Origin of the sequence: Collinsella sp. AF08-23 (assembly GCF_003479805.1) — a bacterium.
In the GTDB taxonomy this organism is placed as follows: Bacteria; Actinomycetota; Coriobacteriia; order Coriobacteriales; family Coriobacteriaceae; genus Collinsella.
In genome coordinates this window covers 9,442-67,112 of sequence record NZ_QUHV01000004.1, presented here as the reverse complement: position 1 = coordinate 67,112, position 57,671 = coordinate 9,442, and the positions used below count along the sequence as shown (strand labels likewise).

Sequence of the window (57,671 nt, the reverse complement as noted above, 5' to 3'; positions counted from 1 at the left end):
GAGAACCCTTCGACAAGCCGCTCCGCCGTGAGCGGGGCCGCATCCGGCCGAAGGCCCAACGCGAACGCGAGCCTCCCCAGCAGCTCATCCGACGTGGCGAAGCGCGCGCGGAGCTCCCCCATGTCGAGGTCGCGATCGCGTTTGGAAAGGCGTCTGCCATCGGGGGCGACCAAAAGCGGCACGTGCGCATACTCGGGATGCGCATACCCCAGGAGATCCTGCAGGTACATTTGGCGGGCGGTCGATCCCAGCAGATCGCAACCGCGAACGACCTCGGTGACACCCATCTCGGCGTCGTCCACGACGACGGCCAGCTGATAGGCGAAGACCCCGTCGCTGCGGCGCACGAGGAAATCCCCGCACTCCCGGGAAAGGTCCTCGATGCGCTCGCCGTACGTCCGGTCGACGAACCTCACGACGCGCGAGCTCATGGCGGTCCGGCCCCCAAAGCCCATGCCGGGATCGCCCGGGTCGTCGACCGCGGGCACCCGCAGGCGCACCGCGGGAGGCCGGAGGGCGGAACGCTCGGCGACCTGCGCGCTCGTCAAATCTCGACACGTGCCCGCGTACACAGGCGTGCCGTCGCTGGCATGGGGCGCACTTGCGGCATGAAGCTCGGCGCGCGTGCAAAAACAGGGGTACAGAAGGCCCAGCGCGTCCAACTTGGCCAACGCGGCACCATACAGGTCCAGGCGCTCGGTCTGGTAATAGGGTCCCTCGTCCCAATCGAGGCCCAGCCAACGCAGGTCATCCATGAGCAGCTCGGTCCACGGGCCGCTGCGGGCGCGGTCGTCGAGATCCTCGATGCGAAGGACAATCCTGCCGCCTTGGCTGCGGACCGACAGCCACGCCAAAAGCGAGGCGGCGACGTTTCCCAGATGCATGCGCCCCGTGGGTGAGGGCGCAAAACGACCCACAACCGGAAGCACCCCGCACTCCGGCACCCCACGCTCCGCACTTTCGACGCGGGCCCCATGCAATGCGCCGTCCATCGCGGCTACGCCCACGGATCGCGCTCGAAGAGGGGCTCGGGGTCGGGACGGCGGTCGGAATACGGGTCATACCCGTCGTCATCCTCGTTCTCCGCGCGGATGCACGGGTCCTCATACGCAGGCGCGCGCCGGTCCTCAACTGTCCTCTGCGTTTCGCACATGAGCCCTCCCTCTACATTGAAGACAAAAGGCATGGTAACGCATCCCACCAACTTCATTGAAGCGCACGTCTGGCAAGCTCGAAGCAGCCAAAGATACCCTGATTGCCAAGAAGCGAATTATTTACTATGTATGTTTCAGGATTGCATGTTTCCGGCGTTTTGAAATACCCATTTAAAAGCTCTTTAAATGCTCTTCTGGCATAGGAAACTACAGGGGTATTGTCTGCAACGCCACCACCAATGATTATTTTCTGCGGAGCGTAACACAGCGCAAATGTAACGAGCGCCTGTCCAAGATAACCAGCTAGGAGTTTTATCGCGTCGTCATCACCGGCAATATCTGAAGCGCTCATACCTTTCCAGCGCTTTGCAATTGCCGGGCCGGCAATTAAACCCTCAAGACAATTTGTATGGAAGGGGCAGGCGGATTCATTAACGGGCATTGGATCCAAAGGATCTCGAGCCAAAACGACGTGCCCCGCCTCTGGGTGCAGGATTCCATGGAGGAGCTGGCCCTGGACCATAACTCCAGCGCCAACTCCTGTCCCTATTGTCAAATAAACCACATTTTTCAAGCCTCGAGCGCAGCCATATACGACCTCTCCAAGACATGCGGCGTTGACATCAGTGTCATATCCCATTGGCACATCCAATTTAGCCTTCAACGATCCCAGCAGGTCAAAATGTGACCATGCGCGTTTAGGCGTTTCCAAGATACTGCCATAATTCGGCGAAGACGGGTCGACCGCGGTGGGTCCAAATGCGCCAATTCCAAGCGCATCTATGTTCCATTTTGAAAACCATTCCGCACAGGCATCCACCGTGTCATCTGGATTGCCCGTGTCAATTCGACAACTACCGGCTATCGTGCCATCTGCATACCCAACCGCGCACACCATCTTTGTGCCGCCCGCCTCGAGTGCGCCAAATAACCCCGAATCGTTCATGTCTCACCTTTCGGCTTAGCCAATTAAAACTGCTGTACAGATGCAAAATCTGTTATCTCAAAATCGTTCTTCCGCAGCCATTCCCTGAATTGGCCATCACATGCAAGCGCGACGTCAAAACACCGCGGAAGCGTAACTGAAGAAGTCTCCAGCAGCGGCATATCAACATAGCCTGGATGCAAGATATATAATGATGTGCCGCCGGCAGTAACCTTAGACAGCTGCTCCTCGACGGCACGACGCTGCTTCTCCAGCGTCTCTTCGTGGCAGATTGGCAATATCGTCACACTTGCATTGCCAACCATGCATAAACCTGACAAGCCCGTGCATGTAGGAATGCCTCGACGAGAGCCCACCTCCTCAACAGCTTCAACAAAACATGGAGCAAATACGGCATGGAAATCCAAGTAAGCCGGAAGCCGATTCGTCATCGCATAAAAGCGCTCAATTTGGGCATCTATCTCGTTAATAAGCTCTTCAAAAGCAATGTCCTTCCCCTGGTTTTCTCGGTAGAAGGAGCTTGACTTAAATAAGCCATTTCCATCCACAAGCGACGCGACTTCGTGGGGAGGCAAAACAGGTGCGCCTGCGCTCATGACCGCATGCATCCCCAGCACAGCCTCGGCATCTACCAACAAATCGATACCGTGTTGAGCGGCATCCATGTTTGCCATGACACCAACGCAGCTTACAACTCCTTCGCGCACGGCCTTTGCAATCCCGCAGTTGACACCCTCGCTATAACCCAAATCATCTGCGCGAAAGATGACATTTTTCATGTTAGACAGGACCTTTCTTATCACTATGCCTTATCGAATCGATATGTCACGTTGCCCTCTAAACCGTCGGCGCAAACGGGATGACCATCGCGGTAAACTGTTTTAACTGCCTGGTAGATTGGCAAATTGCGTGACCGCGGGAGAATCGCCCCCAATGAGGCATCCAAGAGAACGCGATCGTCTTCGCCATTCAGGATACGCCGGCACACCTCGATGACGTTTGGAAGCAATGCCGGAGACGATTCGAACGTTCCATGGTTGCGCAAAACGCGAGTGAAACGAGGGCCTTCCTGCTCGAGGTGGCACAACGCCCTATAGTACACATCGACTGGCATTGAACAGTCCTCGAGCAAGATCGTTCCTGGGCCGCAAGCATCACCTAAAAGCATCGTTTCATCGGCATCTATGTAGGCAACCATCATGCCCATCGTATGTCCGGGCACCGATAGGACGCGAACCGCAACGCCGCCCAAGTCGAATATGTCGCCATCGCGCAGGGGCGAAAACCGCTCCAGCGGCAATGGGTCAACCAGCTCGAAGGAAGCGCCTTCGCCCAATATCGCGCGTACAAATTGCTTACGGTAGGCATTGTCGGAATGGTCAAGGTACACCGGGACATCGCTCATATTGATAAACGCTTCGCCAAATTCTCCGGCACCAAACGCATGGTCAACATGCCCGTGAGTAACAAGAACCGTTACCGGCAAATCTGTCAATGACTCAACTTCGTTCCTTAGGCCGACGCACCCGCATCCCGTATCTAAAAGCACGCATCGTTCGCCCCCCGTTACAAGGTATACGGCAACTTTACACGGATCGACAATACGTACTATGTGGTCACTTATGCGTTCATGCGTGAATCGCGCCATGACTACCTACCTCAAGTTTCCAGCAATCTCTATTTTTGGGCCATCTTCGGACCGAAAACCATCGTAAGCACGAAGGTGACAGCAAAGGCGATCAAACCCGATATCACCGCGTTCACGAGATTCACGGTACCGCCACCCGCATATTCAAGCACGCATGTGACGTTGGAAACAAGGGGAGCAAATATCGCGACGTTCATGATGCCAGCGTACACGCCGCCCGCAAATGCACCCGCCATCTGAAACCCCAACATCTTGGGGTTGGGGAGCAGGATACCAAAAATGGTGGGCTCGCCGATGCCAACGAGCGTTTGCGTGGTGAAGCAGCTCAGACCAAGCTCGCGATCATTCGTGTCCTTAGCCTTAAGCATATAGCCCAATCCAGCAGCAATGCAGGAGAACGTCATGGCGACGCCGCCGGCAAAAATCACGCCTTCACTCCCCTGCTCCGCGAGAGTCGCAAAACCGCTCAGAATAATGGGCGTGTGCATTCCCGTGGCAATCAGCGGGGTGAACATAGCGCTGATGAGGCCAATTCCAACCGGGCCGAAGACCTGCTTAAATCCAAGCAGGAAGTTCTCCAAAACGACACCGAGCACACTCCCAAGAGGACCAAACGCGCACAGCGCGATGGGAGCCATGATAAGAATGGTGAACAGGGGAACCACAAGGAGGTTGGCCATATCGGGGACGACCTTTGTGAGGAATTTCTCGACCTTGGACTCCGCCCAAGCAATCATGACCATAGGGAACACGCTGTTGGCGTAACTAACCATAATTGCGGGGATGCCATAAACGGTAAACTGAGCGCCTTCCGCCGCAAGTCCCGCGATGGTCGGATGCATCATGATCGCAGCAATCGTGATTGTAAGCACAGGATTGCCGCCAAACTTTTGAGCGCCCGTATAGGCGACGATCATGGGCAGGAAGTAGAAGGCGGCGTCGCCCAAAACCGTGAAGAGCGTCAGCAGGTCGCTGCCCTCGGACATCAGACCCATGCCCGCCGGGCCAAACAGCGATACAACTAGCTTCAGAAGACCGGCTGCGACAATTGCCGGAAGCATGGGTACAAGAGTCCCCGACAGGCCATCGAGAATCTCAGAGCCAAGGCGCCTAAGGCTAACTGGCTTCTTTTCGCCATCCAAATTCTCATCGATGGCAGCCTGTTGCTGGAAACCGCCCTGTGCGCACACCTCCTCATATACCTTTGCGACCGTGGCGCCGATGATGACTTGATACTGCTCACCAGAGAACTGCTCACCCAGCACCCCTGGAACGTCCTTGACGGCTTCTCGATCAACCTGCTCTTTATCGCGCACGTTGAACCGAAGGCGCGTCACGCAGTGGGTCGCGTGCGTCACGTTTCCCGCACCGCCAATGGCCGCCAGCACCCCTTTTGCTGTCTCTGCATAATCCGCCATGTTTCAACCTTTCTCTCGACGAGCCTTCCTTGCTCGTGTTGACACCTTGTTATTTTTTGCTGGGCATGTCCTTTTGCAGCCACGCCTCAACCATGGGGACCCACATCGCAGCGCAAGCATCCACGTCTTTCGCACTGCCGGCAGACGCTTCGTCGCATAACGCCATTCCGTGTTGTCCCGACTCGAATATGTGCAGTTCGCACGAAACGCCCGCATCAATAAGCCCCGAGGCGAATTCCGCAGTTTCTGCCGCGCTGACGATCTGGTCTTCGCCTGTCTGCCATACGAACATCCGCGGCATATCGGGGCGGATGTGTTTACGCAAATCGATGGCATCAAGCTGCCCTGAGCTTGGCGCGTCGGTACCGAACAGCGCTCGCGCGATATGCGGACGCTGCCAATCAAAAGAAGCGGGCACCTTTGATGCATCACGGGTGAGCAGCTCTTGGGCGCCGATCATCGGGTACCCCATGATTACTCCCCGGGGCTTCACGTCTTCAGGAGATGCGTCGGGAATTCTCGCAAGAAGATCCTCGTCTGCCCAATGCTCTGCCAAGCTGCCAGCAAGATGGGCTCCGGCTGAAAACCCAATAACGTATATACGGCTTGCATCAATTGCGAATCGCTCTGCGTTATCCCGCGCCCAAGCAACCGCCCGCATAAGCTCAACGAGCGGGCCGGGATACGCGCTTTCGGGATTAGTCTCAATCGGCGCTTCTGATGACTGTGGGCGCGTCATAAAATACTTCGAATACCGCAGCACAATTGCATGGTAACCAAGGCCTAAAAAGCGCATGGCAATTGGCTCTTGCTCTTTGATCGCATGGATCAAATATCCACCGCCTGGGCAAATTACCATGAGCGGGCGCTTTTTGACCTGCTGGTATGAGATCTCAGGATCGAGAAGATACGCGGCAAAAGATGCATCTCGGCTTCCCTCAAGATGTACTTCCTCGATTCTCATTACCCCTCCCTATGAATGGTTGCGTATAAATCCTGCGATACGAGCCCATGCATCCTGAGCGTCCTCAGGCCGATATTCGCTTAGATCTTTATGTGTGAAACCGTGCATGCATTCCTCAAATACTTTGAGGTCAATCTCAACCCCCGCTTTGCCAAGCTTCTCTGCAAACAAGACCGTGTCCGGGCACAAGCTGTCATAAGACGCAGCGTTAATGAGCGTTGGAGGGAACACCGATGCCCTAGCATTGAGCGGCGAGGCGAGGGGCATTCCCATCTGGCTTTCGTTTTCAAATGCCCAAGCGGCATACTGTCTCATGCGGGAAATGGGAATTGCCTTTGACGGATCGGGGGCGGAGAGCCCCTGTAAGTCCCATAAAACAACGGGATAGTTCAGATATTGACCAGCAATGACCACGTTCCCGTCCTCGTACGCCAATTGGCTTATTCCAGCAGCAACATTTGCGCCCGCAGAACTTCCTCCCACCATAATGGGCAACCCCGCCATATCGGATGTTTCGATATGCTCGATGACTCCGCGCACCGCCTTGTACGCCATTCGGTGCCCGATTGGGTGTCGGTACTCAGGCGCCAAAGGATAATCAACATTCACCACAATTGCGCCAGCCGCCTTGGCAAGATCCCTGCAGTAGGGCGCATCCAGCTCCCAATAGCCCAAAACCATGCCGCCACCGTGAAAGTTAAATACGACAGCGCAAGGACTCGTTTCCGCTGGGCGATACAAATAGCAATCCACATATCCAATCGGCGTTTTTACCGATATCTTCTCTGAATCATCGGACGCACGGATTTCCTTGCAGTATTGCGCGTAACAAATCTCCTTCTGACAACGGTACTCGTATACATCTTCATCGCGGACTTCGGGAAACATGCTCATGAGCTCATCCTCACTCTTCCGTCTCATATTTCCAACAGGCAATTCGGCTCCCGGGCGATAGCACATCAATTCCGTACTCCTTGGGGTAATACCTCGTAGATAGGCATGTATCCCCCTGATCAACGAAGACTTCGATGCTTGAGGCATCGCCGATAATACGAAGGGATGATCCTGCATTAACCAGCGCTTTTCGCACCGTTCTGCCGCAACCTATTGAGTCCCGTTCCGTTTTTTCGAATTGGACCGTCAGCTCATGATCACTGAGCGAAACTACGAGCTGATTGGAAATGACCACGCGGGCGCCTTTAGTTCCTATGCCATCGATTTCCAAGTCAAAGCACTCGGTTTCATCAAGCCCAAGGTGTCCTTCGGCTTCGATGCAAGGGTTGTTTCGCAAGCTGAAGAGCTCCCTGACGGGAGGGGTTCTTACCTTTCCGTCAGGTCCAAGTTCCACTTCGCGCGGTATCGTTAAACAATGCTGCCAACCTCGCGTAACCGTTGGCTCATTATCAAATGTGCACTCATCAACCGCTCCCATCCACGCCATCATGATCACTCGGCCATCATCGGCAACAAAACTCTGAGGTGCATAAAAATCGAAGCCATAGTCCCAGGGCGTGAAATCGCCTTCCACCTCACTGGAGTCGTTCCACGGCCATGTCGTCAAATGGAAGTAACCAGACTGATGTGAATTGGCAGCTCGGTCCATCTGCTCGGCAAGCCCCTGAACAGAGGCGGAGAGGATGTGCTTGGGTGCGCTTGAGAAGTCATTTGCTTTTACAAAAAGGTAGTCAGGGCACTCCCACATATAGCCTTTTGAGTCGACTTGTCTTAGGGCTTGCAAGAACTGCCACTCAAATCCATCTGGTGAGGAAAACAGTAAAGCTTCGCCCTTGTCCTCAAGCGTTCTGGCCCCTTGCAACATGAAATACGGACCCAAGCCCAAACGAACCGAGGCTTCGAGCTCTTCGCCTTTTGCTCGCCACACCTTGGGGTCGCGAACATGCTGCGTCAAGTTGCTCGGATAGTCTGCCTGTGTCATAAGCAATTGCTTGGCACCAAAAGCGAAACCATCTTCGCTCCGCGTCAAAATCGTATTGGCTTCACGCCCGCTGGTGATGTAATCGCATTGCGCGTTGGCGCTCTTTACATTGCCAGTGTAATACAGGCTCATGTGCCCATCTTCAACTAATGCCGAGCCAGAGTAAGCCCCATCCCGATCATATGAGCAATCCGGTTCAAGCGCTGGATCCTCATATGTCCAGTGAATCAGGTCTTTGGACGTGGCATGTCCCCAACATTTCAAACCGCCGCGGGCATCAAACGGGGAAGCTTGAAAATAAGCATGGAAAGTCCCCTTGAGCTCGCAAAGCCCATTGGGGTCATTGAGCCAACCCACGAGAGGAGCCACGTGGATATGCTGACGAAAGCGTCCGTCATCTTGCCGCATCTGGCGGTCAACCTCTTTGCGATAACGCTTTATGAATTCACGGGACGGCATCTCATCCTCCTTGACTTGCTAATTAGACTGTAATCGATTTCACTTTTATTCGTACATCTCCCTGCTGCCTTTCCGTAAACGGTTATATTTTATCTGTAAACGGTTTCATACTCAGCAGCTAAACGCTTCTCTTCACCTGAATGAGCGCGTAGGCATGCACACTTCAAAGCCAAGCTGCATCTGAACAGGAACCTGGCTCTTGCCCTCAATTGCCTCCAGAAGGATTTCAGCGCCCTTGAGTCCGCTGGTCAAGTAAGCAAAATGAACTGTCGGAATTCCTCCCGTAATCGCCGAAATGACGCGGTTATCGCCGAATCCGCTTACAACCGGCGATGAGAATTGCAGTGTGCCCGCACGCTGCGCTTGCTGAACCGCGCCCATTACACCCGCCGCAATCGAATCGGTTGCGCAGGCGATCAGGTCAAGCCCTTTGCCGCTGTTAATTAAAGACAATGCATGAGATCGCCCGGAGTCGGACGTGAAATCGCCGTGGACAACATCACGCTCGTCCACTCTACATCCGCCCATCCGCAGGCCCGCGAGCATACCGTCTTCTCGAGCCGCGCCCGCTGCGACATCATCACGCGTCACGCCGATATAGGCTGCACGCGCACCGCTTGGCAAAGAGCGGGCAATGGAGGCCCCCAGCTCTTTTGCCGCTCCATAGTCATCGTGAAAAACAGAGCTAACTTCTTCAACACGTTGACCAATAACAACAATGGGGACATGGGAGCGATTAAAGAAAGACCTATGCTGCTTGGATATAACGGTACCCGCGAGTATTATCCCATCTACAGGATATGCATCGAACAGATCGAGGTATTCGATTTCCTTCTTTGGGTCGTTCCCGGTATCCGCCAGAAGCATCTGGTATCCGCGGGAAGATAGGACTTGACCAATTCCAGCGGTAATGCGAGCAATAGATTCTGAGCTAATTTTTGGAACGACGACACCTACAAGCCGTGCCCGCTTCGTGCGAAGTGCGCGAGCTTGCGACGAAGGAACGTAGCCCGTCTCTTTGATGACGCGACGGATGCGCTCACGCTTTTCATCGCTAATATATCCCCCATTAAGATATCGAGAAACCGCCGCGCTTGATACCCCGGCCATTTCCGCAATTTCTTTAATCGTCAAGTCGTCTCTCCAACGCGTTTTCCAGGGTAGAACGAACTGCCTATTAAGTTTAAGCCATATCTAGGGCTTAACATGCAAAACAACCTGCAATCCCCTTCGAACTCATTTCAATAAAGCTGTCTAGCCAAAACTCAAAAAGGAGGGCCGGAACACATGAGTTCCGGCCCATCCCACTCTTAGACAACTGCCAGCGCCGCCCTAATTACGCGACGACGAACGAACCGTCCCCGTCAACGTCGATCTTCACCTCGCCGCCCTCGCGCACGCGCCCGTCGATGATGGCGCGGGCGATGGCGTCGACCACCTCGCGCTGGATGAGGCGCTTGAGCGGGCGGGCGCCGTAGACGGGATCCAGGCCGCCCTCTGCGAGCGCCTGCTTGGCCTCAGGCGAGATTACGAGCGTCATGCGCTCCTTCGCGAGGCGGGCGCGCACGTCGGCGAGCTGTATGTCGACGATCTTCTCGATCTGGGCCATGCCGAGCGGGTGGAACACCACGATGTCGTCGATGCGGTTCAGGAACTCGGGCCTGAACGTGTGGCTCATGGCCTCATCCACCTGGCGACGCATCTCAGCGTCGTCATGACCCGCGTTCTCGGCGATCGCACTCGAGCCGACGTTGCTCGTCATGATGATGATTGTGTTCTTGAAGCTCACCTGACGGCCCTGGCCGTCCGTGAGGCGACCGTCGTCGAGTACCTGGAGCAGCACGTTGAACACATCCGGGTGCGCCTTCTCCATCTCGTCGAGCAGGATGACGGAATACGGGCGGCGGCGCACGGCCTCGGTAAGTTGACCGCCCTCGTCATACCCCACGTATCCGGGAGGGGCACCGATGAGGCGCTGGACGCTGAACTTCTCCATGTACTCGGACATGTCGATGCGCACGAGCGCTCGCTCGTCGTCGAACAGGCACTCGGCGAGCGCCTTGGCGAGCTCGGTCTTGCCCACGCCGGTGGGTCCGAGGAAGAAGAAGCTGCCGATGGGGCGGTCTGGATCGGAGAGCCCGGCGCGACTGCGGCGCACGGCGGCGGCGACGGCGCGCACGGCCTCATCCTGACCGATGACGCGCTCGTGCAGTTGCTCCTCGAGGCCCTGCAGCTTCTCGAGCTCGCCCTGCATCATCTTCGCCACGGGCACACCGGTCCACGAGCTCACAACCTCGGCGATTTCGTCGGACGTGACCTCCTCCTTGAGGGCGCTCTCGTCCTCTTTTTGCGCGGCGAGCTGCTCTTCGCCTTCGCGAACCTGAGCCTCCAAGCCCGGGATCACGCTGAAGCGCAGCTCAGACGCGCGAGCGAGGTCGCCGTCGCGCGTGGCGCGCGCCTCCTCGCCGCGAGCCTCATCGAGCTTGGCTTTCAGCTCCTGGACGCGGTCGATGGCGTTCTTCTGGTTGAGCCAGCCGGCCTTAGCCACATTGAGGCGCTCCTGCGTCTCGGCGATGTCCTGGCGCAGCGCTTCCAGGCGCTCGGCGGAGGCGGCGTCCGTCTCCTTCATGAGGGCCTGCTCCTCGATCTGCATCTGCGTGAGCTGGCGCGTGATGGCGTCGATCTCAACCGGCATGGAATCGAGCTCCATGCGCAGACGACTCGCCGCCTCGTCGACCAGGTCGATGGCCTTGTCGGGCAGAAAGCGGTCGGCGATGTAGCGGCTCGAAAGGTCTGCCGCCGCCACGAGGGCGCCGTCGGTGATGCGCACGCCGTGGAAGATCTCGTACTTCTCTTTGAGGCCACGCAGGATGGAGATGGTGTCCTCCACGCTCGGCTCACCCACGAACACCTGCTGGAAACGGCGGGCGAGCGCGGCGTCCTTCTCGATGTACTTACGATACTCGTCGAGCGTAGTTGCGCCGATGGCGTGCAGGTCGCCGCGGGCGAGCGCCGGCTTCAAGATGTTGCCCGCGTCCATCGAGCCTTCCGTAGCACCCGCGCCCACGATGGTGTGGAGCTCGTCGATGAACAGAATGACGCGACCCTCGGCCTTCTCGACCTCCTTGAGCACCGCCTTCAAGCGGTCCTCGAACTCGCCACGGTACTTGGCACCCGCAACGAGCGCACTCATGTCAAGCTCGATGAGGTCGCGGTCGCGCAGGGTCGAGGGCACGTCGCCCGCGACGATGCGCTGGGCGATGCCCTCGACGATGGCGGTCTTGCCCACGCCGGGCTCGCCGATGAGCACGGGGTTGTTCTTGGTACGGCGGGAAAGGACCTGAATGGTGCGGCGGATCTCCTCAGTGCGGCCGATGACCGGGTCGAGCTTGCCCGCGCGGGCGAGGTCACAGATGTTGCGACCATACTGCTCGAGGGCCTCGAACTCGGTCTTCGAGTCCGCCGAAGTCACGCGGTCGTCGCCGCGGAGCTCCGTATAGACCTCCTCGATGCGCTCGCGGGTCACGCCGGCGGCGGCCAAGATCCGGCCCGCCTCACCCTTGTCCTCCGCCAGTGCCATGAGCAGGTGCTCGGTCACCACGAAGTTGTCGTCCATCTTGGAGGCCTTTTTCTCAGCGCGCTCAAGCACGCGGGTGAGATCGCTACCGAGCTGCTGCTGAGCGCCTTCGACCTTGGGGGCGCGGTCGATAGCCTGCTGAGTTGCGCTTGCGAGCTGCTTTGGATCGGCGCCGATGCGCTCGATGATGACGGATATGTTTCGCTCTCCGCTGGTGAGCAACGCGGCGAGCAGGTGGATGGGCTCCACCGATGCTGCCTGCGCGTCGGACGCGATGCCGATGGCGTTTTGCAGCGCCTCGCGCGAGGTCATGGCAAGCTTGTCGATTCTCATGGAATCACCTCTCTCGATGTGTAAAAAGGGGACAGTCCCCTTTTTACACATCTGCATTGGCCGCCCTACGGGGCGGCGCGTTGTTCTATCGAGGTGTATTGTTGCCGATGGAGCCTCGTTCTATACACAAATCTAAGTCTCCATATATAAGATTTTCTAAGTTAGGTATCACGAAATGGATATTGCGCAGTTCGCCGACCACATGGACGCGCTGGCAAGGGCGGTTTACCGCCAAGACCCAACCGACTTGCTTGAAGTGTGGCTTCAAATTCTTTTAGTTTCTTTTAGCAAGTTTTAGCTTACATGACCGAAGGACGTCCCGCGTTCAATGGGGTCACTCCGCCAGGCGCCCCATAATGTAGTCGTAGTTCTCGCGGCGATGCGGCAGCGTGCAGGCGCTGCAATCCTTGACGCGCTCACCGTTTGCCCCATCGATGTAGGCGAAATTCCCGCCGCAGGCATCGCCTAGCCGGTACAGCGGACAAAAACAGAACAGGCAGTTGAGGTCCGCCGCCGACATGTCGTGACAGGGATAGAACTCGCAGGTGGAGTGGTTGAAGAACTTGTACGACTCCGTGCTGGGCATGCAGAGCCCCTCCTAACGGGCGGCCTCCCGCGCCAACCTACAAATCACCGCCGCCGAGAAGGCCGCGCAGGACCTTCTCGGGATCCGCGGACCCGTCGCGCGGGGCGAGCGCAGTGATGCGCTTCTGCATCTTGAGCTCGTGCAGCTCGTCCTCGAGCTGGCGCACGCGCGCACGGAGCTGTTCCGCCTCGCGCTCGCGCTCCTGGGCGCGCTCCTTCATGTCAAGGATGCGCACCACGCCAGCGAGGTTGATGCCCTCGTCCGTGAGCTGGTTGATGAGCTCGAGGCGTTCGATGTCGGCTTGTGAATACAGACGTGTGTTACCACCCGAGCGCTTGGGGTTCACCAAGCCCTTGGACTCGTACACGCGCAGCGTCTGGGGGTGCATGCCCGTGAGCTCCGCGGCCACGGAAATCATATACAGCGGTTTGTTGCGGCTCTCCTCGGACATGCTTCCCCCATCAAATCGATCTTTCGAGTCCTATTGTACGCGGCGCGCGGCGGGACTCAGCTGCCCGGCGCACGCAGATGTGCAAAGACGCACCCGCCACCACATTACACGTTAGAGTTTGGTGCGATAGTCGCGCTCATCGGAATCGCGTAGCTTTTCCAAAGCGGTGCGCTCTTTGTCGGTCAAGCTCGTCGGGATCTGCACGGTCACGTTCGCCAACAGGGCGCCCATGTGACCACGGCGTTTGGCGTCGGGCATGCCCATCTCCTTAAAACGGAAGCTCTTGCCCGTTTGCGTGCCCGCGGGCACCTTGAGGCGCAGTTTCTTACCCTCGGGCGTGGGGATGTCAACCGAGCAGCCGAGCGCGGCCTCGTACATCGAGATGGGCACCTCGACCGATACATCGGCGGTCTTGCCGCGGCGCTTGAAAACCGGATGCTCGGCAACATGGAATTCAATGAGCATGTTGCCGCGCGGGCCGCCGTTCACGCCGTACTCGCCATGGTTCTTGTAGCGGACCTTCATGCCGTCATAGCAGCCAGCGGGAATCGTCACCTCGATGGTGTCGCTCTCGCCCGTCGACGGAATACGGTGCGTCACGCTCCTGCGGGCGCCGTGCAGCGCCTCGTCGAAAGTCACATCGATAACGGCCTTGAGGTCGCTACCCTTGCGCGCCCGGCGCGCGCCCCCACCGAACATGTCGCCAAAGTCGAACCCGGTGGGGTCGGAGCCGTACGCGCCACTCACCCCTTCGCCTCGGAACATGCTGCCAAAGATGTCCGCCATCGAGGGACCGCCCGCTCCGCCCGAATATGCGTAGCCGCCCTGCCCGGGAATGCCGCCGAACTGCAGCATCATGTCGTACTCTTTGCGCTTCTCGGGGTTCGAGAGCGTCTCGTACGCCTCGGAGATCTCCTTGAACTTGGCCTCATCGCCGCCACGATCGGGATGGTACTTCTGCGCGAGCTTGCGAAAAGCCGACTTGATGTCCTTATCGGAGGCGTTCTTCGATACGCCAAGGACATCGTAAAAACTCTTAGATGAAGGCATGTGAACCCTCCTTTCTTAAAAAGGGCCCCGGGCTATCGTCCCAGGGCCCCGCCTGATCAATCGAAAACGTGCGCCGCGTGGACCCGTACTGAGGGCCCATCGAACACGCGCAGGTCGAAACGCTACTTACTCGGCCGATTCCTCGGCCTGGCCTTCCGCAGCGTCGGCCTCGGGCGCCGGCGCGGGGCGCTTGTCGCCGCCGTAGGTCACGGTGACCATAGCGGGACGCAGCACTTTGCCGCCCATCCGATAGCCCTTCTGATACACGTCGTTCACGGTCTCATCGTACTGAGACGCGTCCTCAACGCGACCGACTGCCTGGTGGATATTGCAGTCGAAGGCCTCGCCCTTGGGATCGATGGGCTCAACGCCCTCGCGGTCGAACACGCCGAGCAGCTTGGCGCGCACGGCATCGACGCCGTCGACGAACTGCTTGAAGTCCTCGGCCATCTCCTGGCTACGCGCGTGATCGAGCGCACGCTCCATATCATCAACGACCGGAAGCAGGGCCTCGACCAGCTTCTCGGTTGCACGGGCGCGCTCGTCCAAGCGCTCCTGCGCGGTGCGACGACGGTAGTTCTCCCAATCGGCCTGCAGGCGCGCGTGACGGCTCACGGCGTCGGCGGCCTTGGCCTCGGCTGCCGTCTTGGAATCCTCGGCAGCGGCAAGCTGCTCGCGGAGCTCGGCAAGCTCTGCCTCGACCTTCTCGTACTTGAGCTTGAAGTCGTTGTCAGCAGCCTCCTCGCCAGCGCGAATAGCGGCTTCGACCATCTCTTCCTCGGTCATCTCAGCAGGTTCCTCGGCCATATCGGCCTCCTCCTTCTCAACAACCAGTTCGGCGGGCTCAGGTGCCTGATCGGACGCCTCCACGGCATCCTTCACGGGTATCTTCACGTCCGTCTCCTTACAGCCTAGGCGGCCGACTCGCCAGCTGGCAGGCCGGCCGCCCCTTTCATCCATGTTTACCGCGGGTTTTGGACTCGCGGGCGGGGAACCTACTCCTCGTCGTCAACGACCTCGTAGTCGGCATCGACCACGTCGTCGGAAGCGGCGGCGCCGTCAGCACCCGTGCCGGCGGCCTGGGCATCGGCGTACACCATCTGAGCGAGCTCGTAGGCGACGGACTGCAGAGCCTCGCCGGACGCCTTGATAGCCTCGATGTCGGAGCCCTCAAGCGCCTTCTTGGCGTCCGCGATGGCGGACTCTGCCTTGGACTTCAGGTCGCCGGAGACCTTGTCGCCGAGCTCGGCGAGGGTCTGCTCGGTGGAGTAGCACAGGGAGTCGGTCTGGTTGCGGGCCTCGACCTCCTCCTTCTGCTTCTTGTCCTCCTCGGCGTGGGACTCGGCGTCCTTCACCATGCGATCGACTTCCTCATCGGAAAGCGCGGTGGAGCCGGAGATCGTGATGGACTGCTCCTTGCCGGTGCCCTTGTCCTTGGCGGAGACCTTCACGATGCCGTTGGCGTCGATGTCGAAGGTGACCTCGATCTGCGGGACGCCGCGACGGGCGGCCGGGATGCCGGAGAGCTGGAACTTGCCGAGGGACTTGTTGTCGCGGGCAAGCTCGCGCTCGCCCTGGAGCACGTTGATCTCGACGGAGGTCTGGTTGTCGGCAGCCGTGGAGTAGATCTCGGTCTTGGAGGTCGGGATCGTGGTGTTGCGGTCGATCATCTTGGTCATGATGCCGCCCATGGTCTCGACACCGAGGGACAGCGGGGTCACGTCGAGCAGCAGGATGCCCTCAACGTCACCGGTGAGCACGCCGCCCTGGACCGCCGCGCCGTTGGCGACGACCTCGTCCGGGTTCACGGACATGTTCGGCTGCTTGCCGGTCATGTTCTTGACGAGCTCCTGCACGGCGGGCATACGGGTGGAGCCGCCGACGAGGATGACCTCGTCAACCTCGGAAAGGGAGACGCCCGCGTCGTTCAGTGCCTTGGTGACCGGAGCCTTGCAGCGCTCGAGCAGGTCACGGGTGATCTTCTCGAACTCCGCGCGGGTGAGGGTGTAGTTGAGGTGCAGCGGGCCGGACTGGTTCATGGTGATGAAGGGCAGGTTGATGACGGCCTGCTGAGCAGCGGAGAGCTCCTTCTTGGCGTTCTCGGCGGCCTCCTTCAGGCGCTGCAATGCCATGGGATCCTTGCGCAGGTCGACGCCGTTCTCGGACTGGAACTTGTCGGCCATCCAGTCGATGACGCGCTGATCCCAGTCGTCGCCGCCCAGGTGGTTGTCGCCGTTGGTGGCGAGGACCTCGAACACGCCGTCGGCAAGATCGAGCAGGGAGACGTCGAAGGTGCCGCCACCGAGGTCGAAGACGAGGACCTTCTGCTCCTTGTCCTGCTTGTCCAAACCATAGGCGAGCGCGGAGGCCGTGGGCTCGTTGACGATGCGCTTGACGTCGAGGCCGGCGATGCGGCCGGCGTCCTTGGTGGCCTGACGCTGGGCGTCGTTGAAGTACGCGGGGACGGTGATGACGGCCTCGGTGATGGGCTCGCCAAGGTACTTCTCGGCGTCGGCCTTCATCTTGGAGAGGGTCATGGCCGAGATCTGCTCGGGGGTGTACTCCTCACCGTCGATCATGACGACGCAGCGGCCGTTGCTGCCTTCCTTGACCTCGTAAGGCACGGTCTTGAGCTCGTCCTGGACCTCGGAGAACTTGCGGCCCATGAAGCGCTTGATGGAGAAGACGGTGTTCTTGGGGTTGGTGACGGCCTGGTTCTTAGCAGCCTTGCCCACGATGCGGTCGCCCTCGGCGCGGAAACCGACGACGGACGGGGTGGTACGGTCGCCCTCGGCGTTCACGATCGTGGTGGGCGTGCCGCCCTCGAGAACGGCCATCGCGGAGTTGGTGGTGCCCAGGTCGATACCGAGAATCTTGCTCATAGTTACTTCCCTTCCTTGGGTTGCGTGGCGCGCGTTCGCGGATGCTCACGGCGCTTCTGCGTTTTGCTCATGGCATAGTGTATCCCCTTATGCGGCGACTTATACAAAATCTAAGTCAATTCATATAAGATTTCTTATTTTCTTAAACTTAAGTCTTCTCTGCAGCCTGCTAACAGATGTTTTAGCGGGCCCCATAGGCTCAATGCCCCACCCACGGCACACCCGCCGCACCCCACTACGCACCCGAGGTGGTCCCAGTGTTCGCTTGGCGCGCGCCCACACGCCCGCGGCACGCTCACACATGCTCCACACACCCAATGCAAGCTCCGGATGGTTTCCACACGCCCAAACCGCATGCAAATACGCAAATGTTGCCTCTTTTTCGTCAAACCCAAGTAGACGCCCGAAACGCACGCCTGCAACCTGCGCTTTTAGTCTGGATGAGACCTTCTGTACTCGACAGTCCTCAATAAAGCTCAACATTTGCATATTTGCACCCCCTTCTCCCGATAAATGAGATGTGCGGACGATTCGCCCTGTACAGTCCCAGCGATCGGCTGCAGACGGAGCTCGAAACGCACGGTTTGGGGACGTGCAGTGACGGATGGACTTGCGTGAGAGACCAAAATGGAAGTCCAACAAGCCTTTGGACCCGACCGCCCCTCATTACGACGAGCGACCTTGAACAGTTCGCCGCGGGCCTTCGAGGCATCAGAGGGTCAAAGATGTTTGAACAGGCCGTTAACTGCGTGAGCGGCGTCACTGCCTCGCCTCTAGAAGCTCAGCTGTCGATGTTGCTATGGATGAGCTGCGACCTCGGTGGATGGGGTTATCGAAACTTCGAAAACAACTACCGCATTGTCTTGTCGAACAATGCAAAGACTCTCATCGATACTGACCATGCCGAAGTTGACATGCGCGTGCTTTCACCCGACGGGACTAAAGAATGGATGGTCGAGTGCCAAGGCAAGGTCATCCACGATCGAGTTGGCGCAGGGACCAGAGACTCGCTGCGCGCCACCGCCCTCCAAACGATGGGGCACAGCGTAACTATGGTCACCAGCGACCAACTTTCCGACTCTGACAAGTTCAACGCGCTTCTAGACTTGCTCTCTGCGCAGCTAAATATACACTGGCCCGAAAAGACCTCTAAGCAGGTTTTTGCAGAAGACAAACTGCGCTCTGAAATCTTTGACGACTGGATCAAGCTGGCAGATGAACCTTCTGCTACCGAACGGGCGCGGCGATACGCCGAAAACAAGGCAAGGCGCGCGCCGGGCCACTTTCTAAAGCGCAAAAAATGCCCCAACGGCATGGGAAAGAGAGGCAAATACACAAATGTTGAACGAAAACCATCTGGACATAGCAGAGAGAACTGAGACCAAGCGTTCTACCTGCAGTTTTTTCAACGGGATTTCTTTGTCTACTCCAAGGTCTTTCATTTTGGCCAACATTTGTGTATTTACAGGACGAGCGGATAACCCTGCTGCCGATTTGTAGAGACCGGCTCCATTCGCGTTGTTGGTCAACTTTGGCTTACTCGGCGAACGGTCGATATTGTCCGGTCCCAAGGCTTGCATTGAAGGAGCCGCGTGGTATCTTTCTTTTGAGAAAGACCCGTTGCCTCTTCGCCTGTGGCACCGGGCGCAACAGAGGAGGTTTATCATGGCTCATCCGATTATTGATGCTGACGAGTGCATCGCCTGCGGCGTCTGCGTTGACGCTTGCCCTGCCGGCGTTCTCGAGCTGAACGACGTCGCCACCGTCGCCGACGAGGATTCCTGCGTCGCCTGCGGTGCCTGCCAGGACGCCTGCCCCGCCGGTGCCATCACCGAGATCGCCGAGGACTAGTACAAGTCCGGCATCATTGCCTCGTAAGACCAAGGCCCGGCCCCGCAAGGGGTCGGGCCTTGGTCTTAACCGACCATCTCACAGCTCAGAAGCGAAACCGATCGCAACCGAACCCTTCCCTCGCACCTACGGCGCACTACACGGAACGGACCCTTTCCAGAAGCTTTCTGCGCTGAGCCGCCACATCGGTGCTCATTATGCCGATGGAAGCCAGGACCAAACAGACGCCGATCAGCTTTCCCATGCCAAACGGCTCTCTGAATATGGCAACGCCGAGTATCACGGCCGTCACCGTTTCGAACGTGGCGATCACGGGGACCTTGGATGCCTCAAGCCCCTTTGAGAGCCCAGTCATATAGAAAAAGTACGCGAGGACCGTTGGGAACAAGCCGAAAGCGGCTGCGACCCAGTAGAACCCGGATGGCATGCCCCCAGCTATCTTCGCAAACGGGTTCGCGAAGGCGGACAAAAGGGCGCCACCGGCCACAAAGCCATAAAATACGACAGTGAGCGGCCGGGCGTAACGTGTTGCCGCCTTGCTGAACATTGTGAGCAGGCATCCCATCAAGCCAGAGCAAACGCCCATTCCAACTCCAATTGGGGATATCGACTCGATCTCGAGCGCGCCGCCCGTGACGGCAAGTGTGCAACCCGCGACGTTGAAAACAAGTGAGACGATTTTTTGATTGGTTATCCCCTCGCCGTATAGTATGCGACCGAGCACGATGCCGAACATAGGAGACGTGCACATGAGCACCGAAGAGGTTGACATGCCAATATGCTCTATAGATATATAGTAGGTCGCACTGGACAGGGCGAGGCCAAAAACACCAACAAGCGCGCTCCAAAACAGCCCTTGAGGTGAGATTCGGAAAAGCCGAAGGAACCCCCGTCTTCCCGCCCTCTCGGAATCCCTGATTGCCCCCATCGCCAAGAGAATCGGGACGAGAAATATGCTGGCGACGAACATCCTGAGTGCCGCAACCTCCATCGCAGTCAGGCCCATTTGACCCAGAGTGCGCGAAAAGACGCCTACGCCACCCCACAGCAAAGCGCCAAGCAGGACAAGACAATATCCAAAACGAACTTGCATCCACAACCCCCATGGTTCGCATACAGAGATTTCGCCATATAAAAGCTCCGTCCTCGACGCACGCATCGAGGACGGAGCACATGCCCCGATCTTCAGCCAGCGAAGTGCAGGCAGAGCTCTCTCAAGCGGACCGCCCTCAACAAACTCAAACGGTCACGCCACGGGAGCGGGCCGCCCGATCAACCAGCCAAACGGGAACCCAAGCGAACTGTTCCTCAGGTAAGTTACTTCTCAAACTTGGCTATGATCACCCGCGTCGCGATGAAAGACACCGTGATGCTCACCGCGGCGACCACGCAGGCAAGGAAGAAATTATCCATACCGCCGTCCGGGGCGATGAAGATCAACGCCGAGAGCAGACCGGGGCAGGCGCCGGCAACGTACTCAACGAGCCCGAAAATGCCGGCGATGAGACCACCAGACAGGGCGCCGATAGCAGTGCCAAGAAGCAGACGGGGACGCTCGATGAGAGCGCCGTAGAAACCCGGCTCGGTAACGCCGCACAGCGCGGTGATGCCAAAGGTGGTCACCATGCCCTTACGAGCAGAATCTCCCTTGATGGTGCTCGCAAGCGCCAGGCAGGTAGCTCCGATGCACAGGTTCGAAATGAAACCGAAGATAATAGGCGCGTATCCAAGCTGGGCAAGGCTATTCACTTCGATTGCGATAAAGGCCTTATCGAGACCAAGCATGACGAGGTACGGGTTGATCGCGGCAAATATCGGAGTGGCGATCACCGCGACATGCCCCATAAGCCACGTAACGGCATCGCTCAGCGCGTAACCCATCATGGAACCGACAGGACCGAGAACCAGAAGCGTCACGGGGACAACGATGAACATGGTGAGCAACGGCTTGACGAACAGCTTCACAACATCGGGGATGACCTTCTGCAGCAAGCGGTCAACCGCGAGCATGAACACGACGCCGAGCACGATGGGCACGACAGTTCCACCGTAGCCGATCGCCGGAATAGGCATCCCGAGAAAATCGAGGCCCTCAACGCCGCTGATCGACGGGCTCACCATGATCGCGCCGAGAAGCGCGCCCATGATCGGCTGCATCTTGAGAATGGCGGCAAGCTGATAGCCAATCCAGACGGGTAGGAACGTGAAGGCCGCGTCGAAGATCGCCAGCAGCACCTGCGCCGTGCCGCTATCGGTGCTAAACCCGCAGTAATTGACCAGAAGGTTCTTAATGGCAAGGATCAGACCGCCGACGATAAGCGCCGGGACGACGGGCATGAAGATCTGGGCGGTGATGTTGCCGAATTTCTCGACAATGCCGACCGCGCCGTTGCTCTTCACCGAGGCGGCCATGTCGGCGATCGTGCCCTCATCGTCTGCGACGACACCTGCACCGAAATCGATGCCCGCGACCTCGAGGAAATCGTTGTATGCCTCGGTCACGTTCGGACCGATGATGACCTGCAGCTGGCCGCCGCTCACCACGGCTCCGAGCGCATATTCCGCCTTCTTGACCGCATCGAGGTCGATTGCGTCGAGCTTCTTTACATCAATCCTCAAGCGGGTCGCGCAATGCGTGACGGACGAGATGTTCTCCACACCGCCAATCGCGGCAAGAATAGAGTGCGGCATCTTCTCGTATTTCATTTCACGCCTCCTATTCGCTTTGATTTAGATAGCCGTTGATCAGATCGCGATACCAATACCAGCTCTTTTTGGGAACACGCTTCAGATCATTGTCGAAATCGACTCGAACCAATCCGTAGCGCTTCTGGTAACCGTTGATCCAGCTGTACAGATCCATCGTTGACCATACGTAATACCCGTGGACGTTTGCACCCTCCGCGCGAGCGCGCATCATGTGCTCGATAAACTGATCCAGTACCTCGATGCGCTCGTCGTCGTGAACCATGCCCTCGGCGTCGGGATCCTCGTAGGCACCGTGGCCGTTTTCCGTGATGAACATCAGCGGGTTGCCGTAGCGCTCCGCGATGTCCATGATCGTGCTGTACATGACACGCGGAAGAATCTCGCGTCCCCACTTGTTGCGGGGAACATTCGGATCGCACGTGGTCTGATACAGCGGTGCGATCACCTTCCCCTCGAGCTTCTTGCTCGCTCCGCCCTTGTTGTTGGCGGAAACCCGGGTCGCTCCGCCACGCCAGTCCGTTGCGTACTCGCGGCAATAGACGTTCAAGCCGATGTAGTCGCCAACGCCTTGGGCAAAGATCTCCTCGTCGCCCGGCACGCGATACAGCAAGACGTCGAGCTTTTGGAGCATCTCGTCCATTTCCTCGGGAAGCCTGCCCTGCAAACATGGAGCGAGAATCATGCGATTCGCCATGAAGTCGGCACCGCAGAACACCTCCTCGGGATGCTCCGCAGCCGGATCGACCTCGACCACACCGCCGTCGTGCACGACGCCGATGATGCCGTCGCCGCCCATCTCCCGATATGCGCGTACGGCCATGGAGCTGGCAAGCATCAGGTGGTACTGATACTGCATAAAGGACTGCATGTCGAGGGATCTGTTGGGCGGGTAGTTGCCCAGCATATTCGCGCAGTAGCTATAGAAATGGGGCTCATTGATGGTTGCCCACACCTTCACGCGGTCGCCAAAGCGCTCAAAGCAGATCTTGGCGTAGTCGCAAAACCACTTGGCGACATCCGCATTGAGCCAGCCGCCCTTGCAGGCCAGGGCATAGGGAAGGTCGTAATGGAACAAGGTGACATTCGGAACAACCCCGTGCTCGACGCAACAATCGATCACGCGATTGTAGAAGGCGACGCCATCCTCGTTGACCTCACCGACCCCATCGGGCAAAATGCGGCTCCACGCGATAGAGAATCGATAAGTGTTCTGGCCGCCCTCTGCCAACAGCCGAATATCCTCCTCGTAACGATGATAGAAATCGCACGAGACGTCGCCGTCGACGTTATTGATGTTCTTGGCGCTCGTGTGGTTGAAATAATCCCACTCGCCAAGCCCCTTGCCATCCTCGTCCCAAGCACCTTCGCACTGATATGCCGCCGTGGCAGAACCCCACAAGAAGTCCGGTAACTGCAGATTCGCGTGTCCCTGAACATCCATGCGACCATCCTCCCCTCCTTTTACGCAGGTGGTTTTCCCGCTCTTTTTCGAACATGGCGCCATCTGATTTGAAGTATAGAAAAGGAATTTGCCTGCTATGATTCATAAAATGAACCACTGTTTGGAGACCGTTCGCGAGGGGTCATCTTGAGCAATCACGGCTTTGGCCTGCTAAACATCATCAGTTCAATAATCAACGAGGAGCGCGACGGCAACGATGTCGCCATTGCGCGCTACCTTATTTCAAACCTTCGTAATTCCGAGGCCATCAACGTGAGCGCCATAACAGAGCGAGCGCACGTGACGAGATCGGCTGTTCGCCGTTTCTGCAACCGTCTGGGGTACCAGAGTCTGAGCGAACTCAAGAACTCTTTTTCTCAACTGGTCTTCCCCTCGGACTTCAGGCACCGCGACCCTAATCTCAGCTTCAACGAATATCGTGCTGAGCTCGATATTCGCATGATGGAGATGTATGCGGAAGTGGAGAGCAGGATATCCGATGCCCTTCTCGACGAGCTCGCATACGAGATAGCCCAACACCGCAATGTCGAGCTGCTCTGCACCAACAATGTGAGCGGAAATCTCATGCGCTTCCAACAAGAGATGTTCTTTGCAGGAAAGATTGTGCGCCTCAACACTCAAGACAACGGTAAGCCGCCGATGCGCGTCGAGACCTACCACGATTCCCTGGTCATCGTGGTTTCGGTCTCGGGCATGTTCGCACGCGAACTTGACGAACGCATGTGGGGACGAACGGCGAAGAAGGTGCTCATCACGGCGTTTTCCAGCAAAGACACCGCTTCGCGTTTTGATAAGGCGTACTACCTGAGCGGGCGAGGAGACGGCATCGATGAGCTAGGGGTTTACTCGAAGTACGCCATCACGTACCTGTTTGACCTTCTTTCTTCCCGCTACATCACGAAATATAAAACGCCGGGAAACCCCCTCTTCGGTCCAACGGTTTCTTGGCCGGAGATCATCGAGCAGAAGAGCCCCGCGTCCCGGTATACGCCATCCTCAAAAGGCGCACCACGAGTCGAGCACAACCCGGGGCGCGCCTAGTCGTCGTCGCCGCTCGGACCGAGCTGAGCCAGAATCCCCAAGGCCGCCTGCACGGGGCCCATGCCGCCGGCGGCCACATCGGCGTTGATGCCGCGACCGACGCCGCTGCCGCTGCCCGCCCCCGCCTTGTAGGGGACCGTGAACTTTCGCGTCTTGGGAAAGGCGATCGCGCCGAGCTTCGTGCGCAGATCGAACGCCACGCCCTTGGGCACGTCAACGCCCTGGTAGGTGAGCTTCCCCGCGATGAGCGCAACGCTCTCGAGACCAAGCCTGTCGGCGCGGATGCGGATGCGCGTGCGGTCGAACAGGTTCTGCGCCGCCTCGGGCAGGGCACCGAACGTCTCCTCGCACTCCTCCTGGAGCTCGTCGACCTGCTCGAGCATGTCCGCAGCCGCGAGCTTGCGGTACACCAGAACGCGACGGTCGACCGCCGGGACGTATTCCTCGGACAGGAAGAAGTCCGCAGGCAGGTTGATGCCCACGGTCGCCTGCTCGACGTCGCCGGCGCCCTCGCCGCGTGCCTCCGCGACCGCCCGCCCCAGCATCTGCGTAAACAGATCGAAGCCCACGCTCGACAGGTTGCCGTGCTGCTCGGCGCCGACCAGCGAGCCGGCGCCTCGGATCTCGAGGTCGCGCATGGCGATGCGCATGCCGCTTCCCAAGTCCTGGAATTCGGAGAGCGCGGTCAGGCGCGCCGTTGCCTCCTCCGTCAACGGCAGCTCGCCGGGGAACATGAAGTACGCGTACGCCTGCGTGGCGGAGCGCCCCACACGGCCCTTGAGCTGGTAGAGCTGCGCCAGGCCCAACCGCTGCGAGTCCTCGATGATCAGCGTGTTGGCGCTCGCGTTGTCGATGCCGCTCTCCACGATGGTGGTGGCGATGAGCACGTCGATCTTCTTGGTGGCGAACTGCACCATCACGTCCTCGACCTCGCGCGGGCTCATCTTGCCGTGCGCCACGCCGATGCGCGCCTCGGGCGCGGCCTCCAGCACGCGCTCAACGGCGTCGTCGATGGTCTTCACGCGGTTGGACACGTAGTAGACCTGGCCGCCGCGGCCGATCTCCAAACGAATGGCCGCGCTCACCACATCGGGGTCGTACTCGCCCACGTGCACCGCCACGGGGCGACGGCCGGTGGGCGGCGTGGTGATGAGGCTCATATCGCGCACGCCGCTCATGGCCATCTGCATCGTGCGCGGGATGGGCGTCGCGGAGAGCGTGAGCACGTCGATCTGCTCGCGCATGTTCTTGAGCTGCTCCTTGTGCTGCACGCCGAAACGCTGCTCCTCGTCGATGATCACCAGGCCGAGCTCATGCGGGTTGACGTCGGCGGAGAGCAGGCGGTGGGTGCCGATGAGCACGTCGACGCGCCCCTCGGCGAAGGCCGCGAGCGCGCGGCGCTGCTGCGCGGGGGTACGGAAGCGCGATAGGACCTCGACCTCCACGCCGAACGGCGCGAAGCGCTCGAAGAACGTCTCGTAATGCTGCTGCGCCAAGATGGTCGTGGGGCACAGCACCATGACCTGGCGGCCGCCGTCCACGCACTTGAACGCCGCGCGCAGGGCAACCTCGGTCTTGCCGAAGCCCACGTCGCCGCAGAGCAGGCGGTCCATGGGCTTGGTCGATTCCATGTCCGCCTTGATGTCGGCGATGGCGTCGAGCTGGTCGCGCGTCTCGTCGTAGGGGAAGCTCTCCTCCATCTCGACCTGGGTCGCGCTGTCGGGTCCGAAGGCGAAGCCCGTGATCGAGCTGCGACGCGTGTACAGGTCGACGAGGTCGAAGGCGAGCTTCTTGGCGCTCTTGCGCGCCTTGGTGGTGGCGCGGCTCCAGTCGGCCGTATTGAGGCGCGTGAGGCGAGGGTTGTCGCCGTCGGGGCCGACGTAGCGCGTGATGCGGTCGACCTGCTCGAGCGGGACGTAGAGCTTGTCGCCCCCCGCGTATTCCAGCAGGAAGTAGTCGCGCTCCTTGCCGGCGACCTCCTGGCGGACGATCTCGGAGAACAGGGCAACGCCGTGCGTGCTGTGAACCACGTAGTCACCCGGCTTGAAGGGGAAGGTGACCTCGGTGATGTCCACGCGCCGGTGCGCGCGCCCGCGGTGGCCGTCCATGCGCGCGTTGAGGTCGGCGAGGCTGAAGACGGCGAGATGCGCCGCGGGGACCACGACTCCGGACGGGATGGGGGCGTCGACGAAGGTCATCCTGCCGCGCGTCAACGTGGGGACGACGCGCTCCCCGCCCTCATCGATGCCGCGCGCATTGAGCGCATCCACGTCGCGCTTGAGGAGCTCGACGCGAACGCGCGCCCCGCCCACGGCGCCGGCGTTCTCGGGCGCCGCCTGGAGGGACTCCTCGAACGGGATGTTCTCATCGGTGAAGGAGAGCTCCATCGACTCGCGCGCGCCGCGGTCGGGAATCGCGAACACGCAGGCGAAGCGGTTGTTGACAACCTCCTGGATCCGGCTCATGAAGCGGTTGTCCGAACCCGCGAGGGCCGGCTGCTCGATCTTGAGCTCCGCCGTCACCGATCCGCCCGCACGGATGAGGCTTACGTAGTTGAGGCGCTGCTGACGCCCAAAGTCAAGCTCTTGAGGCCGCACGTAGAGCCCGTCGAGGCGCGCGATCTTCGCGTCGGCCGCGCGATGCTCGAGGTCCTCGTACGCGCGCGAGCAGTCATCGAACAGCGAGCGCGGTTCGGACAAGATGACCAGTGCATCGGGATGCACGTGCGCGAGAGGGCTCACGGTCTCGCCGTAAAGCAGGGGCAAAAAGCGCTCGAGTTCGGGCGTAACGACGCGCGCCTCGACCAGCTCGAGCAGGGCTGCCAGCTCGGTGTCGTCCTGGGCGGGCAGGTACAGCGCGGCGGAGATCCGCCTCACCGCCTCATCGGTGAGGGCAAGCTCGCGCACGGGGCTGATCTCGACCGAATCCTCGTCGCCGATCGTCTGACCGGTCGATGCCACCATCAGGCGGATGCGGTCGATCTCGTCGCCGAAGAACTCGATGCGCACCGGCGCGGTCGCTTGGGCCGCCCAGATGTCAACGGTATCGCCCAGCACACGGAACAGGCCCGGGGCATCCGCCGCGTCCGCACGGGTGTAGCCCATCGAGACGAGCTGCCCGGGAACCTCCTCAAAGGCAACTTCCTCTCCCACGGAATACGTGCGGGACGCCCAGTACCGGCTCTCGAGCGGCGGGACGCATCGCAGGAGCGAGCGGGCGGATGCGACCATGATGCAGGCGTCGCCGCGCGCGATCCTCGCGAGCGCGGCGCAACGGGCGGCGACCACGGCGTCATCGGGCTCGGCGTTCTTCCACGGATAATCCTTGCGTTCGGGGAAGCGCACAACACGATCCGCACCCACATACGCCGCAATGGAGCGCGCAGCGCGGTCGGCCGCGTCCTCACCCGAGACGATGTACACCGTGGGGCGAGGCCGGCGGGCGAACTGGGCCGCCACCGCGAGGGTGCGGCCCGACTGGGAGATCGCGAGCGTGGCGTCCTCTCCCGCCATGAGCGCCGCGTCGATGTCCTGAAGCGCCTCGGCGGTATAGAGCTGCGCGGCGATACGGTGAATGAGCATGGGGGCACCTTTCCGACGCCAAACACCCGCCCAAACGCGAGCTTGGGCGGGAGTTCGACGCATTCGTATGTTCAAATCATCCTACCGCAAGATGCCCACCGGTCGAAAAACGATTTGCTGCAGTCCGAGCTGCCCATCTCGCGCTCATCGATATTGCTGAAAGCCTCTTCCTGCGGTTGTGCCTTTAAGAAGCTCGTCCACCTGAGAATTCGCGCTTGCGCTGCAACATATCGAGTACTACCCCACCTTGGCACTCGGACAGATGTCAGCCAGAGGGCACTCCCCACACAAAGGCTTGCGGGCATCGCAGATCTCGCGACCCAGCATGATCCATTGGTGGTTCACGTCGTTCCAGTACTCGCGGGGGAGGATCTTCAAGAGGTCCTGCTCCGTCTTGAGCGGTTCCTTCTCGTGTGTTTTGGGCGAGAGCTTGAGGCGGTGCGCGATGCGGTTCACGTGCGTGTCGACCGCGATGCCGTCCACGATGCCGTACCCTACGTTGAGCACGATGTTGGCCGTCTTGCGCCCCACACCCGGGAGCTTCACAAGCTCCTTCATCTCATTCGGGACCACGCCGCCGTAATCCGCCACGATCATCTGGGCGCATTCGATGCAGTGCTTCGCCTTGGTCTTGTAGAAGCCGAGGGACTTGATGACCTCCGAGAGCTCCTCGTACGTCGCACCCGCCATCGCCTCGGGCGTGGGCCAGCGGCGGAACAGCTCCGGCGTGACTTTGTTCACCTGGGCATCCGTCGTCTGCGCCGACAGCAAGACAGCGATGACCAGCCTGAACGGGGTCTCATGGTCCAAAAAGCACTCGACCGGCCCGTATCGCTCGTTCAAACGACGGCACGTCTCGATCGCGCGTTCGCGCTTTGCCGCATTCGTCTCACGTGGCATCCGCCTTGGCTCCTCTCTTTTAAAGACGCTGGCACCTAGAGATGCTGCGGTCGTTTGAAATGGAACGCGAACACGAGCAACACCGCTCCCGCCACGATGAGCGGCAAACTCAGGAGCTGGCCCATGGTGAGCCAGCCGCCAAACAGGTACCCAAGCTGCGCATCGGGCAGTCGTACGAATTCGATTAAAAACCGCACGATACCGTAGCCGAGTACGAACGTCCCCATAATGGAGCCCTGCGGCGGCGTCTTTTTTCGACGGCTCAGCAGGTAGAGCACGGCAAACAGCACAATGCCCTCGAGACACGCCTCGTAGAGCTGACTCGGATGGCGCGGAATGTCGCCGGCAGCCCCGCCGAACACCACGCCCCAGGGAAGATCGGTGGGCTTGCCCCACAGTTCGCCGTTCACGAAGTTGGCGCACCGCCCCAAGCACAGCGCCAAGGGCACCCCCACGAACGCCGCATCGGCGATGGTCAGCGGCGACAGCCGCAATACGCGACAGGCAATGAGGCCGCCTATGATGCCGCCCACAAGCCCGCCGTGAAAACTCATCCCATTGATGCCATGCCCGTTCGACCCAAAGATGATCTCGAGCGGGTGCTCAAAGTAATACCCATTGCTGTAGAACAGCACGTAGAACAGCCTGCCGCCAATCAACAGGCCAAAGACCACCGAGACCACAAGCGTCATGGCGTCGTCGATGGTAATGGCCATATCCCAGCGCTTGAGCGTACGGTACATCACCACGCCCGCCAGCAGCGCACCCACCATATAGGCAAGGCCATACCAATACACGGTGAAGGGTCCCGCAGAAAATGCGACGGGGTCGAGGCTGTGATAGAGCTCGTTGAGCATGAATGGCCACTCCTATGAGATACGCGCCGAGACGCATGCCCGGCGCGCGAACGGAAAAGAAAGGGTCCCGACGGGCGGCGCCTTCGGGACCCTTGTGCAAACCCTAGAACGGAGCGTACTCGTCGTACAGGTCGTTGGCCGCATCGGCGCCGCCACCCACCTGCTCAACGCGAGTCACACCGGGCACGTGCTCCTTGAGGATGCGCTCGATGCCCATCGACAAGGTGAGCGAGCTCATGGGGCAACCTGCGCAGGCGCCCTGCAGCTCAAGCTGCACCACGCCATCCTCAGTCACGCCCACATATGCCATGTCGCCGCCATCGGCCTGCAAGTTGGGTCGAATCTGCTCGAGCACTTCAAGCAGCAGCTGTTCGTTCACCGCCATGTGCAGTCCCTTCTCCAAACGCAGCTGCGCACTCCGCCGCCGCGCGTCATTCGTTGTTCACGGGCATCGCGCCCGCGTGTGGAGACACTATACCACGCTCCCCCATGTGCCGTTCCGCACTCAGCCGTAGAGGGTCATCCTCCGCAGATTCGCAGATGCGTCGATGTGCGCCAAACCAGCTCGCCGCGAACGCCGTCGGCGTCCCCCGTTGCCGTTCCCCGTTCTGCCATCGCCCTCTATGTAAAAGCGGGCGCGCCCCCAGTTGGAGCGTACCCGCCATTGTGGCACTACAGTATCGCATCGCCACGAGGGCCATACCGGGGGGCAGGCGCTAGAACCCTCCGCGGCCACCCATGTACTGCTCGAGATACCGGAGAAACTCCTCCTCGGTCATGCCGCCGCTCGAACCGTTGCCGTCGGAAGCGTCCTGCTGCTCGACCTGCAATGCCTCGTCAGATCCGAGTTCAACCTCGATCTCCTTCTCGTCCTTACCACGCATCACGGTGAGAGTGACCTTGTCTCCCACCTCGTGCTCACGCAAGGCGATAATCAGGCCGTCGGCGGAAGAGATGGGCTCGCCGTCCACCGCCGTCACGATGTCGCCTGCTTCAATCCCCGCAGTTGCGGCAGGACCATCAGCAGTGACCTCGGCAACATAGGCGCCGCTATCGACTGCAAGGTTGTTCTGACGCGCGTTATAGGCGTTCACACTCATAAGCGAGGCGCCCAGGTACGGATGAACAGGCGTTTCGCCGGCGATGATCTGATTCGCGATGTTGATGGCGTAATTCACCGGAATGGCAAAGCCCACGCCAGAGCTCGAGCCAGAATAAGACTCAATCACGGAATTGATGCCGATGAGCTTGCCCTCGTCGTTCACGAGAGCGCCACCGGAGTTACCGGGGTTGATGGCGGCGTCGGTCTGGATCATGTTGGCGTAGATGGAGGTGCCGCTCGTGCTCTGAAGTGCGGTGGAACGGTACAAAGCGGAGACGATACCCGTCGAGACGGACTGCTCGTTGCCAAAGGGGCTACCGATTGCCATAACCCACTCACCCACGGTGAGATCATCGGAGTCGGCGAGGTCAATGGGCGTGAGATCGGCGCTCTCGGCATCCTGGAGGCGAATCACGGCGAGGTCGCTCGACTCGTCCGTGCCCACAACCTCGGCCTCATAGCTGTCACCACTGTCCGTGCGCACCACCAATGCGGACGCACCCTCAATTACGTGGTAGTTCGTGAGAATGTTGCCGTCGGTGTCGAGAATCACGCCGCTACCGATGCCGCCGGAGTCCTCGGTCTCGCCCTGAGCGGTGATCGACACCACAGATGGCAGAGCCTTGGCGGCAACGGCCTCCGAAAGCGTGGTGTCCTCGGGATCGATCTCGATAGTCTGCGTGGCACCACTGGCAGCAGACTCCACATTGGTGCCCGTAATGCGGAATGCGCCGGACATCACAAGCGCGATCACGAGCACGGATCCTACGGCAAGACCAAGCAGGGATGCAAGGAAGATCGGGAGCTTGCGGCTCTTGGTCTTCACCACGGTACGCGTTTCGGTATGCATCGCGGGCATGACGGTGGTCTCCACCGTTGGCTCGGAGTGCGAAGCGGAATGCGGCTCATCCCCCGCAAGGCCGTCTGGGCGCTGCGGAGTCTTGTCATCAATCATGGAAGTTCCTTTCAACGCTTTTAATCTCAAACGTTGTACCCCAAATACGAGGTTCAACCCCCCGAGAGTCGCGGACTTTAATCAAGTTGTAAGTACCATTAAGTCTTTCGAAAGGCACTCGGAGCGCAATATACGCAACCCACGGCGCGAAAAGGCAACGCGCATGAAAAGGGGCGCGTGCCCTTCGGCCCGCGCCCCGGCGCACACGTTATTCCTTAAACAGGTAGCCCACACCACGAACCGTGGAGATGTGACCGGCGATCTGCGGACCCACCTTGCTGCGGATTCGACGGATATGGACATCGACCGTACGCGTTCCTCCGCAATACTCGAAGCCCCACACGCGATGCAGCAGCACTTCGCGGCTGTACGCACGGTTGGGATGCGTTGCCAGAAAGCTGAGCAACGAGTATTCCATAAGCGTGAGGTCAACCGGCTCGCCGTCGAGCGATACCTGGTAGGTGGCAAGGTTGATCGTGAGGTTGTCCACGGTGAGGACTTCGTCGACCGCGACGGTCTCGCCATCGCCCAAAAGCTGGCGGGCGCGCGCTTCAAGCTCGGCGTCACTTGCACCCGAGCAAATGAAATCGGAGCGGACATGAGAGGGAAGATGCAGGTCGGAGAGGTTCTCCTCATCCATCATGAGAAGCATGGGCACACCGCCGCGCTGCTCGAGCCACTTTGCCATGGCATCGACGCGATCGGAACGCACCCCATCGCCATCGAGAATAAGGAGGTCGAAATCATGCGCTACGGCAGGCGAATCTGGGGTCGCAATATGCACCTCGACACCTAAGGACGAGGCGAGTGTTCGGACGAAATCATGAAGTCGCGTGGTACGCGCCATGAATAGCACAGACTTTTCGGACATATTCACACCTCCGACGGCATCATCATAACAAATAGGCAGGTCGAGCACGTACATGGCGGTGATATTCGGGCAAGGATCACCGACCGAGGCCCCACTCCCTATGAATTGGCGAGATAGTGATCGAGCTCCCACTCGGTCACTGTGGCGTTGAAGCGATTCCACTCGTCGCGCTTCTTCTTGAGGAAGAATGCATGGATGTGCTCGCCGAGGGCGTCTTTCATGAAATCGGAGCTTTCAAAGACGTCGAGCGCCTCGTCGAGGTTTCTCGGCAGCGGCTCGATGCCGCGGGCGCGCAGCTCGCTCTCGGGCAGACGCAACAGATCGGAGGTCGCCTCCTCGGGCAGTTCGAGTCCGCGCTTGATGCCGTCGAGTCCGGCTGCCAGCGTGACGGTGTTCACCAGATACGGATTGGCCATCGGGTCGGGGCTGCGAAGCTCAATGCGGGCCGCAACCTGCTTGCCCGGCTTGTAGATGGGCACGCGGATCATAGCGGAGCGGTTGCGCATGCCCCACGTTGCATACCGCGGGCCGTTACCCACGCCGGCGGAGAGGCGCTTGTAGGAATTCACCGTGGGGTTGGTGATGGCGCTGATTTCGGAGGCATGCGCCAAGATACCGGCCATGTAGCTCTTGGCAATAGGCGACAGGTGGTTCTTGGCGTCGTCACCCCAAAAGACGTTGTTGCCCTCACGGTCAAACAGGGACTGGTGAAGCAGCATCGCCGAGGACGAGCCCTTGGCGATGGGCTTGGGCATGAAAGAGGCGTGGATGCCCGACTCGTAGGCGCAGGTGCGAATGACGTGCTTGGCCGTCATGATGGCATCGGACATGGTGAGTGCCTCGGCGTGACGCATGGAAATGCCGTGCTGCGAGCGGCCGGAGCTGTGGAAGGTGTACTCGACCGGGATGCTCATCTTCTCGAGCATGAGCACGGTGGAACGGCGCAGGTCGCGCGCGGAATCCGACGGCGTGAGGTCAAAGTAGCCAACCTTGTCCATGGGCTCGGGTGTGTGCTCGTCGGGGAAATAGTAGAACTCGAGCTCGGCGCCCACATTCATGATGTAGCCGAGCTTCTCCGCACGATAGAACATGCGGCGCAGGCACTCGCGCGAATCGCCAGCGAACAGCTGGCGGTCGGGCGTGCAGACATCGCAGAAGATGCGCGCGGCGCCGTCGTGCTTGGGGCGCCAGGGCAGGATCTGGAACGTGGAGGCATCCGGGAAGGCCAGCATATCCGCCTCGTCGGGAGAGGTGAAGCCCTCAATGGCGGAACCGTCGAAGCCGATGCCCTCTTCAAACGCGACCTCGAGGTCCTCGGGGCTGATGGCGAAGCTCTTGAGCCTGCCGAGCACGTCGGTGAACCACAGGCGGATGAAGCGGATGTCGCGCTCCTCGACGGTGCGCAGGACGAAATCGATGTTCTGCTGCTGGTCCATATGCGAGCCCTTTCACATGCGATGATGCCAGATTGTCTCCATGTTCGCATAGTTATGTTTCGTCCGAGTTTCCGGCACTCCCCCGCATAAAAGCACCTTGGAAATGAGGGCATGGGCAGAAGGTGCAATGCCGCGAATCGGGCGTTTTTGTAACGAAGATCGAGACGCCCCGGGTAGACGGTCGGTTTGGGCATCAAAGCCCCAGTTGGCGATAGCCCAAAACACCTGTCTACTCGGCCCCTCTGGAAACTCGTTACAAAAACGCCCGATTCGCGGCAATCGACGGCTGAGACCGCGCCGCCGTGCGCTCGGCCGTCGGCCCCTACATGAGCTTGGTCTCCTCGAGCTTCTCGATGATCCACTGGTTCGCGCGAATCACGGGACGGCGGAATACCAGACCGAGCGCGAGCGACGGAAGCAGGTAGCACGCCAAGACACCGAGTTCACGCCAATACTCCATCCCATAGGCTCCGGCCATGGCGGCGTGCATCGCGTTGATGGCATGCGTGAACGGTAGGAACGGATAGACACCTTGGAAAAAGTCGGCCGTCATCTCGATAGGGAACGTACCGCCTGAGCCGGCCACCTGCATGACCAGCAACACAACGGCGATCGCCTTGCCAATATCGCCAAAACTCACCGTGAGCGTGTAGATGATGTTGCTGAACACGAACCCGGCAACCCAGCCCACGAGGAGGAACTGCAGCGGATGGGCACACTGGATCCCAAAGAACATCAGGTCGCCGGCACACACGAGCGTCGCCTGCGCAAAGGCGAGCAACGCGAAGAACGCGTAACGTCCCAGATAGAGCTCGTGCAGGTGAATCGGCGCGAGCGCTTGGATATCGCGCTCATCCACGTTCGCCTTGAGCATTGCGGCAAGCACGATGCCCGCGACCCAGATGGACAGCGTAGTGTAGAACGGCGCCATGGCGCTGCCGTAGTTCTCGATGTGGTACACGGCCTGGCGGTCGAGGGCCACCGGGGCGGCGAGGGCCTCGGCAAGCGATGTCGGGTCCGACCCGATGAGGTCCCGCACCTTCTGCAGGTCGCCCGACGCCACGGCGGCATCGATGCCGTCCTTGAGCTCCTGCAGGCCGTCGGCGGAGGTACTCAGGTCGATTGCGGCGCTGGTAAGCACGCCTTGCGCATCGGAAAGGTCGCTCGAAAGGTCCTTGGATGCCGTCGAGAGATCGGAGGCGGTCGTGCTCAGACTGCTCGCCATGTCCTCGCTGCTCTTGGCGACGCTCTCCACCGCATCGGCGAGCGACGCGATCTCCTGCTCGAGCGTCTCCTTGTAGGAGTCCTTGATCGATGCGATGTCGTTTTTGGCAGAGGCGAGGTTTTCCTTGACGGCTTCTGCCTGCTCGCGAGCGTCGGTGGCACCCGCCTCGAGGGAATCGGCGGCATCCGAGAGGTGCTGTGCGAGCAGTTCCTGCTGGTTAGCGACGTTGCCCACCGTGTTGGCCACGATGTCGATTTGCTGAATGAGCTCGGCCTTTGCCGCATCTGATATCGGCAGACTGTCGACCTTGTCCTCAAGGGAGGCGATCTTCTTCTGCACCGCACGTGCATCCGCCGCCTGCCCCGCTATCTTCGACGAGGCACTACGCAGCTGCGTGCAGGTAGTCGACACGTGTTCATCCACGGTGGCGAACGCGTTCTCTATGGCCGTGGCGGCGGCTTCGTAGTCACCCGCGCTGTCGGCCAGCGCCCCGTTGATGGCGTCAACCGCGCCATCGAGAGCGGCATCCATGTTGGCAAAGCCCGTCTTGGCATCGCTCACCAGTGCCTCGGCACTCGAGCTGGCCTCGCCCGTCTGAGACAACAAGTCGCCCGCAGAATCCAAAAGGCCTGTGGAGGAGCCCAGGACCCCCGTGAACTCGGTCGCCGTCTTGGACGCATCGCGCAACGTCTCGATGCCCGCCGTGAGTGTGCTGCTCAGGTTCGCCGCGTAGTTGGCGATTTGATCGCCGTCCAGGTAATCGAGCAGGCTCGACGTGGTGGCCAGTCCCACCTCGCTGATAGTCTCGGCGAACGTCTCGTCGATCTGCTTGCGCACCGTACTCGCGGCCTTGTCGGTCACGCGGGGCGCGATGGCGTTGGCCTTTTGGTTCTCGTAGTACACGATCTCGGCGTGCTCGGCATCGCTCGAAAAGACCGTCATCATGCGAGAGCTGAAATCCTCGGGAATCACGACGGCTGCATAGTACTCGCCGGAGCGCACGCCCTCGACCGCCTCGCCCTCCTTGACGAAGACCCAGTCAATGTTGTCGTTCTCACGTAGCGACGAGACGACCGTGTCGCCGATGTTCACGCGCACGGGAATGAGATCGCTCAGATAGCCCTCGTCCGAATTCGCCACCGCGACTTTGAGATTGCCCGTGTTTCCGTAAGGATCCCAGCTGCCCGCAATGTTAAACCAGGCGTAAAGGGTGGGCACAATCACGAGACCCACCGCGACGATGCATGCGACCACGCTGCCGCGCACCCTCGAGAGATCCTGCTTGAGCAGGGCAATGATCTTCTTCATCTACTCCTCGCCTCCCTTCGGGGCGTCTCCGTTGGTGATGTGTGCAGGAGTTCTGCCGGTGAGGCCGCGATCCGGGCTCGCCCCTGCGGCGCGCGCCGGCACCCCGCGCGCGATGCTGCGGCCCAGCTCCTCGCGCAGCTCGTCATCGGGCAGCGAGGTCATACGCGCCTGTGAATTCAGGCTTTCGCGCAGGTACTCGATAAAGATCATGTAGGCATCCGCCACGATGATGGCAACGATCCACAGCACGAGCATCACGAGTTTGCCGTCGATGTCGAGGTCAAGCGTTGCCGTGAGCACGAACAGCAGCACGGGCAGACCAAGCACCAGGCAGAAGCCCGCTTTGATAAGCCGCGGGTACCGGTGCTCGAAGCGCGCGCCGCGCTCGAGGATCTCGCGACGATACGCCTCCGTGTCAAACAGCGCCCGCACGGCGTTGCGCACGGAGAACCGCTCGCGCGGCATGTCGTCGCGCTCGCAGATCATCACGCCCGTGCCGGAGAGCTGGCGGTCGAACAGCAGGTTGAGGTTGAGGAGCTTAGGCCTCAGCCATACGCCCACCACGAGCGCCACGGCCAAAAACACCGCAAGGATGCCCAGGTTGAACAGGTAGTTCATGCCGTACATGCCGCCGATGGTCTCGCGCATCGTGTTAATGCCGTAGGTGAAGGGCAACAGCGGGTGCAGAGCCTGGAAGAAGTCGGGCATCATCTCGATGGGGTACATGCCTGAGGAACCCGGGATCTGCACAATGACGAGGATGACGCCGATGGCTTTGCCGATATGCTTGAACGCGATCGACAGCGCGTAAATGATGTTCACGTAGACGAACGAGGTGAACACGCCCGCAATCACGAACAACACGGGATGGCTGCACTGGATCCCTAGCACCAAGTCGCCCACGCACACGATGATCGACTGCACGAAGCCGAGCAGGACCATGAGCATCCAGCGGCCAAAATACCCTTGGTTGGCCGTGATTTGGCCCACACCCTCGGTGTCAACCTCAAGCTTGAAGATGGCGATGAGCACAAAGCCACCCACCCACAGAGCCAGGTTCGTGTAGAACGGCGTGACGCCCGAACCGTAGTTCTCGACCGGATACACGGCCTTAGTGGTGAGGGTCACCGGGGCGGACATGAAATCCGCGATGTTAGCGGGGTCCATATCGAGCAGGTTCGCGAGCTCGCGTGTTGCCTCGGAGCTGCGCAGCGCGACGATGTCGGTCTTGACCGTCTCAAGCGTAGCCTGCAGGTCGGCCAGCGTTTCATCGCTGCTCGCCAGCGCGCTCTTGGTCTGGTCGAGCATGGCGTTCAGCTGGTCAAGTAGGCCCATGGACTGCGCGATGGTGGGGGTGAGGCTCGTCACGACGCCCGACAGGTCGCCCGAGACGTTCGAGAACGCATCGAGGCCCGCGCTCAGTTGGGGAATGACGCTGGAGTTGAGGGTCTGCTGGGTCTTGCCCAGGTTCTCGACGCTGCCCTGCACGGCGGTGTTGATAGCGTCCGTCGCGGTGGTCGCGGCATCGACGTCTTGGCCGAGTGCATCGCTCTGCGTCTGCAGCGCGTCTTTGGCAGACTGCAGACCGGCATTTTGGTTCTCAAGGTCGTGGATGAAGGCCTCGATATCGCCGTTTGAGCCCAAAGCCGAGTTGTTGAGGTTGCGCAGGGCCTCGAGGGCGCGCGAATTGGAATCGATCACGGCTTGGAAGTTGGAGAGCGATATGTCGATCTTGGTCTTAGCAGCCGAGACGGCGCCCGCCATTGAACCAACGGCGGCGTCCGCCTTCGACGAAGCCGTGCCCAGCTGGGTCGCTCCGTTGGCGAGGGCGGTCGACAGCGCGGTGTGGAACTCGCCCGCGGCCGAACGTGTTGTGCCCAGGAGCTGGTGTCCCTTGTCGAGCGCATCGACAAGCGCAGGCGTCTCGGCGTTCATGCCGGCCAGCGAGCTCTTGGCACTCGTTGCGGCAACCTTGGCGTCGTCGATGGTAGTCGCCATGCCGCCAAGGCCTTCGCGCACACGCTGCAGGGCGTCGACGGAATCGGAGACATTCGCGAGCACGCCCTGCTCCGCGCGCTCCCCCGCCGCGTCCACATCGACCCCGAGCTTTTGCGCCTGCTCGACAAGCGTGCTGCTGACCGTTGCGACAAAGGTCTCGTTCAGCTGCTCCTCGATGGTCTCGGCACCCGTATCGGTCACCTTGGGGGCAATGGCGTTTTTCTTCTCATTCACGTAGTACGTGAGCTCGGGCTGCTCAAAGTCGCCTGTGAGCATGCTCGTGAGCTTTTCGCTGAAGTCCTTAGGAATGACGATCGCGGCGTAGTACTCACCGCTGTACACGCCCTCTTTCGCGCTTTCCGCATCGGTGAAGACCCAGCCCAGGTCGTCGTTTTCCTTGAGCTGCTCGACCGTCTGCTCACCGGCATTGAGCGACCCCGTCAACTCATTTTCAACGCCCTCGTCCTCGTTGGCGACGGCGATTTTCACACCGGAGGTGTTACTGTACGGATCCCAGTTCGCCTCGATGTTGTACCAGGCGTACAATGACGGGATGATGCACACACCAATGGTGATGACCATCGCCACGGGATTGTGCAGTAACCGCTTGAGGTCTCGTTTAAAGATCTGGAAGGCCTTCTTCACGCTCGAACCACCCTTTGACCTTACTATTGCCTTTGATGGAGCAGAACTATACTACGGTCGTAAGAAAAACAACACGTGTACTAGTAACTATCAATACTTTCTGCAGAATACTCGCAATAGGGCGACACACCTGTGCACATGAAAGGGCGAAAAGAGCCTCTTCTCCAGCGTGCGGAACGTGCAAATACGCAAATGTTGAGATAAAGTCCGCATCCGCCGTGTAGCCATTTGTGCAACAAAGGCTTGACCTGCGGTTATATTGCGGTCAATCTCGCCTTTACTCGCATACCCCCACTTTTAACCCAACATTTGCGTATTTGCGGCGCATCACCCCCCTCCGAGCAATAGACCGGGGCGCCCTGTAGGGCGCCCCGGTCTATTGCTTAGCTATGAATTCCCGGTAAATGTGCGAGCGAGCAATCTACATGAGCTCGCAGACGCTCTGGGCAAACGCCACCGGGTCGGCGGGCAGGATGCCCTCGACGAGCAGCGCCTGGTCGTAGAGCAGACCGGCATACAGGGAGAGCTTATCCTGGTCGCCCGCCTCCTGAGCAGCCACGAGCTTGTCGAACACCGGATGCTTGGCGTTGAGCTCAAGCACGCGCTGACTCTTGGGCATCTCGCCGCGATCGGCCTCGGGGCCGCGCGCAAGCACCTTCTCCATCTCGAGCGACAGCGGACCCTCGGTGGTGATACAGGCGGGGGCATCGGTCAGACGCGCGGAGACCGCAACCTTCTCCACCTTGTCGCCAAGGGCCTCCTTCATGGCCTCGAACAGGTCGCCGTGCTCCTTCGTAGCCTCCTCGGCATCCTTCTTCTCGTCCTCGGTCGCGAGGTCGAGATCGCCGGTCGCCACATTCTTGAGCTCGAGGAAGCGGTCCTCGGTCTCGGGCTCCGCGCCGTCGGCGACGGCCTTGGCGGCCGCCTCGCGGGCAGCGTCGTCCTCGTAAACCTTGGGCATGTGCTTGGCGGTGTAGCCGCGCATGGCCTGGAAGGTGAACTCGTCAACATCGGCCGTGAGCAGGAGCACGTCATAGCCGCGGTCGAGCACGCCCTTTACCACGGGCATCTTGGCCAGGCGCTCGCGATCATCGCCCGCCGCGTAGTAGATCGCCTTCTGGCCCTCCGGCATGGCGGCGGCGTACTCGGCAAGCGTCACCATCTTGTTCCCGCGCGCGCTCCAGAACAGCAGCAGGTCGGCAAGTTCATCGGCCTTCATCCCATAGCTGGAGTAAATGCCAAACTTGAGCCCACGGCCGAAGTTCTCAAAGAACTTCTCGTACGTCTCACGGTCGTCGTCGCGCATCTTCTCGAGCTCGCTCGTCACGCGCTTCTCCACGCGCTTGGCAATGGCTTTGAGCTGGCGGTCGTGTTGCAGGGTCTCACGTGAGATGTTGAGCGATATGTCCTGGGAGTCCACCACGCCGCGCACGAAATTGTAGTAATCCGGTAGCAGGTCGGCGCACTTCTCCATAATCAACACGTTGGAGCTATAGAGCGCTAAGCCCTTCTCGTAATCCTTGCTGTAAAGGTCGAACGGTGCGCGGCTCGGGATATAGAGCAGCGCGTCGTACTCGAGGGTGCCCTCGGCGTGGAAGCTCACCGTACGCGCCGGATCCTCGAAGTCGTGGAACGTGGACTTGTAGAACTCGTTGTAGTCCTCCTCCGACACGTCCGAGCTGCGTTTCTTCCAGATGGGAGTCATCGAGTTGATGGTCTCGAGCTCCTCGTAGTCCTCGTACTCCGGCTTGTAGTCGTCGCCGGCGTCGGCGGGGCGCTCCTTCTCGCGGCTCTTGGTGACCATCATCTGGACGGGATAGCGCACGTAGTTGCTGTAGCGCTTGATGAGGTCCTTGAGCCCCCACTCGGAAAGATACGTGTCGTAGTTCTCGCCGGGCTCGCCATTCTCGCCGGCGACGTTCTCGCGGATGGTGAGGATGACGTCGGTGCCGTGCTCGGCGCGCTCGCCGGGCTCGATGGTGTAGCCCTCAAGGCCGTCGGACTCCCATACGTGCGCCGTGTCCTCGCCGAAGGCGCGGCTGACCACACGGACCTTGGAGGCAACCATGAACGCAGAGTAGAAGCCCACGCCAAACTGACCGATGATGTCGACATCCCCGCCCTGGTGCTCGGCGTTTTCCCGCTTGAACTCCTGGCTGCCGGAATGGGCGATGGTGCCGAGGTTCTCCTCGAGGTCCTCAGCGGTCATGCCGATGCCGTTGTCGGAGACGGTAAGCGTGCGCGCGTCCTTGTCAAACGAGACGCGGATGGCAAGGTCGTCGTTGCCGAGCTGAATACTCGAGTCGGAGAGACTCTTGAAGTTGAGCTTGTCCACCGCATCCGACGCGTTGGAGATAAGCTCACGCAGGAAGATCTCCTTGTTGGTATAGATCGAGTTGATCATGAGGTCGAGGAGCTTCTTGCTCTCGGTTTTAAATTGCTGCATGCGCGCAACGCCCTTTCTGCTGTCGTCTAGCCGGCTTTCGCCGGCTTGTGCGCCGGCAAGCGGCGCACATCTACTGAACGCCTCCATGGTACCCATAATTGAACTCATAAAACCTAAGCGTTTACCACTTAGATTCAGATGACACAATTGGCATCCTGAAGTCTCAGCCCGTCACCTGCGGGCTATTGGCACCCCGTGGAGAGCAGGCCTCACCGTTCGATGCTCGCTGCGGCCAATTGCGGTCACGATTTATATTCATACAGTATTTGTAATTACGTTGCATCGCGTCTCTAAATCGAAATGGCCGTAAAACCCGTCACTTATGAAGAAATGCACAGCAGTGTGCCGCCCATGCATCAACCGTGATGCACTCGACGCCCAGCCAACGACAAAAAGAGACAAGAAATACTGTATGAAGTAGTTTTTTGACCACTTTGGCAAAAATGCGCCGAAATGCAGAAAAGAGCGTATCGTCTATGCATGGAGAAAGTTGTCTGCGCGTGCGGCGCCTCCGCACTCGAACTCTACCGATCGAGCAAACGCCTCATCCCGACGCTGCTCGACAAGCCGAGGACCGGCCAGGTCACCGGCCTGTCAGTTCCGCCGCGGCAGCTCCTGGCTGATGACATGACCGTCCACGGCATCGTGAGCAAGCCATATCACGTTCTCGTCGATGGAAACCGCGGATACAACCAACGTCAAGATACCCAAGTCACGGCATGCTACCGCCCTCTTCCTCCTCGGTCGCTCATAAAAATCGACCGATCGTTCTGGACGGTGAGTCCCGAACTCTCCTTCATCCAGATTGCGGGCGACAACACCTGGAGCAACTTCGATATCATCAGCTTGGGATATGAGCTTTGCGGCACCTATGTTCTCGATGATTCGTGGGACGGCCTCACGTGCACCGAGAAACCGCTTACATCAACCGAGAAAATCGGCAGGCTCACCGACTCCATCCACAGGGTCACCGGCATCAAGCGGGCGCGTAATTTGCTCAAATACGTGAACGGCCTGTCAAACTCCCCTATGGAGACCGTCCTGGCCATGCTTGTCTCGCTGCCCACCACGATGGGCGGTCTAGGTCTCGGTCCCATCTCGATGAACCATCCCGTCGCGACGCCCGTCGGGAGGCGGCGCGTCGACATCGGGTTCACCCGGCAGCGCGTCGGCCTTGAATACCAAGGAAAGGAGTTCCACTCCATAGAGGCGGCAGGGCGGGATGCGCGGCGACAAAACAAAATCGTCGGCTCCGGATTCACCATCTTGAACGTGTGGTACGAGGATCTTGTCGATGAGCACCTATTCCAGCAGTTCACCGACGATCTGTTCCGCGCCCTGGGCTCTCGCAAGCGCATTCGCACCAGCGGATTCCATACGCTCCAAAAGATTTTGCGAATGCAGCTCATGCCGACCGTAACCAGATATGGAGGCAACGAATTCTGACGGGGGTCGCGGATGCGCGGCACCGCGAGCTTTGCTGTCGAAAGTGCGGCGCCGCGCCAATCGAAGATGCGAGCCCCACCGATCGAGCATGAGAATCCCAGCCAATCGAGCATGCGATTTCGCACCAATGAAAAACGCGGCACCGCGTCAAGCGGCACCGCGTTTCATCGCATGTCGGCGTGAAGGCGGGAGCGGACCCTCTACGCAAGCACCTCGCGCACAGTGGCGGCAACACCCTCGGCGTTGAGGCCGTACTTGTCCAAAAGCTCCAGCGCCGGGCCGGACTCGCCGAACGTGTCGCGAACGCCAACACGGCGCATGGGCACCGGGCACTGCTCGCCCAAAACGGCCGCGCACGCCTCACCAAGGCCACCCATAATGGAGTGCTCCTCAACCGTCACCACGTGGCCGGTCTTGGAAGCGGAAGCGACGAGTGCCTCCGAGTCGAGCGGCTTGATGGTGTGCATGTTGACGACCTCGGCGGAGATTCCCTCCGCGGCAAGGACCTCTGCAGCCTCAAGCGCGGCGGACACCATAAGGCCGCAAGCGACGATGGACACATCGGTGCCCTCGCGCATGACGACGGCACGGCCGAGCTCGAACTCGTAGGTATCAGGGTCGTTGATCACCGGCGCAGCAAGACGGCCAAAGCGCAGGTAGAAGGGGCCGTCCGTCGCATAGGCGCAACGCGTGGCGGCACGGGCCTCCACGTCGTCGGCGGGAACCACGACCGTCATGCCGGGAATGGTGCGCATGAGGGCGATGTCCTCGTTGCACTGGTGCGTGGCTCCGTCCTCGCCCACCGAGATGCCGGCATGCGTGGCGCCGATCTTCACGTTGAGATGCGGATAGCCGATCGAGTTGCGAATCTGCTCGAACGCACGGCCTGCGGCGAACATCGCAAACGAGCTCGCGAACGCAACGCGGCCCGTGGTGGCAACACCCGCGGCGAGGCCCATCATGTTGCCCTCGGCGATGCCGGCATTGTAGAAACGGTCGGGGTAGGCGGCCTTGAACTTGCCCGTCTGCGTCGCCGCGGCAAGGTCGGCGTCGAACACCACGAAGTCATCGTGCTCCGCACCGAGCTCGACCAGCGCCTCGCCGTAGCTCACACGCGTGGCGATCCTCTTAACGTCTGCCATTGCCTTACGCCTCCTTCGCGAGCTCGGCCGCGCGGGCATCAAGCTCGGCCATTGCCTGCTCGAACTGCTCGTCGTTGGGGGCCTTGCCATGCCAGCCCACCTGGCCCTCCATGAAGGAGACGCCCTTGCCCTTGACCGTCTCGGCGACGATGCACACGGGTTTGCCGCTCACCTCGCGAGCAGCCTGGAACGCAGCGCGCACCTGCGCCATGTCGTTGCCGTCGGCGAGTTCGATGACGTGGAAGCCAAAGGCCTCGAACTTGTTGGCAATGGGCATCGCGGAGTTGACCTCCTCGATGCTGCCGTCGATCTGCAGGCCGTTGTGATCGACGATGAGCACGAGGTTGTCGAGATGGTGGTTGCCGGCGAACATCGCGGCCTCCCACACCTGGCCTTCCTCGATCTCGCCATCGCCCAGCAGGCAGAACGTACGATACGCATCGCCCCAGTGCTTGGCGGCGAGCGCCGTGCCCACCGCGGCGGAGATGCCCTGACCCAGCGAGCCAGTGGACATGTCGACGCCGGGAGTGTCGTTCATGTTGGGATGGCCCTGCAAGTGGCTACCAACATGGCGCAGGGTCTCAAGATCATCTTTGGGGAAGAACCCGCGCTCGGCGAGCACGGAATACAGGGCAGGGGCGCAGTGACCCTTAGAGAGGACGAACCGGTCACGATTCGCGCGGCGCGGGTCGCTCGGGTCGATGTTCATCTCCTCAAAATACAGATACGTGATGATATCGGCTGAGCCGAGGGAGCCGCCGGGATGGCCGGACTTGGCGGCATGCGTTCCGACCACGACCCCCTTTCTAACTTCATTGGCAATCTGGATGAGTTCCTCATCGCTCATGGACAATGCCTCCTTGCATGTGAGCGGTGGCGCGTTACCAGGGTAATCATAGCGGCAGGACGTGGCGGAGGGTCGAAAGCAAACGGTAAATTCAAAACCTTACAATGTGAAATTGAGACATCTACCTGCGATAAAACGCTTGACCACAAGACGTTTTGAGAATCAAGCGAAAGGACCTAGCGAGCAGATGCAACCCGCTCCCAATCCGCCTCGAAAGCGGCGAGACCGGCGTCGGTAAGCGGGTGATGCAGGCATTTTCTGAGGGCTTTCATGGGCACGGTGGCGATATCCGCTCCCATGAGCGCCGCCTGCGTCACGTGGTTGGGCGTGCGCACGGAAGCGGTGATGATCTCAACTCGACTGTCCGGATTCTTGCCCGACCAATCGTAATTCTTGATGCACGTCACGATATCCCCAAGCTGGGCAAGGCCGTCGAGCGCAATGTCGTCGTAACGGCCAACGAACGGCGACACGTAGCGGGCGCCGGCGTTGGCAGCCAAAAGCGCCTGCGTCGCAGAGAAGATGAGCGTCATGTTCACGCGCGCGCCCTCGTCTGCAAGGGCGCGGCATGCAGTCAAGCCCGCTTCGCAAATGGGAAGCTTGACCACGATATTCGGTGCGAGCGCGGAAAGGCGGCGGCCCTGCTCGACCATGCCCTCCGCAGTGTTCGCCGTCGCCTCTGCCGAGACGGGCAAGCCCTCACACAGCTCGGCGATCTTGAGCATGTGCGGCTCGAAGTCCTCGAGCTTACCACCCGTTTTGGCATAGAGACTGGGGTTGGTGGTCACGCCCGCCAAGCAGCCCCAACTTTTGGCCTCGGCGATTTCCTCGAGATCTGCCGTGTCGATAAAGAACTTCATCTCAAACCCTTCTCGCGGCATCGTGCGACACAAAGCACAGTATAAAAGCTGCGTCGCAAGCGTTTTGAGGCTAAAGCGTTTTGGCATCGACAAACGGTCGGGAATTTACATAGCCGGCCCGCCAGCGGGCTCCCGCACGGGCGGTTGCTTTACAGCTCCGGCAGCTCCTGCACCGGAAAGTGCACGGATATGCTGGTGCCGCGGCCAAGCTCGCTATCCAATTCGATGCGCGCGCCGTGATACGCCGCGGCGTGCTTGACAATGGCGAGACCCAATCCCGTGCCGCCGCGAGCCTTGGAACGGCTTTTGTCCACGCGGTAGAACCGTTCAAAGATCTTGCCCTGCTCCTCAGCGGCGATACCAATACCCGTGTCGGCAACGCAGATGTACGGCGCAAAGAGCCCCGAGGCCTCATCTGCATCCGATCCGCCGACTTGCTCAACGCCGCACGAGAGCGTCACAACGCCGCCGGGACGGTTGTAGCGTATGGCATTGCTCGCCAAATTGTACGCAAGCTCGTCGATGAGCCGCGGAACACCCACCACCATGGCAGGCTCGCACGCCAGCTCAATCCGCACGTCCGCGCGCTGGGCGACTTGCTCCAAGCGCTGGGCGATGCCATCAAGCGTGCGCGGCACGTCGATGGGCTCGCGCGTGCCCAGCGTCGCCGACGCGGCACCGTCCTCGGAGCGCTCCGCCTCGTCCAGGTTGGACAAGGTGAGGATGTCATTCACAAGGGAAGTGAGCCTTCCCGCCTCGTTGTAAATACGACGTCCAAAGTCGCGCAGATCTGCCTCGTCGGTCACCATACCGTTGGCGATGAGCTCCGCGTAACCCGAAACCGTGGTGAGCGGCGTCTTGAGCTCATGGGTTATGTTCGCCGTGAACTCGCGGCGCATGCGATCATTGTTGGCGAGCACACGCACCTGGCGCTTGAGCTCTTGGCGCTGGGTCTCAATACGCTCCAACATGGGCTCCATTTCGGCGTAGGCGTTTTGCGCGTTTCGCTGGGGATGGTCAAGGTCCACCTCGAGCAGCGGCTCGATGATGCGACTGGATTCACGGCGCGCCACGGCAACGGAGACCACAACGCCGACGGCGGTCAAAATCGCCACGGGCCCGGCAAGCGACCAGAGAACAGACAGGTATCCCGCCTCGCCCTTTGCCAAGCGCACCACGCTGCCGTCCGCCAGGCGAACCGCCTCATACAGCATGACCTCGCCCAGCGTTGAGCTGGCGCGGTCAGAAGAACCGCTCCCGGTCTCAAACGCCTCCTCGATCTCGGGACGATCCCCGTGGTCTTCCATCTTGCTCTCGTCGATATCGGTGTCGTACAACACGTCACCGTCTTTCCCCACAAGTGTGATGCGCGTATCGTCCTGCTGCAGACGCCTAAGCATGCCGACATAGCTTGGAGAGCTGTTGAGGGAGGCCGCCACAACGCGCGCCTCGCTAGCCAGCTCCTCGGATGTCGAATCAACCAGGCGCTTTTGCATGAACAAGGTGAGCGCAAGGGCAAACACCACGATCGTGATGAGGGACATGGTGAGCATCGTGGCGAACACACGCTTGGAAAGGGAGCGTTTGGCCACGCGCGAACTCACGCGACCGCATCGAGGCGTCATTTACAGGTCTGCCAAACGATAGCCCACGCCGCGCACCGTCTCGATGCGATCGGCGTAATCGCCCAGCTTTTGACGGAGCGTCTGCACATGTACGTCGACCGTACGCGAGCCGCCGTCAAAGTCCCAGCCCCACACGCTGCGCAAAAGAGACTCGCGCGTAAAGACCACGCCGGGCTTGCGCATGAGGTACTCGAGCAGGTCGAACTCACGCAGCGTGAGCTTGAGCTCCTGTCCCTCAACGCGCACCACGCGATGGCTGGGGGAAAGCTCGATGCCTCCCACGGAAAGCGTCTCGGGCGCGGGACGATTGGACATGCCGCCGCGGCGCAACAGGGCGCGGCAGCGGCTCGTGAGCTCCATGAGGGAGAACGGTTTGGTGAGGTAGTCATCCGCGCCGCCATCGAGCGCCACGACCTTGTCGAGCTCGGAATCTTTGGCGGTGAGCATCATGATGGGAACCGTCGCGGTGGCCTGGTCGGCGCGCAGGCGCCGCATGATCTCGAGGCCATCGGTGTCGGGCAGCATGATGTCGAGCAGAACCGCATCGGGGACGCGACGCGCAACGGCAGCCTTGAACTCGCTGTCCGATGCGAACCCCTCAGCCTCTATCCCCTGCTGGCGCAGCGCATAGAGGGTGAGACCCCGAATATTGTCATCGTCCTCGACGTAGTAAATCATAGGAACGGCTCCTCTCGCCTATTGGTGGATTTTACCCAAATCGGCCGGTGAGGTAGTCCGCCGTGCGCTGGTCGCGCGGAGCTTTAAAGATCTGCGCGGTGGTGCCATGCTCAACCAGCTCACCCAGCAGGAAGAACGCCACAGAGTCGGAAATGCGCGATGCCTGCTGCATGTTGTGCGTCACCACTACCAAGGTGTAATCCTGCTTAAGTTCCATCGCCAGCTGCTCAACCTGCACCGTGGAAATGGGGTCGAGCGCGCTCGTGGGCTCGTCCATGAGCAGGACCTGCGGCTTGACCGCAATCGCGCGGGCGATGCAGAGGCGCTGCTGCTGTCCGCCGGACAGACCAAGGCCCGACGACTTCAGCTTGTCCTTGACCTCATCCCACAGCGCGGCGCGGCGCAGGGACTCCTCGACTATGCCATCCAGCTCCGAACGGCTCTTGACACCCATGCCGCGCGGACCATACGCCACGTTGTCGTAGATGCTCATGGGAAACGGATTGGGATGCTGGAAGACCATACCCACGCGCTGACGCAACAAGGTGGTGTCGAGGCCGTCGTAGATGTCTTGCCCATCGAGCTTGATGGAGCCCTCAACGCGGCAATCCTTAACGTAGTCGTTCATGCGATTGAAGCAGCGAAGGAGCGTGGACTTTCCGCAGCCGGACGGACCGATGAACGAGGTGATCTCGCGCTCCGGAATATCGATGGACACGTCCTTGAGCGCATGATGGTCACCGTAAAACAAGTCGACGTGGCTCACGGAAAGGCGCGTGGCGTGGTGTACGGGCACGGTGCCGCCCAGGTCGATCTTGGGCGCGCCAACCTCGCGCAATGCCGCCGCCTCGGCCGCGCGGGCCATGGCAAGGGCGCTTTCCTCAGACGTTCGATCCACCTGGGTCCTCCTCAACATGAGCGTCATAGCGCACAGAATGATACGGAGTCCACCTCAAAGGCCGGAAAGGCATATGTAAGGAGCCTGTAAGGAACAACCTCGCGATGCGCGTGGATGTTAAGAACTCGCAGGAGCCGCGATCGGAAGGTTCTGAACCTCAATCTGGGGACCTCAATTTGGAAACGGGCGCCGCATTGAGGTTGTGATCGGGAGCTTCTTGAGCTTTTTCGTATTGTTTTTCGATTTTGCAAAGTAGAGCAGCCTCAACGGGCGCGATGCGGCAACAAAACCGCAGTTCGCCGCAGCATGCCCCATCTGTCTACTTCGATAAATCCAATTTCTGTACGAAAAAGCTCATCTAGCCCACGCTAACCACGCGACTCGTTAGGCAGCTCGATGGTGAAAACCGTCGCCTCGGGCGTGGAAGCGCAGGAAATGGTGCCCCCGTGCGCGGAAACGATCTCCTTGGCGATCGCCAGGCCAAGCCCCGCGCCACCGCGGTTGGTCGCGCGCGCGGCATCCAGCCGGTAGAACTTCTCGAAGATCATGCCGAGCTTGGGAGCGGGAATTGGGTCGCCCTGGTTTTCGAAGCGCACGACCACGCTGTCGGGCGTCTGCTCGGCAAAGATCCGAATGGTCGACCCCTCGTAGCTGTACGCGATCGCGTTCTTCATCACGTTATTGAACACGCGCGCCATCTTGTCGCCATCGATGAGCACGATAAGGCTCGCGGGTGCCTGCACCTCAACTGATTTTCCTTGCTCGGTGAGGATGGGGTAGAATTCGTCGGCGACCTGCGCGAGCAGCAACGCCAAGTCAACATAGCCGCGGGTAAGCACGATGTCGTGGAAGTCGAAGCGCGTGATGTCGAAGAATTCCTCAATGAGTGCATCCAGGCGGTGCGCCTTGTCGAGCGCGATGCCCGTAAAGCGAGCGCGCTGCTCAACGGGCAAGTCGGGAGCCTCTTCGAGAAGCGAGAGGTAGCCCACCACGCTCGCCAGCGGCGTTTTGAGGTCGTGCGCGAGATAGGTGACGAGGTCGTCTTTGCGGCGGGCCTCGTCGCGCAGAGCATCCGCCACCTGACGTTCGCGGTTACGCACGCGATTGATAGCGCCCTCCACCTCGAGAAACGTACCGTCAAGATTCGCCACGTTCTCGGGGTGCTCGATGAGACGGTCGACCAGATGCGCGGCGATCGCACGATCTGCCAGGGCCTGGCCGCGGTCGTACCCCATGTAATACATCGCGCGCCCGGCGAAAAAGACGCCGCACACCGCGAGCGCGAGCAAGAAGCCGCAGAACATGAACAGGTAGTCGAGGTCAATGAAAAGCCTGCCGGCGCCCATCGTGAACAGGCGGCCCAAGAACAGGACGATGAACCACGCAAGGCCGCCGAGCGTAACTGCGCGGCGGGCCGTGATAAAGCGGTCGATGAGCATGTACCCCACCACGACCACGATGAGGAAGGCGGGGAAGTTCTCGCTCGCCACCACCGAGAACGATATCAGCACGAGTACCACGATGGAGAGCAGGCGGCTGTCGAGGATGTTGCGCATCTTGGCAAGGAGCTCGTCCATGGAGTCGTTCGACGTGGTGAACGTGCGGTCCCCCGCGAGCGAGGAAGCCGAATCACGGGGGCCAGATGCGAGGGGCGCGCTGGCGGTGGGTGTGCCAAAGCCGCATCCATCCGCTCTGGTTCCGCCTTTGGGAGATGGGGCGGAAGAACCCGTTGGAGTCGCGTCCGACGATACGGCGACGTCCGCTGCGTTGCCCGTCCGCGTGTTCGGCGCACCCGTCATGGGGTTCACGGGCAAATGGCCCCCTCGCCTCGATACCTGCTTATCGTTCCACATAGCCACTCGCTCTCGCCCGGGGGTGGCATGATCGCGCGCGACCATGATTACATTCCTGCATCCATTATGACCAATGCAGCCCCGCATCAATCGGTATGCGGGTACATTAAGCGAGGATTAAGTGGGGGCGAGTCTCCGCGTGCCTTGATGCGGGGCGCTGCGAACAACGCCCCGCCGAGCAATGCGCCCGCTCAATGCCGAGCAAGGGAATACAATAGGCGGACGGACGGATTCGCGTTCGCGCGAACCTCGATACGGGTACACGGAGGCGTGCCCGCACTCGCCCACGCCGGACAGATGAACTCATGGAGCCAGATTCCCGAGCTCGTCCAAGCGGGGCTTATGGGCATCGAGGTGCATCACCCTGACCACGGCTCCAAGGCCGTTGAGCAGGCGCGCGAGGCTGCCCCGTTCGCCGACGCGCACGGGCGAACGATGCGAGGCATGACGAGAGAACACGACACAAGAGCAAAGGAGCTTATCAGCATCGGTCGATCGTCAGCGCGGCTTATCCGCACGCTATCTCTGAAGATGAAAGGCGGCCGTCCCTGCAAGGATGGCCGCCCATCGCATAGGCAAACGTTATTTGCGCAGCACGAGCGCCTTGTCTTTGGCAAGGAGATATGGACGCAGATATGCAACGGTGCCGCACATGGGGAGAACGTCCTCACTGAGGTCGATTCCGAGCACATCTTGAATGTATGCGCGCCGTTGCACAACACGGGACCAGAACGCAGGATACTCCCAGGCGATTTCTTCGCGCAGTGCCCTATCCGCGAGGGCAACCGTGCTCTCCGCGTTTGCCCCACCGTACCCCGACACCGAGGGAATGATGTCGATCTGGAAGAGCATCCCGCTGCGAAGCGTTTCCACAGACCCCTCATATACCGGAGAGCTCAGCCACTCCTCCTCTGCGGTCAGATGCCCCGGACACAAACTCCAGCCATAGTCAGACCGAGGGAGCACCCGCTCAATCTCGTTGAACAGCTCGCCGCCCTCCATTCCAACGTGAATCGTCTCAAGCCAATGGGCGTAGGCGTGGAAATAGGGCGCAGCGACACGTTCGATGTAATCGGAACAGCCAGAAGGAAGATCCTCCGCACACGATACTGCATATGCAGAGCGACTTGAGAGACCGCCGCTATACCCAACAGTCAGTGCGATGGGATCGCCCAGTTTTACCATATTGTCCGTTGGGAACATATTGGCTTTTTCAAAGCGAGGGCCGCTGGCGGCAATCGTAACCACGCTCGTGTGCTGCCCGTAGCGCACCAGCTTATCTCCAAGCTCCAACTCGGTGACACCAGGCTCGATCGAGTCCATGGCGTCGAGCACGCAATCGGACGCAAGCGATGCTCCAAACTCATAATGCGCCAGCTCATTGGCATTGTTTGTAGTGCGAGCGCCCCCTTCGCCAATGAAAATGTCCGCCGCATTCACCAAGAGGCCATCAGACCCAATGATGCAGCGCAGCTCATCCACGATAAATGCTGGCAGGTCAATAGAGGCGTCAGCGTCCTGATGCGGGCTGGTAAACATCTTCCAACCAACAGCCCCCACCCGCGAGCCCGGCACAACACCCGCATCACTGAGCATTTCTCGCAGCGTCTTGCCCACCACATCCGGCTGATTTGGCAAAGAAAAGAGCGGCGCATGAACAACGCCATCTTGCTCCACCGCAATTCGAGCCTTCGAGGCCTTGTTGAGGTTTTCATTACCCAAAACGAAATGCAATTCGCCGTCCGAATTCACAATGAGCAACGACTCTTCAAACCTCGTAAAGAAGCCGGCAAGATAGTTAAAGTTTCCCGAATGCTCAACGTCGCAGTATATGACAAGCTGGTCGAGACCACGGCGGCGCATGCCATCAAGAACTTTGTCCAAGCGCTCCTGAATCGTATCGTCTGTCAAGGGGACAGGTTTCCCCGAACAATCACGCAAGGGTTCAGGAACCTTGACGAGCTGTACATGACGTTTATCCATAATCAGTTGCCCTTCCATACTTAATAATTGTGCCCCGGATGCTCACTGCCTGCCAGATAATCCCGTATCAGGCTCTTGAACCAGTAGTAGCTCTTTTTTGGAATGCGCTTGAGGTCCGCACCTTCCGCAAAGTCAACGCGAACCAAACCGTAGCGCTTTTCATAGCCATTCACCCAGCTGTACAGATCCATGGACGACCAGGCGTAGTAACCCCTCACATTGCATCCGTCTTTCATCGCCTCAAACATGTTATCAATGTAGCCCTGCATCATCTCAATGCGATCGTCATCCTCGACGTATCCGCTCTCATCTGCCTGCTCGTAACAGCCGTGTCCATTCTCGGTGATATACACAGGGATGTCCCCGTAACGCTCTTTGATTCCCATAAGTGCGTTATACATGCAGCGCGGATAAATCTCTCGACCCCATAGATTGCGCTTGGTGGTCGGGTCGTCCGTTGTCTCAAACCAGTCCTTGATACGGATGCCTTCCTTCTTTTTTGACCCCGCTCCCTTGTTATTGTGAAAGACCTCGGTCGGGCCTTCACTGTAATCAGTAAGGTACATGCGGTTATAGCAATTCAAGCCGAGGAAGTCCGATGTACCCTGCTCGAAAGACAATGCGTCTTCAAACAGGACAAATGAATCATCTATGCCGTTCTCCCTCAAAAAGGGAATCAATGCTCCAGGCAGCTCTCCGCGCAGCTGCGTATCAAGCATCAGTCGGTCATAGAACAGCTCGGCTTTGAGACGAATGCCCTGGGGATCTTTGGTCCCGGGCGCGATTTCCACATTACAGTTATCAATTACAATGCCGATTTTGCCATCGAGTCCCAGCGACCGATACAACGCAACAGCCCGCGAGCTTGCAACAGCCTCGTTGTAGACGACCTTAAAATAACGGTCGAAATCGAGTTCATGATTCGGCGGATAATTGCCAACCATGTTGCTGCAATAGGCGTAGTAACGCGGCTCATTGATTGTTACCCAGAGCTTCACGCGGTCACCGAATGCACGGAAGCACACCTCTGCATATTCAACAAAGGCATCAATGACCTTGCGATTGGCAAAGCCACCCTTCCGTGCCAGCACGTCGGGCAAATCATAATGGAACAGCGTGACATTCGGCTCAAGGCCCTTGGAAAGGCAATAGTCGATAACGCGATTATAGAAATCGACACCGCCTTGATTGATTTCCCCCGTTCCGCTCGGCAGGATGCGTGACCATGAAATGGAGAATCGAAACGTGTTATGTCCACCTTCGGCAGCAAGGTCGAGGTCCTCTTGGTACCTATGATAAAAGTCGCACGACACGTCTCCCGTCGCACCATTGATATTCAATGGACTCTCGTGTGAGAACACGTCCCACTCGCCCAATCCTTTTCCATCCTCATTCCATGCGCCTTCACACTGATAGGCTGCAGTCGCACCGCCCCAAAGAAATTGCTTGCGGTCCATCAGAACCATCCTTTCAACCAACTTTGCAATCGTTCGAGCTTTCAATAGCACGCCGGTAGGAATAGCTTGACGAGCAACGGATTGATCAAGCTATCCCTAGCGGCGCCTCTCCAAACGAAGAGACGCGCCTGCACATCAAATATCGTCAATGGGATACATCGGACGCATGATGCGCTTGAGAGGAAGCTTCGCAGTGTTCTGGTACGTGGCACCCGGGGTAAGTGACATGACGGAGATTGCACCGAACCCCTTCATTTCCGGGAAGATGTAGCCTTGTTTGACAACGACAAGGTCGTAGTTCTCCCATTTGGCGCCGATCGCCTCGAATTGATGGCGTTCGACCATACCATGACTCGTCTCGATAACCATAATGTCGATAGAGCGGTCCACCAGGCCCTCTACGGACACGAGAATCCCCTCTCCGTAGTCACCCTGATAACCCAAAAAGCCTTCCATTCGACCACGAGATTGCAGGACCACGTCCAATTCAACGGGAGCTGACAGCTCATCGATATCCATGCCGAGGCAAATATGCGCACGAGCCCCAACATCCTTGCCGCTGAAAAGACCCACGACATCCTGATCAGTGATTGCTCCGAACAGCACACGTTTACCCGCCGCACCAGCGCTAGAAAGAACCTGACGTAGGACAAGCGTGTTTGCACCCGTCGCGCCGGACGTCACATTGTCGCCCGAGTCCGCCAAGAAGGCAGTTCCAGACTCAATTGCCAACGCGGATGACAGTGCATCTTCCGGCTCCAATGTGAGTCCCGTGTAGCGGAACTCGCAGCGGCGCTCCCACACGAACGTCGCGAGCTCGTCCGCCTTCCGCTCGGCGTACTCCTGGTCCTCGCCTCGTTGGGGGACGACCACGACACCGCAGCCCGCGACATCGGTATCGTGGCGGATGTAGCCGACGTGCCAGGAGGCGGACCGAACGCGGGGGTCCTTCTCCATCTCATCCATGAACACGTTGATGCTGCGCACCGGCTCGTCAGCCGAGACGGACTGCTCCCCGCCCAGGATGAGGGGTAGTTTACGATACGCCGGCCGGATATCCTGACGATCTTTCAGCAAATCGACAAGCATGCGGCAGCATATTTTGACCGTATCTGCAAGATCGGTATGTGGGCTCTCGCGATACGAACGGATGACCGTCGTCTCGCGTACGTACTGTGCACACAGATTGCCATGAGAGTCGCAAGGCACCACAATCGGCATGTAGGGGCCAACTATGTTCCTCACTTCATGAAGAATGTGGTGCTCACTAGACCCAAGTCCCTCAACTTCTCCCGCTCCGTGCAAATGAAGCATCATGCCGTCGATCTCGCTGAGGTGCTCGCGAATATCGCTGAGCAATCGCCCCTCGAGATAATCGAACGCGCCCCGCTCAATAAGCCCGCCAGAAAACCCGTTTGCATATATGGATGGAATAACCTCTATCCCCGCATCGCCAAACACCGTGCCGAGGTTCATCTGATCGATTGCATCCGCGCCATAGCGGGTATCAAAACAGTCGAGTGTCATCTTGCTGGGAATATGCTCATTACATTCCGCGATAAACTGTGCGACAAGGACCTTCATGCTCCCACCTCACAAGATATTGATGGCGGGACGAGCTTGACGCCACGCCACTCAAAAGCTACTTCACAGCGTTCTCTGCGTTTCCCAGCTTCCTGAGAATAATTGTCGAAACAATAAAGGCGACGGCAACCGTGAGAACACCCGACCCGATTGCAAGGATCATGTTGCCCATCGATCCGTCTGCCGGAAGGAAGAAAAGGAGCGACAGAAATCCCGGGCATCCACCAGCAACATAATTCTGCAAACCAAAGAGGCCAGCAACGAATCCACCAACAATGGCACCCGCAGCGGTACCAATCAAAATTCGAGGACGCATAATCAGCGCACCATAAAACGCCGGCTCCGTAACGCCGCAGAGAGCCGTTACGCCAAAGGAGGCGATCATTCCGCGACGACCCTTGTCCTTGAGCGAAAGCGCGACTGCCAACGCCGTTCCACCAACTGCAAGATTGGAGATATACCCCATGGGCATAATTGCCAAGTCGTAACCAATGCTGGCAATACTCTCGACCATAATGGGATTCATGGCCTTGTCCAGCCCAAGCATCACCATATAGGGATACAGGGCAGAGCAAATGGGCATGGCGATGGCGCCCGCCACGCCAAACAGATTCATAACAAGCGAACCGACAAAACCGGAAAGCTCCGTGCCGATGGGGCCAAGCACGATGAGGGTGACTGGAACCACAACAATCATCGTAAACAGCGGTTTCAAGAAATAGCGGAACATCTCCGGAATGATCTTCTTGAGCAACTTGTCAACGTAGAACATGAAGACTGTGCCAAGCACCACAGGTATGACGCTCGAATTGTAATCTACGGTCGGAATCGGGATTCCCATAAAGTCGAGGCCCTCAACACCGCTGATCGACCCACTGACCAAAACTGCACCGAGAAATGCGCCCATGATGGGTTCCATCTTGAGCTGATTGGCGAGCGTCCAACCGATCCAGACGGGAAGCATCGAAAACCCCGCGCTGAAAATAGCTAGGCAAACCTGAGCAGTACCCGACTCAACACCCAACCCAAGATAATTCACCATCAAATTCTTAATGGCGAGAATCAATCCTCCAGTGATAAGCGCAGGAATGATCGGCATGAATATCGCAGCGCAAGAATTTCCCAGCTTGTTCAGCCAGTACATGAAATCCTTGGTCTCTGGCTCATCGTCAACAACAAGACTTTCCTCACCTGAGGGCTTCCAGCCGGAAACATCAAGGAACTCATGGTAAGCATCGTTAACCTCTGGACCGATGACTACTTGAACTTGGCCGCTCTTCTCTACGACGCCCACAACGTTCTCGACGTTACGAATCGCCTCAATATCCACGTTCGACTTTTGGATATACCGGATGCGCAAACGCGTAGCGCAGCGTTCCACAAGGGAGATGTTCTCCACTCCGCCCACGTTTGCCAACACCTGTTTGGACATCTCTGTGTATTTGCCCATCGTTTACCCCTTCTGTAAAGCAGGAACATAACGGGAAGCCAAGCCTCCTATTGACCG

Annotated in this window: 45 protein-coding genes (1 of these 45 running past the window's edge); 5 read left to right on the top strand and 40 right to left on the bottom strand. The window is 59.5% G+C overall.

Annotation, left to right across the window (positions count from 1 at the left end; translation table 11 throughout):
* The 11 genes from gluQRS to clpB all read right to left on the bottom strand — a co-directional run.
* Positions 1 to 992, bottom strand: the 5' portion of a protein-coding gene (gene gluQRS, locus DWV48_RS03400) for a tRNA glutamyl-Q(34) synthetase GluQRS (protein WP_118653512.1). Its footprint begins 61 nt before the window's first position; only the first 992 of its 1,053 coding nucleotides appear in the window; it begins with the start codon at positions 990 to 992; its stop codon lies off the left edge, out of view.
* 5 nt (positions 993 to 997) lie between these two features.
* Positions 998 to 1,153 carry a hypothetical protein gene (locus tag DWV48_RS09150; protein ID WP_158574807.1) on the bottom strand — a complete coding sequence of 52 codons (156 nt, stop codon included), beginning with the start codon at positions 1,151 to 1,153 and terminating at the stop codon, positions 998 to 1,000.
* Between the two features lie 53 nt (positions 1,154 to 1,206).
* Positions 1,207 to 2,100 carry an ROK family protein gene (locus tag DWV48_RS03395; protein ID WP_118653452.1) on the bottom strand — a complete coding sequence of 298 codons (894 nt, stop codon included), beginning with the start codon at positions 2,098 to 2,100 and terminating at the stop codon, positions 1,207 to 1,209.
* A gap of 23 nt (positions 2,101 to 2,123) precedes the next feature.
* Positions 2,124 to 2,879, bottom strand: coding sequence for a ChbG/HpnK family deacetylase (locus DWV48_RS03390; RefSeq protein ID WP_118653451.1), 756 nt, complete (start codon positions 2,877 to 2,879; stop codon positions 2,124 to 2,126).
* A gap of 23 nt (positions 2,880 to 2,902) precedes the next feature.
* Entirely contained in the window at positions 2,903 to 3,748 is an 846-nt protein-coding gene (locus DWV48_RS03385; protein WP_118653450.1) for an MBL fold metallo-hydrolase, read from the bottom strand.
* 29 nt (positions 3,749 to 3,777) lie between these two features.
* Positions 3,778 to 5,166, bottom strand: coding sequence for a PTS transporter subunit EIIC (locus DWV48_RS03380; protein ID WP_118653449.1), 1,389 nt, complete (start codon positions 5,164 to 5,166; stop codon positions 3,778 to 3,780).
* A 49-nt stretch (positions 5,167 to 5,215) separates the two neighbouring features.
* Positions 5,216 to 6,130 (bottom strand): alpha/beta hydrolase, encoded by a 915-nt coding sequence (locus DWV48_RS03375; protein WP_118653448.1) that lies wholly within the window; start codon positions 6,128 to 6,130, stop codon positions 5,216 to 5,218.
* Between the two features lie 9 nt (positions 6,131 to 6,139).
* Positions 6,140 to 7,024, bottom strand: a complete 885-nt coding sequence (locus DWV48_RS03370; RefSeq protein ID WP_158574806.1) for an alpha/beta hydrolase — start codon at positions 7,022 to 7,024, stop codon at positions 6,140 to 6,142.
* A gap of 10 nt (positions 7,025 to 7,034) precedes the next feature.
* Positions 7,035 to 8,525 (bottom strand): glycoside hydrolase family 32 protein, encoded by a 1,491-nt coding sequence (locus tag DWV48_RS03365; protein WP_118653446.1) that lies wholly within the window; start codon positions 8,523 to 8,525, stop codon positions 7,035 to 7,037.
* A gap of 132 nt (positions 8,526 to 8,657) precedes the next feature.
* Positions 8,658 to 9,659 (bottom strand): LacI family DNA-binding transcriptional regulator, encoded by a 1,002-nt coding sequence (locus DWV48_RS03360; RefSeq protein ID WP_118653445.1) that lies wholly within the window; start codon positions 9,657 to 9,659, stop codon positions 8,658 to 8,660.
* A gap of 202 nt (positions 9,660 to 9,861) precedes the next feature.
* Complete coding sequence (gene clpB, locus DWV48_RS03355; protein WP_118653444.1) at positions 9,862 to 12,435, bottom strand: ATP-dependent chaperone ClpB; 2,574 nt, start codon at positions 12,433 to 12,435, stop codon at positions 9,862 to 9,864.
* Positions 12,436 to 12,610: 175 nt separating this feature from the next.
* Here clpB and DWV48_RS09445 point away from each other — a divergent pair, with 175 nt between their 5' ends.
* A complete protein-coding gene (locus DWV48_RS09445; protein WP_255413656.1) occupies positions 12,611 to 12,733 on the top strand; it encodes a hypothetical protein in 123 nt (40 codons plus the stop codon).
* Positions 12,734 to 12,769: 36 nt separating this feature from the next.
* Here the strand turns inward: DWV48_RS09445 and DWV48_RS03350 are convergent, their stop codons facing one another.
* From DWV48_RS03350 to dnaK, 5 genes are all read right to left on the bottom strand, one after another.
* Entirely contained in the window at positions 12,770 to 13,021 is a 252-nt protein-coding gene (locus tag DWV48_RS03350; RefSeq protein WP_118653443.1) for a cysteine-rich small domain-containing protein, read from the bottom strand.
* 37 nt (positions 13,022 to 13,058) lie between these two features.
* Positions 13,059 to 13,472 (bottom strand): heat shock protein transcriptional repressor HspR, encoded by a 414-nt coding sequence (locus DWV48_RS03345; RefSeq protein ID WP_118653442.1) that lies wholly within the window; start codon positions 13,470 to 13,472, stop codon positions 13,059 to 13,061.
* A 111-nt stretch (positions 13,473 to 13,583) separates the two neighbouring features.
* Positions 13,584 to 14,522 carry a DnaJ C-terminal domain-containing protein gene (locus DWV48_RS03340; RefSeq protein WP_118653441.1) on the bottom strand — a complete coding sequence of 313 codons (939 nt, stop codon included), beginning with the start codon at positions 14,520 to 14,522 and terminating at the stop codon, positions 13,584 to 13,586.
* A gap of 126 nt (positions 14,523 to 14,648) precedes the next feature.
* Positions 14,649 to 15,416: a nucleotide exchange factor GrpE gene (locus DWV48_RS03335; protein ID WP_118653440.1), complete on the bottom strand. Its 768-nt coding sequence runs from the start codon at positions 15,414 to 15,416 to the stop codon at positions 14,649 to 14,651.
* A gap of 101 nt (positions 15,417 to 15,517) precedes the next feature.
* Entirely contained in the window at positions 15,518 to 17,404 is a 1,887-nt protein-coding gene (dnaK, locus tag DWV48_RS03330; protein ID WP_118653439.1) for a molecular chaperone DnaK, read from the bottom strand.
* 725 nt (positions 17,405 to 18,129) lie between these two features.
* Here dnaK and DWV48_RS03325 point away from each other — a divergent pair.
* Entirely contained in the window at positions 18,130 to 18,783 is a 654-nt protein-coding gene (locus DWV48_RS03325) for a hypothetical protein (RefSeq protein WP_118653438.1), read from the top strand.
* Between the two features lie 286 nt (positions 18,784 to 19,069).
* Positions 19,070 to 19,255: a DUF362 domain-containing protein gene (locus DWV48_RS03320; RefSeq protein ID WP_039910702.1), complete on the top strand. Its 186-nt coding sequence runs from the start codon at positions 19,070 to 19,072 to the stop codon at positions 19,253 to 19,255.
* 136 nt (positions 19,256 to 19,391) lie between these two features.
* On the opposite strand, the gene DWV48_RS03315 is transcribed toward DWV48_RS03320, so the two are convergent.
* The 3 genes from DWV48_RS03315 to DWV48_RS03305 all read right to left on the bottom strand — a co-directional run bounded on the left by DWV48_RS03315 (position 19,392) and on the right by DWV48_RS03305 (position 23,405).
* A complete protein-coding gene (locus DWV48_RS03315; protein WP_158574805.1) occupies positions 19,392 to 20,348 on the bottom strand; it encodes a DMT family transporter in 957 nt (318 codons plus the stop codon).
* A 224-nt stretch (positions 20,349 to 20,572) separates the two neighbouring features.
* Entirely contained in the window at positions 20,573 to 21,961 is a 1,389-nt protein-coding gene (locus DWV48_RS03310) for a PTS transporter subunit EIIC (RefSeq protein WP_118653436.1), read from the bottom strand.
* A gap of 10 nt (positions 21,962 to 21,971) precedes the next feature.
* Positions 21,972 to 23,405: a glycoside hydrolase family 1 protein gene (locus tag DWV48_RS03305; protein WP_118653435.1), complete on the bottom strand. Its 1,434-nt coding sequence runs from the start codon at positions 23,403 to 23,405 to the stop codon at positions 21,972 to 21,974.
* 147 nt (positions 23,406 to 23,552) lie between these two features.
* On the opposite strand from DWV48_RS03305, the gene DWV48_RS03300 reads away from it, so the two are divergent.
* Positions 23,553 to 24,467, top strand: a complete 915-nt coding sequence (locus DWV48_RS03300; protein ID WP_158574804.1) for a MurR/RpiR family transcriptional regulator — start codon at positions 23,553 to 23,555, stop codon at positions 24,465 to 24,467.
* Here DWV48_RS03300 and mfd read toward each other — a convergent pair.
* From mfd to htpG, 10 genes are all read right to left on the bottom strand, one after another.
* A complete protein-coding gene (gene mfd, locus DWV48_RS03295; RefSeq protein ID WP_118653433.1) occupies positions 24,464 to 28,048 on the bottom strand; it encodes a transcription-repair coupling factor in 3,585 nt (1,194 codons plus the stop codon). The two genes, DWV48_RS03300 and mfd, sit on opposite strands and share 4 nt — an antisense overlap.
* A gap of 237 nt (positions 28,049 to 28,285) precedes the next feature.
* Positions 28,286 to 28,948, bottom strand: coding sequence for an endonuclease III (gene nth / locus DWV48_RS03290; RefSeq protein ID WP_118653432.1), 663 nt, complete (start codon positions 28,946 to 28,948; stop codon positions 28,286 to 28,288).
* A 35-nt stretch (positions 28,949 to 28,983) separates the two neighbouring features.
* Entirely contained in the window at positions 28,984 to 29,805 is an 822-nt protein-coding gene (gene lgt / locus DWV48_RS03285) for a prolipoprotein diacylglyceryl transferase (RefSeq protein ID WP_118653431.1), read from the bottom strand.
* 103 nt (positions 29,806 to 29,908) lie between these two features.
* A complete protein-coding gene (locus tag DWV48_RS03280; protein ID WP_118653430.1) occupies positions 29,909 to 30,190 on the bottom strand; it encodes a NifU family protein in 282 nt (93 codons plus the stop codon).
* A 331-nt stretch (positions 30,191 to 30,521) separates the two neighbouring features.
* Positions 30,522 to 31,862, bottom strand: a complete 1,341-nt coding sequence (locus DWV48_RS03275) for a S1C family serine protease (RefSeq protein ID WP_118653429.1) — start codon at positions 31,860 to 31,862, stop codon at positions 30,522 to 30,524.
* A 208-nt stretch (positions 31,863 to 32,070) separates the two neighbouring features.
* A complete protein-coding gene (locus DWV48_RS03270) occupies positions 32,071 to 32,733 on the bottom strand; it encodes a response regulator transcription factor (protein WP_118653428.1) in 663 nt (220 codons plus the stop codon).
* A gap of 98 nt (positions 32,734 to 32,831) precedes the next feature.
* Positions 32,832 to 34,169, bottom strand: coding sequence for a glutamine synthetase family protein (locus DWV48_RS03265; protein WP_118653427.1), 1,338 nt, complete (start codon positions 34,167 to 34,169; stop codon positions 32,832 to 32,834).
* A 322-nt stretch (positions 34,170 to 34,491) separates the two neighbouring features.
* Positions 34,492 to 36,702, bottom strand: coding sequence for a YhgE/Pip domain-containing protein (locus tag DWV48_RS03260; protein ID WP_118653426.1), 2,211 nt, complete (start codon positions 36,700 to 36,702; stop codon positions 34,492 to 34,494).
* Positions 36,703 to 39,345, bottom strand: a complete 2,643-nt coding sequence (locus DWV48_RS03255) for a YhgE/Pip domain-containing protein (RefSeq protein WP_118653425.1) — start codon at positions 39,343 to 39,345, stop codon at positions 36,703 to 36,705. It abuts the gene before it with no gap.
* A gap of 421 nt (positions 39,346 to 39,766) precedes the next feature.
* Positions 39,767 to 41,791, bottom strand: a complete 2,025-nt coding sequence (htpG, locus tag DWV48_RS03250; protein WP_118653423.1) for a molecular chaperone HtpG — start codon at positions 41,789 to 41,791, stop codon at positions 39,767 to 39,769.
* A gap of 480 nt (positions 41,792 to 42,271) precedes the next feature.
* On the opposite strand from htpG, the gene DWV48_RS03245 reads away from it, so the two are divergent.
* Entirely contained in the window at positions 42,272 to 43,237 is a 966-nt protein-coding gene (locus DWV48_RS03245) for a hypothetical protein (protein WP_118653421.1), read from the top strand.
* A 200-nt stretch (positions 43,238 to 43,437) separates the two neighbouring features.
* On the opposite strand, the gene DWV48_RS03240 is transcribed toward DWV48_RS03245, so the two are convergent.
* From DWV48_RS03240 to DWV48_RS03185, 11 genes are all read right to left on the bottom strand, one after another.
* Complete coding sequence (locus DWV48_RS03240) at positions 43,438 to 44,379, bottom strand: transketolase family protein (RefSeq protein ID WP_118653419.1); 942 nt, start codon at positions 44,377 to 44,379, stop codon at positions 43,438 to 43,440.
* A gap of 4 nt (positions 44,380 to 44,383) precedes the next feature.
* Positions 44,384 to 45,226 (bottom strand): transketolase, encoded by an 843-nt coding sequence (locus tag DWV48_RS03235; RefSeq protein ID WP_118653417.1) that lies wholly within the window; start codon positions 45,224 to 45,226, stop codon positions 44,384 to 44,386.
* Positions 45,227 to 45,402: 176 nt separating this feature from the next.
* Positions 45,403 to 46,086, bottom strand: a complete 684-nt coding sequence (locus DWV48_RS03230) for a transaldolase family protein (protein WP_118653415.1) — start codon at positions 46,084 to 46,086, stop codon at positions 45,403 to 45,405.
* A 149-nt stretch (positions 46,087 to 46,235) separates the two neighbouring features.
* On the bottom strand, positions 46,236 to 47,678 hold the full coding sequence (locus DWV48_RS03225) for an ATP-binding protein (RefSeq protein ID WP_233546095.1): 1,443 nt from the start codon (positions 47,676 to 47,678) through the stop codon (positions 46,236 to 46,238).
* A gap of 33 nt (positions 47,679 to 47,711) precedes the next feature.
* Positions 47,712 to 48,389: a response regulator transcription factor gene (locus DWV48_RS03220; RefSeq protein WP_118653413.1), complete on the bottom strand. Its 678-nt coding sequence runs from the start codon at positions 48,387 to 48,389 to the stop codon at positions 47,712 to 47,714.
* A 31-nt stretch (positions 48,390 to 48,420) separates the two neighbouring features.
* Positions 48,421 to 49,254, bottom strand: coding sequence for a phosphate ABC transporter ATP-binding protein PstB (gene pstB, locus DWV48_RS03215; RefSeq protein ID WP_118653510.1), 834 nt, complete (start codon positions 49,252 to 49,254; stop codon positions 48,421 to 48,423).
* 401 nt (positions 49,255 to 49,655) lie between these two features.
* Positions 49,656 to 51,086, bottom strand: coding sequence for a sensor histidine kinase (locus tag DWV48_RS03210; RefSeq protein ID WP_369834773.1), 1,431 nt, complete (start codon positions 51,084 to 51,086; stop codon positions 49,656 to 49,658).
* 636 nt (positions 51,087 to 51,722) lie between these two features.
* Positions 51,723 to 53,123 carry a Xaa-Pro peptidase family protein gene (locus DWV48_RS03200; RefSeq protein ID WP_118653407.1) on the bottom strand — a complete coding sequence of 467 codons (1,401 nt, stop codon included), beginning with the start codon at positions 53,121 to 53,123 and terminating at the stop codon, positions 51,723 to 51,725.
* A 20-nt stretch (positions 53,124 to 53,143) separates the two neighbouring features.
* Entirely contained in the window at positions 53,144 to 54,580 is a 1,437-nt protein-coding gene (locus DWV48_RS03195; RefSeq protein ID WP_233546093.1) for a glycoside hydrolase family 1 protein, read from the bottom strand.
* Positions 54,581 to 54,715: 135 nt separating this feature from the next.
* On the bottom strand, positions 54,716 to 56,164 hold the full coding sequence (locus tag DWV48_RS03190) for a M81 family metallopeptidase (protein ID WP_118653403.1): 1,449 nt from the start codon (positions 56,162 to 56,164) through the stop codon (positions 54,716 to 54,718).
* Positions 56,165 to 56,222: 58 nt separating this feature from the next.
* Positions 56,223 to 57,614 (bottom strand): PTS transporter subunit EIIC, encoded by a 1,392-nt coding sequence (locus DWV48_RS03185; RefSeq protein ID WP_118653401.1) that lies wholly within the window; start codon positions 57,612 to 57,614, stop codon positions 56,223 to 56,225.
* Between the last annotated feature and the right edge of the window lie 57 nt (positions 57,615 to 57,671).

Coding starts and splice junctions, on each gene's coding strand:
- DWV48_RS03275 (WP_118653429.1), bottom strand. CDS start 31,862: ATGATTGATGACAAGACTCCGCAGCGCCCAGACGGCCTTGCGGGGGAT.
- DWV48_RS03265 (WP_118653427.1), bottom strand. CDS start 34,169: ATGGACCAGCAGCAGAACATCGATTTCGTCCTGCGCACCGTCGAGGAG.
- DWV48_RS03380 (WP_118653449.1), bottom strand. CDS start 5,166: ATGGCGGATTATGCAGAGACAGCAAAAGGGGTGCTGGCGGCCATTGGC.
- DWV48_RS03395 (WP_118653452.1), bottom strand. CDS start 2,100: ATGAACGATTCGGGGTTATTTGGCGCACTCGAGGCGGGCGGCACAAAG.
- DWV48_RS03260 (WP_118653426.1), bottom strand. CDS start 36,702: ATGAAGAAGATCATTGCCCTGCTCAAGCAGGATCTCTCGAGGGTGCGC.
- pstB (WP_118653510.1), bottom strand. CDS start 49,254: ATGGCCCGCGCGGCCGAGGCGGCGGCATTGCGCGAGGTTGGCGCGCCC.
- DWV48_RS03325 (WP_118653438.1), top strand. CDS start 18,130: ATGTTTGAACAGGCCGTTAACTGCGTGAGCGGCGTCACTGCCTCGCCT.
- DWV48_RS03385 (WP_118653450.1), bottom strand. CDS start 3,748: ATGGCGCGATTCACGCATGAACGCATAAGTGACCACATAGTACGTATT.
- DWV48_RS03305 (WP_118653435.1), bottom strand. CDS start 23,405: ATGGATGTTCAGGGACACGCGAATCTGCAGTTACCGGACTTCTTGTGG.
- dnaK (WP_118653439.1), bottom strand. CDS start 17,404: ATGAGCAAGATTCTCGGTATCGACCTGGGCACCACCAACTCCGCGATG.
- DWV48_RS03210 (WP_369834773.1), bottom strand. CDS start 51,086: ATGACGGGTGCGCCGAACACGCGGACGGGCAACGCAGCGGACGTCGCC.
- DWV48_RS03350 (WP_118653443.1), bottom strand. CDS start 13,021: ATGCCCAGCACGGAGTCGTACAAGTTCTTCAACCACTCCACCTGCGAG.
- DWV48_RS03315 (WP_158574805.1), bottom strand. CDS start 20,348: ATGCAAGTTCGTTTTGGATATTGTCTTGTCCTGCTTGGCGCTTTGCTG.
- DWV48_RS03190 (WP_118653403.1), bottom strand. CDS start 56,164: ATGAAGGTCCTTGTCGCACAGTTTATCGCGGAATGTAATGAGCATATT.
- DWV48_RS03235 (WP_118653417.1), bottom strand. CDS start 45,226: ATGAGCGATGAGGAACTCATCCAGATTGCCAATGAAGTTAGAAAGGGG.
- DWV48_RS03340 (WP_118653441.1), bottom strand. CDS start 14,522: ATGCCTTCATCTAAGAGTTTTTACGATGTCCTTGGCGTATCGAAGAAC.
- DWV48_RS03220 (WP_118653413.1), bottom strand. CDS start 48,389: ATGATTTACTACGTCGAGGACGATGACAATATTCGGGGTCTCACCCTC.
- DWV48_RS03200 (WP_118653407.1), bottom strand. CDS start 53,123: ATGGATAAACGTCATGTACAGCTCGTCAAGGTTCCTGAACCCTTGCGT.
- htpG (WP_118653423.1), bottom strand. CDS start 41,791: ATGCAGCAATTTAAAACCGAGAGCAAGAAGCTCCTCGACCTCATGATC.
- nth (WP_118653432.1), bottom strand. CDS start 28,948: ATGCCACGTGAGACGAATGCGGCAAAGCGCGAACGCGCGATCGAGACG.
- DWV48_RS03390 (WP_118653451.1), bottom strand. CDS start 2,879: ATGAAAAATGTCATCTTTCGCGCAGATGATTTGGGTTATAGCGAGGGT.
- DWV48_RS09150 (WP_158574807.1), bottom strand. CDS start 1,153: ATGTGCGAAACGCAGAGGACAGTTGAGGACCGGCGCGCGCCTGCGTAT.
- DWV48_RS03370 (WP_158574806.1), bottom strand. CDS start 7,024: ATGAGCATGTTTCCCGAAGTCCGCGATGAAGATGTATACGAGTACCGT.
- DWV48_RS03365 (WP_118653446.1), bottom strand. CDS start 8,525: ATGCCGTCCCGTGAATTCATAAAGCGTTATCGCAAAGAGGTTGACCGC.
- DWV48_RS03185 (WP_118653401.1), bottom strand. CDS start 57,614: ATGGGCAAATACACAGAGATGTCCAAACAGGTGTTGGCAAACGTGGGC.
- DWV48_RS03195 (WP_233546093.1), bottom strand. CDS start 54,580: ATGGACCGCAAGCAATTTCTTTGGGGCGGTGCGACTGCAGCCTATCAG.
- DWV48_RS03245 (WP_118653421.1), top strand. CDS start 42,272: ATGGAGAAAGTTGTCTGCGCGTGCGGCGCCTCCGCACTCGAACTCTAC.
- mfd (WP_118653433.1), bottom strand. CDS start 28,048: ATGCTCATTCACCGTATCGCCGCGCAGCTCTATACCGCCGAGGCGCTT.
- clpB (WP_118653444.1), bottom strand. CDS start 12,435: ATGAGAATCGACAAGCTTGCCATGACCTCGCGCGAGGCGCTGCAAAAC.
- DWV48_RS03320 (WP_039910702.1), top strand. CDS start 19,070: ATGGCTCATCCGATTATTGATGCTGACGAGTGCATCGCCTGCGGCGTC.
- lgt (WP_118653431.1), bottom strand. CDS start 29,805: ATGCTCAACGAGCTCTATCACAGCCTCGACCCCGTCGCATTTTCTGCG.
- DWV48_RS03280 (WP_118653430.1), bottom strand. CDS start 30,190: ATGGCGGTGAACGAACAGCTGCTGCTTGAAGTGCTCGAGCAGATTCGA.
- DWV48_RS09445 (WP_255413656.1), top strand. CDS start 12,611: ATGGATATTGCGCAGTTCGCCGACCACATGGACGCGCTGGCAAGGGCG.
- DWV48_RS03345 (WP_118653442.1), bottom strand. CDS start 13,472: ATGTCCGAGGAGAGCCGCAACAAACCGCTGTATATGATTTCCGTGGCC.
- DWV48_RS03230 (WP_118653415.1), bottom strand. CDS start 46,086: ATGAAGTTCTTTATCGACACGGCAGATCTCGAGGAAATCGCCGAGGCC.
- DWV48_RS03240 (WP_118653419.1), bottom strand. CDS start 44,379: ATGGCAGACGTTAAGAGGATCGCCACGCGTGTGAGCTACGGCGAGGCG.
- DWV48_RS03375 (WP_118653448.1), bottom strand. CDS start 6,130: ATGAGAATCGAGGAAGTACATCTTGAGGGAAGCCGAGATGCATCTTTT.
- DWV48_RS03270 (WP_118653428.1), bottom strand. CDS start 32,733: ATGTCCGAAAAGTCTGTGCTATTCATGGCGCGTACCACGCGACTTCAT.
- DWV48_RS03310 (WP_118653436.1), bottom strand. CDS start 21,961: ATGAAATACGAGAAGATGCCGCACTCTATTCTTGCCGCGATTGGCGGT.